Here is a 57671-nt window from a genome sequence, read left to right as displayed (position 1 = left end):
ATTAATATTTTAGATAATTGTTGAATGTTTTTTTCTAAAGGAGTTTTTTCTTTTTTTTGTTCTTTAATTAATTTAGTTATTTTCCCTATTTGAGTTTCCATTCCTGTTTTTATAACAACTCCGTGACCGCGTCCAGATACAATAGTGGTGTCCATAAAAACTAAATTAGGAGAATTAATTAAAAGAAATTTTTTTTGTATAATATTACTCTTTTTTTCCACAGATAATGTTTCACCTGTTAAAATAGCTTCATTAACTTTTAGATTATGAGTTTCAATTAGCCTTAAATCAGCAGGTACAATATCTCCGATTTCTAAAAAAATAATATCTCCTACAACTATTTGTTCTTTTAAAATAAGTTTTAATTCTTTATTCCTTAAAACTTTAGCATAAGGTTTTGTATTTTTTTTTATTAGAAATAAAGAATTTTCTTTATGAATTTCGTAAAAAAAACCTAAACAAGCATTACCTAAAATAATGATTAAAATTAAAATACTTTCTATTAATTCTTCTGTTTTATTTTCAATTAACCCTATTAAAAAAGTAATCAAACAAATGATTAATAATATATAAATAAAGCAATCGTTGAATTGATAAAAAAATTTTTGCCATAAATTTATTTTATTAGGTTCTTTTAATTTATTTAAACCATTTTTTAAGATTTTTTTATCTACTTGTTCTTTTGTTAAACCTTCCTTAAAATTAGTTTGTAATTTTTTTTCTAATAATTCTAAAGATGATTGAGGAAATAGTTTTTCCAATTTTATTTAAACTTTTCTAATTTGAATTTTATTTCAAAAATTTAAAAAAATTTTGTCCAAAAATAAATATTAAATTTTTAATTTAAATAATTATTATATATGAGTAATACGTACCGTATTAATAACTAAGCCATCATATTTTAAACCTTCAAATTGCCAATTATTATATAAAATTTTAATTTTTTCATTTTTATCAGGCATTCTTTTTAATTGTCCTAGAATAAAACCGCTTAAAGTGTCATAATCTTCAACAGGTAAATCAGCTTTTAAATATTCTTCTGTTTCATGTAAATGAGTTGTTCCTTGAATTATGTATTCTTTATCAGAAACTTTAAGAATTTCATTTGTTTGTTTATCATATTCATCTTGTATATCTCCTAAAATTTCTTCAATTACATCTTCAATAGTTACAATTCCGGAAGTACCACCGTATTCATCCACGACAATTGCTATATGATTTTGTTTTATTTGCATTTCTTTAAATAATTCGCTAATATTTTGAAATTCAATAACAAAATAAGGTTTACGCAAAAATTGTTTGATATCAAAAGTTTTATTTATATTGTTAGGATTCGCTCTCTCTTCTGCAATCAAACCTTTAAAAATATCTTTAACATGGATAATACCTATTATTTTGTCGATATTTTCTTCATATACAGGGAATCTAGTATATTTTTTGTTAGAAATGAATTCTATAATTTCATCTTTAGTCATATCAGATTTTATAGCTATAATTTCTGTTCTATGACGCATAATATCAGAAACTATTGTTCCGTCAAAATCAAAAACATTTTGAATCATATTTTTTCTATTATTGTTAATAACACCTGTTTTATAGGAAGAAGTAAGCAATAATCTTAATTCGTCTTCATTGACAATATCTTTTGGAACAGTAGTGTCAATTCTAAAGATAAATAAAATAAAATTACTAATTTGATTAAATATCCAAACAAAAGGTTTTGTGAAAAAACAAATTATATTAAAAACACCAATAAATAAATAAGCTGTTTTCAAAGGAAAAGCCAAAGCAATTCTTTTAGGCACTAATTCACCAAAAATAATAGAAATGAAAATAACCAATATTTCGATAGCATATTTTTGAATATTTGGCATATTATGAATTTGAGAATTTATTAAGAAACCTTGGGAAAAAGTTAAAATATGAATTATTATTTGAATAACCGATAAAAAAAAATTAGGTTTTTCTTTTAATTTTTTTATTCCAACAGCTTTTTGAATATCTTTTTTCACTTCTGAATCAATTTTATTTTGACTTAAAGAAACTAAAGCTATTTCAATAGAGGCAAAAAAAGCATTTGATAAAACTAAGAAAATAATTAAAAAAATTTTTATTATAGTCGGGTCTGTTGTCATAAAATTATAAGTTTAGTGAAACTCCTTTGTTTTTTAGTTTAAAATTTAAATTTCGACATAACTACCTTTATTATATCATATGAATAAAAAAATTATAATTCATTTTTTTATTCATATTAGAAAGGTTTTTTAAATTATTTTTCAACATCTCTTGAAACATAAAGACCTGTTTCGGTATTGATAATAATTTTTTCTCCTTGTTCGATAAAAATAGGTACTTTAACTTCAAAACCAGTTTCTAAAGTAGCTTCTTTATAAGAAGTTGTTTTTCGGGTATTGTTTGATGTTGTGAAAGAATCAGTTTTAATTATTTTAAAAGAAATTTTATCAGGAATAGAAAATCCTAAAATTTCTTGTTTATCATCGAATATAACGTCGACTAACATATATTCTTTTAAATATTTAATGATATGTTTTAATTTATCTTTGGGTATTTCAAATTCTTCATAAGTATCAGTGTCTAAAAAAATATATTTGTTATCTAAAATATAAGAAAATTGTAATTTTTTTTTGTTTATTATTGCTTTTTCAATTTTAATACCCGAATTAAAAATATGTTCGATGACATACCCATCTTTTAAGTTTTTTAATTTACTTCTTACGAATGCCCCACCTTTCCCAGGTTTAACATGTAGAAAATCTATAATTTGATAAACATTGTTATTTAATTTAATAGTTTGGCCTATTTTAAAATCATTTGTATTAATCATTATTTTTTCTTTTTTTCTATTCCTTTTTTAAAAATTTTTTTGTTTTTTGAAATATTTGTTCTTTCCAATTTTCATTTAAAGTATTTATGATTTGTAAAGATGAAATTTGATTTTTGAACCATGTTTTTTGTCTTTTAGCATATTTTAAAGAATTTCGAATAATTAAATTTTTAGCATCTGTTAAACTTATTTTTTTTTCTAAAAAGTCTTTGATTTCGCGATAACCTATAATATTCAAATTCGCTTTAGTATAATTTTGCATAAGATATTTTACTTCTTCAATAAATCCCTTTTTCAACATTTGCTCTAATCTTAATGCGAGCCTATTCTTTAAAATATTTTTAGTAGTATCTAAATAAAAAAATAAAATGTCGAATAAAGGAATATTTTTACCTGTTTTTTGAGATCTTAAATTATTTTGTATAATTTGTTTATAAGCGCTTATAATACGACGATTATTTTTTGTATCTATAATTAAATCAGGATCTTTTTGTTTAATTTTTTGTAACATTTGTTCTATAGATAAATTATTTGTCTGAATTATATGATTTAATGATTTATTTTCAGGCATTAATTCATAATCAAAAAGAGCTGCTTTAATATATAAACCGCTACCACCTACTAAAACAGGAACCTTAATTTGAGGTATTAACGAGCGAACATCTTTTTGAAAATTATAAATATTATAACTATCTTCTGGTTCGATTTTATTTAGCAAATGATGTTTCACTTTTTGGATTTCTTCAACAGTTGCTTTAGCAGAACCTATATCAAATTTTTTATAAATTTGAACTGAATCAGCATTTATAATTTCTCCTTGAAATAAAATAGCTAATTCAATAGATAAATCAGTTTTTCCGGATGCTGTTGGTCCTGATATAACTATTATTTTTTTCATATTTCTCCATTGAAATGAAATTTTAATGAATATTTTTTTATTACATAAAATTATTCATTAAAATTTATTTTTTTAATTTGTTTTTGGTTACCTAAAGTTAATAAAACACCATTTAATTGTCTTTTTCCTTTTGCAATTTGATGTTTTTTTCTATTTTTTTTATGAATAAAATTATTTATAATAATATTTTTATCTTGCCCAATAATTCCTTCATATGGTCCTGTCAGTCCTACATCAGAAATATAAAGTGTTTTTTTTGGTAATATTTTATCATCATTAGTTTGAACATGAGTGTGTGTGCCAACAATAGCATCAATTCTACCATCAAAATAATGAGCTAAAGCTATTTTTTCACTTGTTGCTTGAGCGTGAAAATCTAAAAAAGAATAATCATATTTTTGACGACAAATATTTAAAACGTGATCAATTGTTTTGAAAGGACATTCTAAGTTATCCTTATTTATAAATACTCGGCCTAACACATTCATTATAAGAATTCTTTTATTTTTATGTTTTATTATTTTATAACCATTGCCAATATTTTTTTTATTATCTAGTAGATTTACAGGTCTAATTATATTAGAGGATAAAATAAAATTTTTAATAGATTCATTATGAAAAGTATGATTGCCCATCGTCATTATATCAACTCCGGACAAAATTAAATCTTTATAATTATTATAATCTAGACCTTTGCCATTATAAACATTTTCAGCATTTGCAATAATTATATTTGATTGATATTTTTCTTTTAAGAAGTTCATTTTTTCTATTAAATATTCGACGCCTGTTCTACCATAAATATCGCCGATAAAAAGAATTTTCATAATTATATTTCAAACTCCTTAATTATTATTAACTTCGGCTATATCAATTGCTCTAATCTCTCTAATAACTGTGATTTTAATAGAACCATTGTAATGTACATTTTTTTGAATTTGTTTTTTGATTTTTTTAGCTATTATAAAAGTATTTAAATCATTAACTTCTTTAGATTTGACGATAACTCTTATTTCTCTTCCAGATTTAATTGCATAAGCTTTTTCAACTCCTTGAATACTATTAGCGATATTTTCTAATTGCGTGATTCTTTGTATATAATTATTAATTGAATCTCTTCTGGCTCCCGGTCTGGCAGAGCTAATTGTATCAGCTATTGCAACTAAAACAGCTATTAAAGTAGTAGGTTCTTGATCTTCGTGATGCGAGGCAATAGAGTCAATAACTTCTGGGGGTTCTTTATATTTCAGTGCTAGATCTACACCAATTTTTACGTGACTTCCTTCTATATGATAATCTAGAGATTTTCCAATATCATGTAAAAGCCCTGCTCTTCTAGCAAGTACTTCATTTTCATCTATTTCGGCTGCTAAAATTCCTGCTAAAAAAGATACTTCTAAAGAATGATTTAGAAGGTTTTGACCATAACTTGTTCGAAAATTTAATTTGCCTAACAATTTAATTAATTCTTCATCTATAAATCCTATTTTTGCTTCGTAAATAGCTTCTTCACCTATTTCTTGGATAAATTCATCAATTTCTGAAGATGTTTTTGCAAATATTTTTTCAATACTTGCAGGAGTTATTCTTCCGTCCATAATTAAATTTTCTAAAGTTCTTTTAGCAATTTCTCTTCTGATAGGCTCAAAACAACTTAAAATCACGGTATTAGGATTATCATCTATTATTAAATCTACTCCTGTAATAACTTCAAAAGCTTTTATATTACGGCCTTCTTTACCAATGATTTTACCTTTAAATTCATCTTGTTCTAAAAAAATTGTACTTGTATTATGTGTATCTACAATTTCTTTAGATAATTTTTGCATTGTTAAGACTAATAAATGTTTTGCTTTTGTTTTGATTTTAAATTTATATTCTTTTTCTTGTTCTTTTTCATAATTCATTATTTCTTTATAAGAATTTTCTTTAGCTTGTTGTAAAATGATTTCTTTGGCTTCTTTTTGATTTAAATTTGAAATTTCTTCTAATTTATTTTGTTGTTGTATTAGTGTTGTTTCGATTTGATTTTGCATTTCTTCTAAATATTTTTTACTAACATCTATTTTTTTTTCTTTATTATATAAAGATTCTTCTTTTTCATTTAAATATTTAAATCTTGAAGTTAGTAATTCTTCTTTATGAATAATTTTTTCTTCTAAATTAATAATTATATTTCTTCTTTGATTGAGATCATGTTCTGTTTCTTTTCTTAATAAAGCAATTTTTTTTTCAGCTTCTTCAATAATTTTTGCTGAAATAAATTGAGATTGTAATATTTTTTTTTTAATGTTTTCGTTTGCTTGTTGTATTTGTTTTTTTATTTTTTTTTTGACAAAAAAATAAATAAAATTTCCTATTAAAAAAATGCAAAAAGAAAATAAAAAAATAAAATATAACCAATTTTGTCTTTCTCCGTCCATTTATATTTTAGTTTATTATAAACAATACTTTCCTTTCTAATATATCAGAATATTTATTTTTTGATTTTTTTCAAAAAAAAATTTGAATTAAAAATTTAATTCGAATTTTTTTCATATGAATTAGTTTATATAAAAAAATTTTATTATTTTAGACAATTAATTTTTAAATATATAAAAAAATTATATATAGTATTTATTATATTATAATAATAAATATTATTCAAATAATATTTATTATTAAAAAATAAAAAAACTAAAAATTTATGAAATAATTTTTAGTTTTTTATTTTTTAATTTTAATGATTTATAAAATGATCTTTTTATAGTATTTATATATTTAAAAATGAATTATTTCAAAGTATTTTTTTGAATTTATTTCATAATTAAATTAATTTTTTTTTTTTTGTTTTCTTAAATAAATTTGGAGGATTGACGGATTTTATCGTTTTATCTAGAATTTGTTCGCCTTTTTTGTATAAATTTTGCGAAATTTTTTCGCCAATTTTTGTTTTTGACAATTTTTCGAATAAATTTTCAGAATCTTGCTTTTCTGGTTCAACATTGTTTTCATGCGAATAGAATATATCATATTTTTATATCTTTATTAATTAAGAAATTAATGAAAAAATATTATTTGATATAAACCCTCGCCCAAACCGCACGGGCATATTCCTATGCATACGGCTTTCCGAGTTAACTTATAAAAATTAATATATAATTTTTATTTTATTAGAAAAAAGTATTTTTTCCCTCTGCTTTCCTTCCCCTTGTGAAAGTTATTAACTTCTCCTAGGTAAAACATTACTTTTACGAGTACTATGAAAGCTCTGAAAGCATATAAATTTAAATACATTTTTATAAATTGATTTATTTAAAGATTTAAATTTATTTAGCTTGTCCAAGGTAGCTATTTAATTTGGGTAAGTGTTAAATGTTGCATGGATAATCTCAGTAAAATAATTATTATTAAAAAAATTTTTATTTTTTTATATAAATTAAGTGTTCTTTCGAAGAAAGGATAGTTTAATCATTAGATAAAGATAATAATTAAAGACTTAATTTAATAATTTTTTGCATAAAATAAAATTATTTTTTCAAAATTAAAAAATAATAATTTCAAAAATATTATTTTTAATTATTTTATATCTTCAATTCCCTAGAATTTCATGCTTTTTAACTTCATTTCGCATCATTGATGCTTTTTGGATATGCTATTTTCCCTTATTGAACTTTCATTCTCAGGTTAATCCAATAATGTGATATACTATCCAACAATATCAAAGGAACCCTAAATTTCCTCTAAATTAAACGCCCTTACTTGCGCACTTTATCTTCATTTGTTGATGTTATATCTTCTTGTTGTTCGATATCTGTTATTAAATTTTCTGGATCATTATCCGAAGTATTTGATAATGTTTCATTTTCTTCTTTAGATGAATTAAAAAAAAGAGTTAAAAAAGCAATAAATGATGTTAATAAAAAACAAGTTGAAACAAAAATAATAATATTTTTTTTAGATTCAAATATTTTTTTAATCATGTTATTTTTTTCAATATCTTTCTTTCATTATTTTCTATTTATTGATATTTAATAAATTTTTATTAATTTTAAATTTTTCAAAATTATAAAAAAATAGATTATAAAATTTACTTTATTAAAAGTAAAATATTATATACCTATTCATTATTATTATATAATAATAATGAATAAAATTTTTTTATAAAATGTATTATATATTTTATGTTTTAATAATTTTTAAAATTTTTTATATTTTAAATAAGCAAATTTATTTGTTTTATTATTCGTTTTTGGTTTTCAGTATAAAATATTTTTTAAATTTGGTATAATATATGTACCTCACATTGTATTTTGTATTAACTCATATATGGATAAAAATGTAGTATTACATTTTATTTATAGTTGAAGTTTTTTAAAATTTGAGTTTTTTATCATGTTTAATATATATAATATGTTTTACAAATTTATAAAAAATAATAATTATTTGAAATGATAATTTTTTTATCAAAAATAATAAAAAGTCTTTTTTTATTTTTGATATTTCAAAAGAAAAATTTCATTTATAATATAAGGTTGCAAAAATGAATATAATTTTAATAGGCCCACCGGCCTCAGGCAAAGGCACTCAATCTTTAATTTTAGCTAAACATTTTAATATTCGTCATATTTCTATAGGAGATATTTTCCGCACAAATTTAAAAAATAAGACAGAATTAGGTAAAATAGTCATGTCTTATATTAATAAAGGTTTGTTAGTTCCTAACGAAATAACTAATTCTATGATAAGTAAATATTTTAATCAAGAAGATCTTCAAAAAGGTTTTATTTTAGACGGTTATCCTCGTAATTTACATCAATCATATTTTTTGACCGAAGAATTTCATAAGAGAAATATTTTTTTGACTAAAGTTTTTTATTTTAATGTTTGTGAAAAAATATTAGAAAAAAGAGTGATGGGTAGAATGGTTTGCCCTCAATGTGGAGAAATTTATCATAAAGAAAATAGATCTCCTGAGAGGTATGGTTTTTGTAATAATGACAATACTTATTTAGTTCAAAGAAAAGATGATAATTTGAATACTTTTAAAAAACGTTTATCAGTTTATAAAAAAGAAACTTTACCTTTAATAGATTATTATCAACAAATGAATAAGTTAGTAGAAATTAAAGTAGAAGATAATCAAAAGTCAATCAAAGATATCACTAAAATAATATTAGAACAATTATCTAACATAAAATAAAATTTTTTTTTCTATTTATTTAACGAAATAAATAGAAAAAATTTTTTTATAAAAAATTATTAGTTATTTATATTAAATTAATAATTTAAAATTAAAAATAAATTTTTTTTTGGGCTTTTCGGAGCACAATAATATAAAAACATTTTAATTATCTTTGAAATAAAAAAATTAATAAAATATAAAATGTAAAAAAACAAAAATTATTTTATTATTATTAACTAAAATTGAAATAATCTTATTAGAAAGTTTTGCAATAATGAAAATAAAAGGCAAAATATTTTTAGATATTATCATTATATTGATAATATTCAATTATATTGAGTCGTTAAACGCTATTAGTAATATTAATAATGATAATAACAAACTAAAATATACGGATTACCCTATTATTAATACATTGAAAAGAACATTCCCAAAATTATCGAATGAACAATTATTAGAAAAAGTTTTGATTAAAATATTGGAAGAATTTGATAAACCTTATTATAATCTTCCAAAAAACAACAATTTAGAAGAAAAGTTGAAATTATTAGAAAAATATAATTTAATAAGCGAATTTCAGAATACAATTGCCCAAGCTGTTTTCGATATAAATGAATATGTTTTTGTTTTTGTAGGCAATAAAATAGATTTTGACAATTACAATACATATTTACGATATAAAGAAAATAATTTTCAAGACTCAAGAGGATTTTTTTGGCGAACATGGTCACCTGCTAATATTGAATTTGTATCTAAAAAAACGATCCAATTTTTAGCAGATGTTTTTGAAGAAATTATGATTTTAGAATCCAATAAACAAATTAATTCTCAAACACAAGAAAATATTGATCAAATAAATAATCAAGTTTTAGCTTTACAAAAACAAATAAAAGACTATAATATTTTATTTCAAGCACAAGATCAACAAGTTACGCAACAAGCAAAAGAAATCGCGGATTTAAAAGATATTATTAGTTATAGAGATAATATTATTTTTAATTTGCGATCCGAAATACAAGATAATAATAAAAAAATAAATGAATTGAATTCTAAATTAGAGAATAATTTGTTATCTCCTCAAGAAAGAGCAAAATTTGAAAAAGAAAAAAGAGAATTAAATGAATTAATTACTCGTGCTAAAGATGAATTAGATGTTCAAGATAATATTATTAATTCTCAAAAAGCACAAATTGAAAATTTAATAATTCAATTGGAAGAAAGTAAACAAAATATTAATGAAACAGAAAATTTGAGACAAAAAGACAAAGAAGAATTTCAAAAAGAAATTCAAAGAATCATTGAACAATTAAATAATTTGAATAAACAATTAGATTCGAGTCAAAAAATTATTGATCAATTAAGCGTTACTATTGAAGAACAAATAATATTATTGAAAAAAAAAGATAAAAAAATTGAAGAATTGAATATTCGTATTGAAGATAATATGACTCAAATTAAATCTTTAAATAATGATATTGATCAACTAAATAAACAATTAAGTCAAAAAATAGACGAACTTCAAAATAATAAATCATTAACTTATTCAATGCAACAAAAATTAAATGAAGAAATTCAAGCACTTAAAAAAGAAAAAAAAACTTTAACTAAAAAATTTCGTTCTCAAGAATTGATTTTATTTAGTAATCAAAAACAAATTGAAAAATTAATTAGTGATTTAAAGTTGAAAAATATAGAAATTGATGATATCAAAAATTCTAATATAAAAGAGAAACAAGAATTAAAAGATAAAATTAATGAAACAATAGATAAATTAATTAAAACAGAAAACGACTTAAATATTGCGCAAAATGATATTAAAATATTTAAACAAACTATTCAAGAACAAAAAGATATTATAGAAACACAACAAAGTCAAATTTCAATTTTAAATCAGAATATAAAAATAAAAGAAAATGTTATAAATACTTTAAATGATAAAATTGAAAAAGAAGATAAAGAATTACAAGAAGCAAAACAAGAACTTTTGACAAATAAATTTTTGTCAGAACAAGAAAAACAAGAACTAAAAGATAAGATAGAACAAAAAGAAGAATTAATTAAAGAATTAAAAGCAACATTATATTCAAGAGAACAATCTTTAAGCCAAGCAAAAGAAGAAATTAAAAATTTAACAAATAAATTGGAAAAACAAGAAGAACAAATTATTGTAAATAAAAATTTAAGTGAATTAGAAAAAAATATATTAAAGGACCAAATAAAAAACTTAACAGAATCTCTTTCAAAAATGGGAAAGGATTTAGAAAATCATCAACAAACAATTGACAAATTTAGACAAACCATTAAAGAACAAAATATTATTATTGATAGAAACAAACAAGAAATTATAGATTTGGAAAAAATTATTGATACAAAAAATTCTGATATAGATTTTTTGACGAAAAAGATAGAAAAAAAAGATAAAGAGTTAAATCAAAAAATTGAAGAGTTATTACAAAATAAATTTTTATCTGAACAAGAAAAACAAACTTTAACAGAAGAAATTTCTCAAATAAAATTAGAAATGAAAACTTTGAAAGAACAAATTTTACAAAAAGAAAATTTTATAACTGAAGCAGAGAAAAAAATTTCTGATTTAGAATTAAAATTGTCATATCAAAGAAAACAAATTATAAAAAACCAAATTTTACAAAAAAATGAAAAACAAGAATTAAATAATAGTATTCATAGGCAAACACGTATTTTGGATAGATTAAAATTTAAATTAGAAAGATATAAAGATAGAATAGAACGTGCTTTGCAAAATAGTCATATGTTTAGTGATTTACTTATAACAGCAATGTCTCATATGGGAAATATGAATAAAGAAACTTTAAATTTTTTGCACGAAATCCGAGATGATCAAAAATCTAAAAAAAACGATGAAATGAATAATGTTAAAACTTTTGCAAGACAAATAGATAAATTGCATGGTTTTTCAGATATTATAGGTAATGAAGCATCTAAAGAACAATTAAGAGAAACTGTAGAACAATTAAAAAATTTAAATTTATATAAATCTATGGGAAGTCAAAAGACACCTAAAGGTATTTTATTATATGGACCTCCAGGAACAGGAAAAACTTATTTAGCTGAAGCTTTCGCTAAAGAAGTAGGATTGCCTTTTTTCGCTGTAACATCTTCTGATTTTTCTAAAACATATGTTGGCGAAGGCCCAAGATTGATTAAAAATCTTTTTGATGAAGCTAGAAAAAATTCTCCAAGCGTAATTTTAATAGATGAATGTGAAGTAGCTTTTAAAAAACGTCATAGTGATGGTTTGAGTTCTGATCATGGTAACATCATTACTGCTTTTCTATCACAAATAGAAGGTATTTATTCAGATCCAGAAAAACCAGTTTTTGTCATTGCAACAACCAATTTCAAAGATGATATTGATAATTCTATTTTAAGTCGTTTTAATAAGTTGATTGAAGTTGATTTTTGGGCAGAAAAAGATATAGTTCTTTTTTTAAAAATTATTTCTAAAAATTATAATCTAGATATTAGAGCTTATAAATATTTGGAAAAAATTTCAGAACAAATAATAAATTCTGGCTTAAATGAATTAAGAACTCCTAGAAAATTAATAGACTTATTCGAACAAGCAACTATAACTGCGATTTCAAAACATAAACATTTAAATATTTTACCAATAGATTTACAATTAATAATGGATAGGTTTACAAATAAGAAAAATATTATTAATTGGGATAATCATGAACATATAAAATATGATATAAATGAATTATTAGAAATAAAAGAGTATAAAAATACCCCCATAAAACATCTTTTTGTAGATAGTTTTTTTACTGATGAAGAAAAAAAATATTTTCAATTAATTCAAAATGGTTATTTACAAAATAATAAATTAGTTTATAATAAAGATGCTACAATGCAAACACTAGAAGTAGATATTGATTCAAATCAATTAGAAAAAATAAAAATGTTTTATTCTTCTGAAAATCCTTTGCCTGATAAATTAATGGGTTTTTATTTTATACAAAAACCAGATAGTCCGCAAATAGAAGATATAAAAAATATTTCTACTTTGGAAGAAATTTTAACTCAAGCTATTAAAAATAAAATAAAAAAAATTTATTTTATTTGGGATATAGAAAAAATAAAAAATAATAAAATTAAAATTTATGGATTAATGAATAAATATAAAAATAAGTTTCGTTTTTTAACATTAGATAATGTTTTAATTGAACAATTGTTAGAGATCGGTCAAAATACTGAAAATAATGAGATATTATTTGAACAAAAAATATTACAGTATATAGATAAAATAAAAAATAAGTTAGTTGATGATATTTATAATGTTATTACAATAAATTCAAATTTGAATATTTCAGATTTGAATATTTCAGAAGATTATTTTAACTTAAGAGAACAAATTGAACAAAAGGTTAACGAAACTTTAGAACAAAATGATCACTTTACTTTAGATGAAATAAAAAAAGATATTATTTTTGTTATGAGACATAAATTAAAACAAGAACACAATATGTCTTTAAAAGACAAAATTAGTTATTTAACTAATAAAATCAATTTTAATAAGAAAATATTTGATTTTAATGAAATAGAACAAATGAGAGCACAAATTAATGATATTATTTATAATTATTTTGTTTCAAAATCTAATTATTCTTTAAAAGATATTGAGGATCAAATTAATAAAGTTAAAGATGAATGCACACGAATAATTTTTAATGATAAATGGGCTTTTATATTAACAAAATTAAATATTAATTTTAATTTATATAAAGATAAAATAATAGATATATTGAAGCAAAAAACTCAAAAAGAATTATTTTATCAAGATCTTGAATTAGATGAAATAATTAATATTTTGAATGAAGAAAGTCAAAAACAAATTCAAAATATAGAAAGTAATTTAAATAAAAAGATATTGGACAATATAAATAGATACATCATAGTAGATAAAGAATTTCCAGAGAAAAGTATTTCTAATCAAGAAATAGAGTTAATTCAAAAAGGGGCTATTTTAATTGTTGAAGATGAATTAAAAAAAGAAAATATAAACGAAGAAGAAATATACGAAAAAATAAAGTCTTTTGTCAAAAATTATAAAACAAAACAAATGAATTTTGATGATTCTTTGTCTGATGTATTTTCCTTTATTCAACAAAATTTTTCTTGGTTAAAATTTGTATTAATTATAATTTTTTGTAAATATTTTTTTAGAAAGAAATCTTAATAAAAAAGAAATTTGATAATCAAATTTCTTTTTTTTATGATTAATATATTAATTAAAAAAAATTCAATTTTTGTGAATTATATATGTAAAATACTTTATAATAATTACAAAAAGGTAAGAAGATAAAAATTTAAATTATGTTATAATTTATTATAGAAATTCAAATATTTTAATGTTTATTTTTTTTGAAAAGAATACTGTAAATTTTTTTCATTAATATATGAAAATAATATCATTATAATTTATATTTCAATATCTCTATAATTCAGAATAATTTTATGAACAAAATCATAAAATTTAATAAACGAGGCAATTAATGGTAACTAATTTAGATGACATTTTTAGACAATCAATTTTATATACTAAATTAATAAAAAATAATATAAATAATTTAAAAGAATTAGTTTTAAAAAAACCTAAAACATATGAAAATTTTGTTTTGTCTAAATTAGATCGAATACCTGATAAAACAGAAATTAAATTATATGGCCTGATAATAACAAAACCTGTTATTTCTCGATTTTCCTTTAAAAAAAATACAAAAATTTTTCAGATATTAACTAATGTAAATACTACTTTAAAAGTAATTATTTTTAATAATTTTTTTTTTAAAATTATCCAATTAAATAAAAAAATTTTTATTAAAGGTATATATTATCATAAATATAATACGATTATAGCTTCTTTTTTATCTACGGAATCTAATATAGATAGTAAAATTCAACCTATTTATAAATTAAAAGGTATCCCTGATTATTCATTGCAACAATTAATAAAGAAAGTTTTTCAAAATTCTCAATTGCAAATAAAAGAAACTCTAAACTCAATAATTTTAAAAAAATATAATTTAATAAGTAGACAAGAGGCTTTTAAAAATTTGCATCTTCCTCAAAATAAACAAATGTTAAATAAAGCCATTCAAAGATTTAAATATGAAGAGGCTTTTATTATAATTAAAAGATGGTTTTATAAAATAAAACAATTACCTCTGAAACAACCTTTAAAATATAATATAAGTTATGTTAAAGAGATGATTAATAAAATCCCTTTTCAATTAACTTCGGATCAAAAAAAAATAGTAAATGAAATTTATTCTGATTTTAATAAAAATTATCCTACCCAAAGATTAATCCAAGGAGACGTTGGTTCAGGTAAAACAATTACAGTTTTTATAGCTGCTTTAGGTGTTATTAATTTAAATAAACAAGTTTTAATGATGACTCCTACGGAAATTTTAGCGAAACAACATTATTTGAATTTTAAAAAACTTTTTCCAGAAATTGAATCAATTATTATTACATCTAAAAGTAAACAAAAAAAAGTTTATCAAGAAGAAATTAAACAAAATAAATATAAAATGATTTTCGGAACTCATTTATTATCAAATATAGAATTTTTTCAATTAGGACTTATTATTATTGATGAAACTCATAAATTTGGTACAGATATAAAAAATAAAACTATAAATCAAAGTTTAACATCAGATATTTTATACCTTACAGCAACCCCTATTCCGAAAACTTTAGCCATTATTTATTCTGGTTTATTACAAATTTCTTTATTGACTGAAAAACCTTATTCTCAACAAAATATTATTACTAAACAATGTTCTTTTGATGAGATTGTTCCTTTGTTAAGGCAAAATCAATTACGCAATGAACAAAGTTATGTTATAGTTCCTGCTATAAAAGATAATAAAAAATATTTTAATATTCATAATGTTAATCTTTTTTTAGAAAAACACAATTTAGAACATCTTTATATTTTGCATAGCCAAAAAACAACAGAACTACAAGAAGAAATAATTTTAAATTTTATGCAAAATAAAAAAGGTATTTTATTAGCTACTTCTATTATAGAAGTTGGAATTGATATTTCTAATGTTACAACTATTATTATTTTAGGAGCAGAATATTTTGGTTTAAGTCAATTACATCAATTAAGAGGTAGAGTAGGTAGAAATAATAAACAGAATTATTGTTTTTTAGTTGCCCAAAAAGATAATGAAAGATTAAATATGTTACAAAAAGAAAATAATGTGAGAAAATTAAGTGATTTTGATCTTTATAAAAGAGGTCCAGGAGATTTTTTAGGCAAAAAACAAAGTGGTTTTTTTCAATTTCAATTCTTAGATATAAGAAAAGATTATCCGATAATAAATCAAATTAAAAAAGATTTTGAATATTTAAAAAATAAAAAATAAAAGGTATATTTAATAAAATGATTAAATTAGCTATAGATGCTATGGGAGGCGATTTCGCTCCTGAAATAGTCATCAAAGGCATTGTAAAGGCTTTGATAGAGGAAAAACAATTATATATTAATTTATATGGTGATCAAATTAAAATAAATCATATAATAAAAAATAAAATCGCTTCTTCTTTGTATGATTCAGTTAAAGATAGAATAAATTTTATTCATACTTCTTTTTATCTTTCGATGGATATAAAGAATATAAGAGAAGAATTAAGAGATAATCCAAATAATTCTCTTTTTTTAGCTTTAAAATCGGCTCAAGATAATCAAGTGGATGGAGTAGTTTCCGCAGGGCCAACTCAAGCTTTAGTATTGGCTAGTTTTTTAATAATTAAAACTATGAATTTTATGTCTAGAATAGCTTTAGCACCTATTTTTAATTCTTTAGATAATAAAAAAAGAATGTTAATAGATGCTGGCGCTAATATTGATATTACGCCAGAAAATTTATTAAATTTTGCTATTTATGCTTCTGTAGTAGCAAAAGAATTATTAAATATTGAAAAACCTATAGTTAAATTATTAAATATAGGTATTGAAAAAAATAAAGGCAGACTTTTAGATCAAACAGTTTATAATTTATTAGAACAAGATAATCGTATAATTTTTAAAGGGAACGAAGAGCCTCAAAATATTTTGACTACTGAAGCAGATATTTTAGTTAGTGATGGTTTTACCTCTAATATGATTTTAAAAAGTTATGAAGGATCTTTTCAAAATTCTTTTCAATCTGTTAAAAAAATTTTGACAGGTAATTGGTTTAAAAAAATTATAAGTCGAATTTTATTTGCAAAACAATTTCACAAAATTAAAAAAAAATTAGATGCTAAAGAAACAGGAGGCGCTATGTTATTAGGATTAAAAAAAATTGTAATAAAGGCTCATGGATCTTCTAACGATTATGCTTTTTATAAAGCAATTATGCAAGCTAAAATTTTAATTGAAAAAAATTTTTTAAATAAAATTTATCAAAAATTTAATGTAAAAAAGAGTTAAGAAAAAATATGAATTTAAAAAAATTATTTAAAAGATTAAATATTAAACCTAAAAATATTAATTTATATATTACTGCTTTAACCCATAGTTCTTATGCTAACGAGCAATCATCAAACCATATTAAAATGAATAATAATGAAAGGTTAGAATTTTTAGGCGATTCTGTTATTAATTTTTTAATGGCAAGTTATTTATATAAAAAAAATAAATATAGCGAAGGTACTATGACTAAAAAAAGAGCTCAAGCTGTTTGTATTGACTCTTTATTGATTTACGCTAAAGAAATAAAGTTAAAAAATTATATTTTATTGGGCAAGGGGGAAAAGAAAAGATATGACAATAATTACTCTATTCTATCGGATGCTTTTGAAGCTTTATTTGGAGCTATTTATTTAGATTTAGGATTTAATCAAACTCAAAAGATTTTCCATAATCTTGTTTTACCTTATTTAAAAAAAGTTATTAATATTATAGATTTCAAAACTAAATTACAAGAATTAATTCAAACTAATAGGCAAAATATTCATTATAAAATTGTTTCTGAACAAGGTTTAGCACATGAAAAAGAATTTATAACTGAAGTTTATTTAGAAGAACAATTTTTAGGCCGAGGGATGGGCAAAACCAAAAAAGCTTCTGAGCAAAAAGCAGCACAACAAGCTTTAATTAAAATAGAGAAAGAAAGGAAAATGAAAAATGTTTAAAATTCTTTATGAAGAAGGTGTGTTGAATATTGAAAAAATTTTACTTCGTGAATATCGTAAAATGAATTTAACTTCTCAAGAAGTGATGGTTTTGATTTTTTTATTCGAGCGTTATGAAACTAAAATTTTTTCTTCTTTATTTTTGGCGCAAAAAGCTAATTTATCTAAAAACGAAGTAGAAAATATTTTAGAAGAATTAATTCAAAAAAAATTTTTTGTTTTGTCACAAGATGAAAGAGATAATAAAATTATAGAAGTTTTTGATTTAAATAATACTTTTAAAAAAGTAGAACAAATTTATTTTGAAAAAGCAAAAAATAATAAAATACAAAAACAAAATAAATATATAACCCAAACTATAGAACAAATAGAAAAATTAAAAGGCGAAAATTTAGCATCATATGAATTAGAAATTATAAAAAATTGGTTTTTAGATAAAAATTATTCTTTTGAAGAAATAAATAAATCCATAAATATAGCAGTTTTAAATCAAAAAAAATCAATTTATTATATAGATAGAATTTTAAATCATAAAAATATTTTAAAAATAGAAAATGATGAGAAAGCAGATCAAATTCTTCATAAAATTTTCAATAAAATTAAATAATGTCTTTTTTATAAATATATCAAAATTATGTTATAATGTTAGTATTGAATCTAGAAGTAAAGATTTAATGATTTAAAAAAAATTATTTTTTAGAAATTATTATAAAATTGAAAAGAGAGGATTGAATAATAATGTCAAAAATGAAAGATTTTGTACAATCTAAAAATGGTAAGATAACTATTGGTGTTCTTGTTGCTATTGCAGTATTAACTTCAATCGCTGCAATATTATACTTTTGTGGAGTATTCGGAGGAGGAAAGGCAGTTGACAAAAAACTTATAGAAAAATTTGAAAAAAAAACAGCAATACCTTCTGTAGAATCTGATTATGATAACCAAGACAAAATTAAAAAAGTAGTTAAAGGCTATGAAGACGAATTCACTAAAATTACAGACGCAATCGATGCACATAATAAAAAAGCAAAAGACGCAGACCAAATTCAAGATAAAGTAAAAACATTTGTTAAAAATTTTAAAGACCAAGTTACAAATGAATTTAAAAGTGCTAATGATGTAGCTAAATTTAAAGAAGTTTATAATAGATTAAATTTTCCAAAATTTATAACTGATTTAAAAAAAGAATTAGGCGATATTGTAAAAAAATAATAAATTAAAAAAAGAAATTTTTAAATATAAAAAATAAAAACATTCGAAATATTATTAATTTCGAATGTTTTTTTATTTTATATTTAAAAAATATTGTAAAGATGTGTTTATAAAATTATTAAATAAAGGATGTGGTTTAAAAGGCCTAGATAAAAATTCAGAATGAAATTGAACTCCTATATACCAAATATGATTTTTTAATTCTATAATTTCAGGTAATTGTTCTTCATTATTCATACCTGAAATAATAAAATTATCATCTTGATTAAAAACAGAAATATATTCTGTATTCATTTCATAACGATGTCTATGTCTTTCATAAATTATTTCTTTTTGAAAAATTTCATAGCTTTTAGTATTTTTCTTTAATTGACATGAATATAACCCTAATCTTAAAGTTCCTCCTAAAAGAGAATTTTTTCTTTTTTGACTTATTACAGGGTATAAAGTATCATTATTAATTTCTATAGAGTTAGCATTCTCTAATTTTAAAACATTTCTAGCATATTCAATAACCATCAATTGCATTCCCAAACAAATACCTAAAATAGGAATATTATTAATGCGAGCATAAGTAATAGCTTTTATTTTTCCTTCGATAGCCCTTGATCCGAAACCACCAGGTATTAAAATTCCATGACAATCTTTTAATAATTTAGATATGTTTTCATTATTGATATCCTCTGCATTAATTAATTTAACTTCTATATCAGTATTATGATAATAAGAAGCATGTTTTAAAGCTTCTATAACAGATAAATAAGAATCTTGGACAGAAATATACTTTCCTACTAAACCGATAGTAATTTTATTTTTTAAATTCTGAATTTTATAAATTAATTTTTGCCATTCAGAAATATTAGATTTTTTTAAATTATTTATTTGAAAATGTTCTAAAATAAAATCATCTATTTTTTGTTCATTTAGATTAACGATAATTTTATATAAAATATCAACATCAATATTTTCAAAAATAGCTTTTTCTCTCACATCACATAAAATAGAAATTTTCTTTTTCATTTCGGATGAAATAGCTTTTTCGCTTCTTAAAATTAAAATTTGAGGTTGAATTCCTAAAGATCTTAATTCTTTAACACTATGTTGGGTTGGTTTAGTTTTCGTTTCATTAGAGCTTTTTAGATACGGAATTAAAGTATTATGAATATAAAGAGTATTATGAAATCCTAAATCATAACGTACTTGTCTAATAGATTCTAAAAAAGGTAAAGATTCAATATCTCCGACTGTACCTCCGATTTCTATGATGACAACATCATAATCAATATTAGTATTTTTTATTTCTAAAATTCTTTTTTTTATTTCATTAGTAATATGAGGAATAACTTGAATAGTTTCTCCTAAATATTTTCCTTGTCTTTCTTTATTTATGACATATTGATAAACTTGACCTGTAGTTACATTGGATTCTCTAGATAAATTTTCATCTAAAAATCTTTCGTAATGACCTAAATCTAAATCAGTTTCAGCACCATCGTTAGTAACGAAAACTTCACCATGTTGAGTAGGATTCATAGTGCCCGAATCAACGTTTATATAAGGATCCATTTTTTTCATAAAAACTTTTAATCCACGTGTTTTTAAAATTTGACCTATAGCAGCTCCAATAATACCTTTTCCTAAACCAGAAACTACTCCTCCAGTAATAAAAATAAATTTTTGATTTTTGATATTATTATTATTCATTTTTAGATTTCTTTCTTTCAAAAATTTTAAAATAAAAATATTGACATTAAATGAATATATTAAATATTTATTTTATAACCTAATCGATCCCCGATATTAATTTTGGTTTCTATATTTTTTAGACTATTTTCTATAAAAATTTTTTCAAAAATTACTTTATTTTTTTTAATAAGTAAAATAATAGTCGATCCTCCAAAAGAAAAACAACCTTTTTCTTGACCTTTTTGAAAGCTAGTAATAGGATGATTATTAATTTTACCCACTAATAAAGCTCCAACTTCGATTTGAATTATTGTACTAAAATTTTTTGTTTCTAAAATATTATATTCTCGACTATTTTCATGAAAAACATTAAAATATTTGAAAGCGATTGGGTTGACAGTATGTAATTTACCTTTTATTTTCTTAATATTTTCTTTTTTTTGAATACCATCATCTATAAAAATATAACGATGATAATCAAAAGGTCTTAGTCTTAAAATTACAAAATAACCTTCTAGGAAAGAGGAAGCTAAAGAATTATTTTTTAAAAGATCGCTTAAATGATAATTAACTCCTTTGATAGAATAAATACTATTTTTTGTAATTGGTAAAATGCTTATTTTTCCTTCGCCTGGACTGATAAAAATCGAAGGATCATGACAAAAAGATATTTGTTTGTATTTACGTATAAAAAAATCATTATAAGAAGAAAATTTTTGTTTATTAAATAATTCTAAATTTATATTATTTTTTTTAATTACTTTTTTAAGATGTAATTTAGAAAAAAAAGATTTTAAATACAAACTACATAATAAATTAAAGATTTTTGAAATACAAATTTTTAAAAGTACTCTTTTCCAAAATCTTTTATTTAAATCAGAATATAAAAAATTTTTATTTTTTTCTTTTTTATTAGGCACCGAATTTTTTTCTTTCTTGCATTAATTTATTAATTTATATTTGTTTTTATTAAAGTTAATATTAATAAAAGGAATAATAAAAAAGAAAATATTAAAAAAATAATATTTTTAGGTTTTTTAAATTTAATTTTATTAAAAACAAATAAAAAAGAACATAATATAATAAAAAACAAATATATGAAATAAAAAAATTGTTTAATTTGTTCTTTGAAATAACCATTATCAAAAGATAATATAACATTTTGAGATAAAATTAAAAAAGGAAATATAACAGAAGCTAAAGTAACCGGTAAACCGATAAAAGCTTTTATATTTTCTTTAGGCGTTTTATAATTGATTTTTTGTTCAGCAAGAATATTGAAATAAGCTAATCTAATTAGAACGGCTAAAATATATACAATACTACTTATAAGAAATAAAAAAGAAAATATTTTGTTATGTTTAAAATTGGCGATGTCTTTTAATATTTTAAATTCTATTAAAATTGGCAAAATACCAAAACTAATAATATCCGCTAAAGAATCTATTTGAATGCCGTATTTTTTTTCTTCTATGGAACGTTTCTTTTTTAAATTACTAATAAAACCATCTAACATATCAAAAATGCCAGATAATAATAAACAAATAGATGCATATGTTATAGGATTTAAATTATTACTATCATCCAAAATAATATAAATACCTAAAAAACCTGTTAATGCATTTAAATAAGTTAAATAAACAGTATAATTATAAAATCCTAAAAACATAAATAATATATATCTCCGATTATGAAATGTTTTTTCTAAATTGTAATAATAATATTTTTAGAATAAACAAATTAATAATTTTTTTCTTTATAATATTTTTTATAAAAAAAGAATTATTATAATCACTTATATATATTCTTTTTTTATTTTTTATTATCTTTTGTTAAACTTCGTCAAACACTTCTTCTTCTATTTTATCGTCGTTGTCATCTAAATTATCTTCATTGTCATATAAAAGATCTGAATCTAATTTTTCTTTTTCTTCATTTTCTTCGTTGTCTTCTTGTTCTTCATTTTCTTCGTGTTCTTTATTTTCTTCTTTTTTCAAATCAAAATCTTTAAAATCTAAAATTTCTTTTTCTATATCTTCTGTTTTGATATTTGTTTCTTTTGTCTCTTTATCGTTTGGATCTAAAAAGTACTCTTGATCCCATAAATTTAAATTATTTTTTTTGATATCCCATAAATCATTGCCACAAAAAACAAAAAGTCCGCTTGAAACAATATCTAAATATAATTGTGAAAAAGTATCTATATCTTTTAAATTAATTTTTTTAATTTTGCAAACATTTTTGATTAATTCTTGAATAGACATTGGCGCTTGATTTTTTAATAAAATTTGATAAGAAATATCAATCATAGAATTTGATTGATCGATATTTTTGTTATTTTTGTCCAAAATTTTTCATCTCCTTTGATAAAAAAAATATTTGTTCATTTTTTAAAATTAAAATTCATAATCTTTCGAAACTTTTGTAAGTAAATCTTTAGAAGCTTTTTCAACTTGTTGTAACACATCATTAAAAGATAATAAAATACTTTCTTGCATTAAATCTAAATTTTTACATAAATCTAAATTTTTAATAAAAACATCAATTACTTGTTTTGTTCCTTGCATAACAATAACAATATCTCCGATTTGTGATGTGAATTCTCTAGATTCTAATTTTTTTTGTTCTATATCAATATTTTCTTGAATTTTTTTTAATTTATTTAACATATTCATATTCAAAAAATCCTTTTAATTAATAATTTCTACTTTTTCATAAGTAAATAAATCCCTGGCTAATTTGACAATAGGGGATTGATTTTGTTCTATATTTAAAACTGAATTTTGTTCATAAAAATCAGTTTTAAAATGAGATAAGTCTAAATCTTTTTTATCTTGAGTTTCTAAAAATTTTAAATAAACAGGTTGTATTATGTTTTCCCAATCTTTATTTAAAACTACAAAATATTCATTAATTAATTTTTGTTTTGTATTTAGAATTTGTTTAATTTTAGTTCTAATATCATTTTTTAATAGCTGTTTATATTCTATTTCGTCTCTACATGACAAAAGAATTTCTTTATTAAAATTTATTAATAATACTTTAGAATTATATAATAATTTAGCGATATTAGCTAATTTAGGAATAGGATAATTTTCTAGTTTTTTCCAACCTTTACAAATTATATCTTTGGTTGAATCATCTGGACATTTTAAAATATTAATAATATTATTTAAAATAGCTTGTTTTAAAGTTATTTCTTTTTCATTTATATCTTTTTTAGACAAAATAGGTAAATTATTTTCTATTTTTTTATTTCTTTTTGTTATTTCATTTGAATTTGGGTTTTTAATCAAATATTTGGATTTTTTTAAAAACTCATTCATTTGAATAAAACTAATAATTAATAAATTTTTTTTATTTTTAGATAACATTAAATTATTTTGTAATTCTAATAATTTTTGAAAAAAAAGGTCTCTTTCGTCGATATTTAAATTTGAAAACAAATTTAAATTTTGATTAGTATTTTTTAAATAATTCATTAATGTTTTTTGAACAAAATCAATGAAATCCTTTAAAAAAAGAACATAATTTATATTTGAATTAAAAATTTCTTCTAAAAAAGAAATAAGAACATTTATATTGTCTTCGAATAAAAGTTTAAATAAATTTTGTATATTTGCTTCAGGAACGATCCCTAACATTTCTACAATATCTTTTTCTTCGATAATATTATTTGTATAAGAACTGACTTTATCTAATAAATTAAGAGCATCTCTTAAACTTTCATTAGAATAAAAAGAAATTTTTTCTAAAGCTTTTTCTGAAATAGGTATATTTTCTAAAGAAGCTATTAATTTTAATTTTTTTTGAATATCTTCAGGAGAAATATTATTTAAATAAAAATATTGAGCACGAGATAAAATGTTTTTAGGAATTTTATTAAATTCGCTAGTGATTAAAATAAAGACTATGTTAGTTAATGGATCTTCTAAAATTTTTAATAAAGCATTAAAAGCGTTTGAAGATAAAACGTGAATTTCATCAATAATATAAACTTTATATTTTAATAAATCAGATTTATAACATAATTTATCTTTTAAGTTTCTGATATCATCTATTCCGCTATAAGATGCTCCATCAATTTCAATAAAATCTAAAGTATTTTTTTGATCTATAGCGAAACATGTTTTGCAATAATTTTGATTATCATTATTTTTTGAACAACAATCTTCTGTTTTAAGAAAAAAAGAACAATTAATAGCTTTAGCTAAAGCTTTCGCTAAAGTAGTTTTTCCTACTCCTTTATCACCGCTAAATAAATAACAATGATGAATTTTTTGATGTTTGATAGCATTTTTTAAAGTTTGTATAATTGTTTGTTGTCCGATTATATTTTTAAAGTTTTCAGGTCTATGTTTGCGATATAAAGTTATATAATTCATATTTTTTTATAAGGCATCCTTTTTTTTATTTTGCGCAATATAAATTTATAAAGTTTGAAAAAATAATATTTATAAAAAAATAATTTTTATTTTGTTTAATAAAAAAATTAAAATTTCAAAATTAATTTTCGCCAGCAATAGTTAAATCTCCTACATAAACGCTAGGACTTCCGAAACCTGATGTTCTAAACACTAAATCATTGGCTATATCTTTTAAATTTAATAAAATATCAAAAAAATTACCTGAAATAACAAGCATTTTGACAGGACTAGTAATTTTACCTTGTTCTATTTTGAAACCAGCCGCTTGAAGACTAAAATCACCACTAATATTATCGATACCTGCGTGTAATCCGATCAAAGAATCAATATAAACTCCTTTTTCAATAGGTTTAATCATTTCTTTAAAAGTTTTATCACCTTCTTTTAAGTAAAAATTAGTCATTGAAATAGAATTGTCAAAACTGTTACCACTAGGTTTTGTATTAAAAAGAAGTGAAGATTTTAAATCGTGTATAAATTCTTGAAAGATGCCTTCTTTAATAATGTTTTTGGTATAGCAAGCTACGCCTTCATCATCAAAACCATATTGAAAAAAAGCTTTATCACATAAAGGATCGTCGATTAAAGTAACTTTAGAAGAAGCTATTTTTAGCCCTTTTTTATCTTTTAATTTGCTTAAATTATAATAAGCTCTCATTCCATTAAAGATACTACTAAATTTATTTAAAAATTTAGCAAAAATTTTATTTGAAAAAACAGTAGGATAAGTTTGAGATTCTAAAGATTGAGATGTTAATTTTTTTTCTCCTAAAGATATTATTTTTTCAGCATATTTAGGAACATCAATTTCATTAAAATCTTTAACTGTGAAATTTTCTAAAATTTCTTCTATTTCTTGATTTTTCTGAAAAATACAAGAAGCGGAAATTGTTAAAAAACTAGCTTTTTCTTTTAAATTTACACCTTTAGAATTAACTATTCGTTTTTGAAAATAATTTTCACTATAAGAAATACTATCTATTTTTTTTAAAAAAATACTTCGGGATAATTCTTTTTCTAATTGAAACATTAAATCATATTTTTTTTGAATATTAATTGTGTCAAAATCAAAATTAGAATCTTTAACTTCAGGATAAACAGGTGACCCCTCAAAAACAAGATCTTTTTCTTTTCTATTTAAAACTGATATTTGATTTTTAAGAATTTTTAAAGTTTCGTTCATTTTGTTTTCATCTATTTTTTCTAAATAGATAGAAGATTTTATATTTTTATATAAACCTTTTATAGTTACTGTTTGAAGATCACTTTTAATATGTTCATGAATTTTACCATCCTCTAAAGTAATCATTTTGTCTTTGTTATCATTAGTTAAAATTTCTAATGCTTCAAAACCATTTTCTGTAGCTGTTTGAAACCATTTTTTATAATTTATATTATTATTAATCATTATTTTTTGCTTCCTCCAACAGTTATTTCTGTAATTCTAATAGTTGGTTGTCCTAAATCTACAGGTACATAACCTGAAACAGAACCGCAATATCCTTGTTTTAAAACTAAATCATGAGCAACACGGTCTATTTTTAATAAAATATCTTGTCCTTTTCCGATTATCATCATGCCTTTTACAAATTTGGTCAATTTGCCATTTTCAATTAAATATCCGGATTTAACTTTAAAGTTGAATTCTCCTGTAGTAGGAGTAACTGTTCCACCACCAAAACTTTCAGCATAAAGACCATATTTAGTATCTTTTATAATTTGTTGAGGATCATCTTTGCCGGCCACAATATAAGTAGAATTCATTCTAGAAGTTGGTGAGTATTTATAAGATTGTCTTCTGGAAGAACCAGTAGGTTTCATTTTCATTTTTAAACTATTACGATAATCAATTAAATAATTTTTTAATATTCCTTTTTCAATTAAAAGGTTTTTTTGAGTCGGGTGCCCTTCATCATCAAAATTTACTTTACCCCAAGAATTTTCAATAGTTCCATCATCATAAGCAGTTACAATGTCTGAAGCTATTTTTTGATTTATTTTATTACAAAAGGGCGAAAGCCCTCTAGCGACGGAAGTAGCTTCTAAAGAATGTCCGCAAGCTTCATGAAAAATAACTCCCCCTTCGCCATTACTTACTATTACAGTCATATTTTGAGGTTTAATTTGTTCAGCTGTTAGTAACATAATTGCTTTTTGCGCTACTTGTTTGGCTTTAGCTTCAAAATCAATAATATTAAAAAGTTCTAAACCCATTGAACGTCCTTCGTTGTTATAAAATTCTTCCATATTTTGCCCATCTTTTGCGATAGCAACCATAGAACAATTAATATAAGGACGAAAATCTTTTTGATAAACACCTTTAGAATTAGCAATTAAAATATTTTGTTCTTTTTCTTCTAAATTAATTATACTTTTTATAATTTTTTCGTCATATTCTTTTATAATTTGAGATAATTTCATTATTTTAGTAATTTTTTCAGAAACAGACCAATTATTAAAAGGAATTTTAATGTTATTATCTATTTTTTTGGATTCTCCAAGAGGAATAATTTCTACGATTTTTTTATTTTTGTTTTCATTAGGATATTCTTCTATCAAAGACAAAATATTTTTATGATTTATTTTATTAGTATAAATATAAATTTCATCCGTTTCTTTTAATAAACGAATTCCTACTCCATAAACATTTCCTGTTTCATATTTAATTACTTCTTTATTCATAATTTTTAATGTAGTAGAAACTTTGTCTTCGAAAAATAATTCAACAAAATCAAAACCTTTCTTTAAACCTTTTTGTAAAATATCTTGTATTTCTTTTTTAGATAACATAAAAAAATAAACTCCTTAAATTTGTTTATATATTGTTTTTATTATTTTTTCATTTAAATAATAAAAAATAAAATGAAATAATTTTATTTTTTAATAAGTTTTAATTATTAAAAAAATTATTTATTTTGGATATGCAAAAGTTTATCTTTGTAATAAATATTATTTTGGGATTGAATTTGTTTAGCTAAAAAAGAAGGAATTTCAAAGACAGTTTTGTTATAAAAATGTTTTATATTACCGATATTTTTACTATAAATATTAAATTTTTCTTTTAATAGTTTTAAAAGTAATGATGGATTGATATTGTCGTCTTTTCCTAAGTTAATAATTAATTCTATCATAGGTTTTTTACCGAATTTATTATTACTGTAATTATTATTAGAATTATTACCGTAATTATTATTCATCCTATTAAATCTATTTGAATTATTATTTTTTTTAATGTAAGAACTTTGAGAATTATTATTTTGCCAAATGTTTGGTTCTTCTATATGTTCGTAATTCTTCTTTTTAGGCGCTAAATGTTCTAAAAGAGCTCCAATAATTTCTTTAGGATCTTTTTGTTTTAATAAATCATCAACAAAAGGATTTTCTTTTATTGTTTCTTTTTGTTGTTCTTCCATTAAATGTAAAATTTCGTCTTGAAAAAATTTATTTTGTTTTTCGCGAACTTCTTCTATCGAAGGAATACTTAAATGAGTTATTTTTTCTTTTAAATAATTCATTAATTTTTTAAATTGAAAAATTTTTCTTAAACTTACAAAAGTATATGCTGAACCTGTTTTGCCAGCTCTACCCGTTCTTCCAATTCTGTGTACATAAACTTCTTCTTCGTGAGGCAAATCATAATTGATAATCATTGTAATGTCTGAAATATCTATTCCTCTAGATGCTACATCGGTAGCAACTAAAATTTTAATATTTTTTTGTCTAAAATTATTCATAACATAATGTCTTTGGTTTTGTTTTAAATCTCCGTGAATAGCATCTACTAAAAAATTTCTTTCTTGTAAATAATTTAAAATTAAATCCACATCTTTTTTAGTATTTGCGAAAATAATTACAGAATCTGGGTTCTTTTGATCTAAAAGACGAACTAAAAGTTTATTTTTATCAAATTCTTTTACAATAAAATAAAATTGCTCAATTGATTTAACAACAATTTGATCTTGTTTAGCTTTTAAAATTTTAGGATTTTTTTGATATTTAGTAGCTATTTCTTTAATGAAAGGAGGCATTGTAGCTGAAAATAAAACAGTTTGTCTTTCTTTTGGAATGTTAGATAAGATAGTTTCTAAAGCTTGTTGGAATCCCATTTTTAACATTTCATCTGCTTCATCTAAAGTTAAAATTTTAACTGATGATAATTCAACTTTTTTTCTTTCTAGTAAATCTATCATTCTACCTGGAGTAGCAATAACGATTTGTGGTTTTTTATCTAAAGCTTGGAATTGTTTTATATAAGACTCTCCTCCATAGACAACAACAGTTTTGATTTCAGGATAGAATTTTAATAGTTTTTGAATTTCTAAAAAAACTTGTAATGCTAATTCTCTCGTTGGACATAATATTAAAGATTGAACTTTTTTTATTTTAGGATCGATTTTTTCAATTATAGGAATACCAAAAGAAAAAGTTTTTCCTGTTCCTGTTTGAGATTGAGCTATAATATCATTCCCTTTTATAAATTCAGGAATAACTAAAGCTTGAATTTGTGTAGGATTTGAAAATTTTAATTCTTCTAAAGCATCCTCAGTTTGTTTTAATAAATTTAACTCTTTAAATAAAATACTCATTTCTTTTTTCCTTTATATTATATATTCAAAAATAAAATATTTATTTTTATTAAATAACATTTTTTTATTTAATTTTATTCTTCAATCAGACAATTATTTTAATTTATTTATTATTTTTAATATTTATAGAAAAAAAATAAATAAATTTATTTAAAATTAAATTATATTATTTAAAATTGTATTTTTGAATAAAAATATAATATAAATTTTAGAAAAAAACATTTTATATTTCGTTTAAAAACTCAATTAAATTTATAAAAATAAATTTTTATTATATTATATGTTGTGATCCAAAAATATTAACTTTAATTTTAATAAAAAAATAATAAATTTATATTTATATATGTCTAAGTCAAATAAATACCTTTCTCTAAATTATACATTATTTTATTAATAAAATAATAATTTTAACATTCTATTTAAATTACTTACATTTTTTTATTAAATAAAATTTAATTTAATTTATTATTGAAAAAATATTTGTTTAGTCCTAATATAGAAGTAAAAAAAATTAAATTATAAAAAATTTTAATAATAATTAAAAGTTATTTTTATATATTTTAAATAATTGGAGTAAAAGTTTGAAATGAACTAAAAGCAATAAAAATATTTATTTTCGTTTGACTCATATGAAAATGAATATTTTTAAATTATAATTATTGAAAAAAAGATATAAAAAAAGATGTTAAATGATGAATAAAATTAAATAAATAGATTGTGAAATTGATATTATTTTAAAAAGAAAAAGATCAAAAAGTTACTATTTTTGAATGTAAATGGATTGATAAAAAAATATGTTTTAATATTATTAAACAATCGGAATTCAAAAAAAGAATATTTAAATAAAATGGTTATGTTTCCAAATTAATGATATTAAATTAGGTTTTTTTTCTAAAAATGGTTTTGACGATGAAACGGCAAAATATATAATCGAATATCTTTGTTTTAAACCTGAAGATTTAATAATATTGATTAATTCAAAAAATTTTATTTTTTTATGAAAATATTTTATTATGTAGATTTTTTGGATTCAGTTAAGAAAGATTTTATGATTTGATAAAAGTTTATGTTATTAATATTGAAGTATTTCAAAATATTTATAAATTTTTTGAAATACTTTATTTTTTTTGTATTATATACAAGATCAATTTTTTTAATATTTTTTTAAATATTTAAAATCAAAGCCGAAGAGTTATAAAAAATTTTAAATTCTTTGAATTAATTTTTAATGACTAATATTTTTTGTTTTTATTATAATTAAATAATTAGAAAACTTAAATATTATTTAAAAATTTTTTTTATTTTTAGCTATTTAATTGTTATAAATTTTTCAATTATTTAATTTTAAAATAAAACTTTATGCACCACAAAACACTTTAAAATTTTTTTATTTATATTTTGGAAAAAATAATAGTGGTTTTGTGTTTTTTTGTTATGTTTATTTTTTGAATAAAGTAAATATAATATAAATTTTGAATTTTTTTGATTTTTTTATCTAAAAAACTATGTATCGATTTAAAAAATTTATAATTTTTTAGAGATAAACGTTGTATTTTTTTAATTTTTATTATTAAGCGTTAAAATATAAATTTTGAAATCACTAAGTTATATTAATTAGTAATTCGTTATTAATTGATTAAGAAAGTATTTTGCAAAGAATAATGTCTATTAAAAAACAATCATTACATAATTATTTTTATTGTTTTATATTTGTTATATTTTTAAGTTTTTTTATTTTTTTAAAATTTATGGAACTACTTTAAAGCCTGATAATGACAAAACTATTATTTATAAATATAAAATTATTGTAAAAGGCGAAAAAGGAGACAAAGGGGAGGAACTAGGAATACCAGGAGAACAAGAAAACCAGGCAAAGTAGGAAAACGAGGAAAAAGAGAAAAAGAAGATCTTAAGGAGCATCAGGCGTTAAAGGAGACAAAGGTTATACAAGGACCACCAGGTAATAGAGCAAAGTTATATACCACAAGGGGTTTTAAAAGGAATAGAAGTAGGAGGAGAACACCACTAGGAAATCATAGAATAACCAGGAAAAGCAAAATAACCAGAAGAATAACCAATAATATATTGATAAGTTAAAACAAAAAAAACACAAGGTAGTATAAATTTTTCAATCGAAAACAAAATAAGGTGTTATGAGTCGTTATTCTCACCTTCTTTTAAATGGCTATGCAAATAAGTGATAATAATTATCTGTGTTGTGTTTTACCCAGAAGAATTTTTTATCTATTTTAATAAAAATAATGATGGCTATTATTCATAATAATTTTTGTTTTTAATAATCAATTTTTTTATTTATTATTTATACAATAAATACGTTTTTTTTCAGTTTTTTGTTATAATAAATTTGATAATTTATAATCAAAATATTTAATTTATTTATTGTTCTTAAGATAAGAATCATTGTGAATTATTTTCTTTTAATTTGGATTTCTTAAAGTTATTATTTTTTTTAATTGATTTTTTTCAAAGGAATTTTTATTTTTTTAAAAAATTTATATTATAATTAGTAATTATTTCATCATTTTTGTACAAAATATTTTAATTATTTTATTATGATATTTGTTTTATCTTTTTCGATACATTATAAATTTATTAAGGAATTTTTATGAAAAAAAATATAAATATAATTCAATTAAAAAAATTAAACTTTAGTTCTCTTTTTATTTCCATTTCTTTAGTTTTATTTCAAATAAATTCAATATATTTGAAGAGTCAAGTGAAAATGCCTTTTATTTATTCTAATTATTGGATTTTTTGGCATTTACCTTTATTTTTTATAGGATTGTTTTTTTCCGTGCGCGATACTTTAATTTTTCTTTTTATTTATATGTTTATTGATGTTAGTTTGTATTCATGCCCTAAATATATTATAGAACTTGCAGCATTAAATTATGAGGGCAATATTACTTTAAAATTTTTTAGACTTTTATCCTTAATTATATTAGGATCTTGCATACCTATTTTAACCCATATATTTGTTTCTATTTTTATAAATTGTCGTAAAAATAATTATAAGAAAATATTTTTTTGTTTTTGTTTAATTGTTTTGTTGCAAAGTATTTCTAGGACTTTTAATGGTTATTTTAATTATTTACCATATCTTATAGAAAATTTTAAAGAAAGCGATTTTATTTCAAACTTTATCCAAAATTCTTCTTTTAACATATTCATATGTCTTTGGGGATTGAATTTGATTCCTATTTTTATTTCAAATTTTTTAAATTTTATTGTTTTTTTTATTATAAAACCTAGAATTATAAAAATTTATGAATTATATTTTCAAAATTATTCTTTTAAATGAGGATTAAATTTTTTGTTCTTAATCATATCAATTTCTTTTTTATAAGGGGGTAAATTTTTTATAAAAGGAGTTTCTAAAATTTTAGGTAAGTGTAAAAAATCGGAATAATAAATAATTTTTATTAAAGCATCAAATCCTATTTGACCATAACCTATATTTTCATGTCGATCTTTTTTGCTGCCTAAATCATTTTTAGAATCATTAATATGAAAAAGAGTTAAATATTTTAAGCCGATAACATTATTAAATTCTTCTATAACTTCGGTAAATTTATTTTTAATATCATAACCTGCATCAAAAACATGACAAGTATCAAAACAAACACCGATTCTCTCTTTGTTTTCTATTAAATCAATAATATCTTTTAATTCTTGGAAACAAGAACCTATTTCTGTGCCCTTTCCGGCCATAGTTTCTAAAGTTATTTTATTTTTTAAATGATTTGTATTTTTTAAAATTTTGTTAATTCCTATTGAAATGAATTTAATAGCTTCTTTTTTGGTTTGTTTTAGATAATTGCCAGGATGTAAAACTACTTGAGGAATTTGTAAATGAGCGAATCTTTTTAATTCATCAGTTAAAAAAGAGATAGCAAAATTTCTTTTTTCTAAAGAAGGATTAGCTAAATTAATAATATAGGGGGCATGACCTGATAAGTCATTTAGAGAAATTTTGTTTTTTTTCATTTCTATTAATGTTTCTTGGATGTAAGTTTGATAGATATTTACTCTTTTAGTATTTTGAGGAGGTCCTGAATAAATCATAAAAGTATTAGAACCAAAAGATAATGCTTCCTTAAGAGCATTTAAATAAAATTCAGGGCTTTTAAATGATACGTGACTGCCTATTTTAATCATTTTTTTTTAGATTTTGAAACCTTTCTTTTTATTTTTTGAATAAATTAAATCAGTTTTTTTCTTTTTATTTTGAATAAAATTATTTTTTTTAGCAGAAGAAAATCTTTTTTTAGGTATATTTTTTTTCACTTCTGTTTCGATTTCACGAAAACTATTTTCAGTTAATGTTATTTTTTGAAACAAAATATTATAATTTTTTTGAATTTTTGTTAAAGAAGGTTGATCTTTTTCATCATAAAAAATAATTACTTTGCCTTCTTTTCCCATTCTTCCTGTTCTTCCGCTGCGATGCTGAAAAAATTCTAAATTTTTAGAAGGCAAATCATAATTAATTACCCATTCAATGTCTAAATCTAAACCTCTAGCTATTAAATCACTAGCCAAGATATATTGATATTTATTTTTTTTAATTTCTGTCATTAAATATTTTCTTTGTTTTGATTTTAAATCAGAGGAAAAATTCAAAATATTCATTTGATGCATTTTTAAACAATTATATATTTTATTTTGTTCTTCTTTTTTAGAAATAAAAATTAAAGCAGAATAAGGATTTAAATTTTTCATTAAATGTGTTAAATCATTTAAGCGCTTGTCTAAAGAACTTTTTAGAAGGTAATATTTTAAATTTAATTTTTGTTGAGAAGTTATATCTAAAAATAAAGATTTTCCAAAATATTTTTGAATAAATGGGTTCATATTATTTGTGATGGAAGCTGAAAATAATAAAATTTTCGGTTTCCATTTTGTTAATAATAGATCTAATGAAGATAAAGATTTTTGTTCAAATAAAGTATCTGCTTCATCTAAGACTAAAAAAGAAGATTTATAAATGTTTAATTTTTTGAAAATGATTGTATACTCGATTAATTTATTTAAAGTAGTTATGATTAAAGGAGGTTGTTTTTTTTCTAAACTTTTTAATATTTTTTCTTTATTCATTCCTCCATAAAGAATTTTGACTTGAGAATTTCTTTGTTCGATTTCTTTAAGCATTTGAAAAACTTGGAAAATTAATTCATTAGTCGGAACAATAATAACTGCTTGAATTATATTTTTGTCCCAATTAATTTTGCTTAAAATTGGTAATAAATAAGCATGAGTTTTTCCTGTACCTGTAGGAGCGCTGCCTACCAAATGATAAGGTTTGTTAAAATGCATGAATACTTCTTTTTGAATTGGAGTTATCTGTTGAAAATTTAATTGTTTTAATTTATTTTTAATATAATTTTCCATTTTTTTATCCTTTTTGATGAAAATAAATAATTTTTAGTATTCTTTTCATTTATATAATTTTATATATAATATAAGTATATATAAAAGTTTGAATTTTGATTTTGTTTTATTTAAATAAGTTTAATTGAAAAATTGATATTTGAGAACAAAAATATTCTTTTATTTTAAAAAAGAAATGAGGTTTAAAAATGAAAAAAAAATTTAATCATAAAAATAAGCAAAAATCAATAAAAAAAAGCAATTCTTCTAATTTGCCGAAAAATAAAGTATCTTGGGTCAGTAAATTCTTTTTAATAATTTTAATTTTTATTTTTCTTTTGCCTTTTTTATTTGGTTTATTTAAATTTATAGAATATATTATCAAATTATCGAAATAAAAAAAGATTTCTTCAAGAAATTAAAAAAAACGAGCTTTTTTTAAAGCTCGTTTGTTTTATATTTATTTTTTCGAACATCTTCATAAATTAAATGCAAAATCTTATTATTGAATTTATATTGTTTATCATCGTTTAAAGTGGAATATTCTTTACTAATTTCAATAGCTTCGTTAATAATAATTTTATGAGAATTTTGTTGTTCTAATAATTCCAAAGTAGCTAATCGAATAATTGCTTTATCTACTTTATTTAATCTATTTATTTCATATCCATATAAACTTTTATTAATGATTTTATCAATTAAACAAATATTTTTTATAATGTATTTTAAAATAAAAGGATTTTTAACTTCATTATTTTGATTTAATTTTTCTTGATACAAATCATATTGATCTTGATAAAAATCGTATTGGTATAAACTAATAATAATACCAAATCTTATTTTTTTCATTTTTTTGGGCAACATAAAAATATTTTTTTAATTATAATAACCTATCATTTAAATTTTTGAAGATAAATTATGTGAAAGCGCTTTGTTTAAATATTGTTCTACTTGTGACCAATTAATAACATTGTAAAAAGCTTCTATATAGTCTATACGACGATTTTGATAACTTAGATAATAAGCATGTTCCCATATATCTATACCTAATAGAGGATGACCGACATTTAAAACTGTATTTTGGTTAGGAGTATTAATGATTTTTAAATTATTTTGAAAATCACAAATTAACCATGTCCAACCGCTACCAAAAAGACTTTTTGCTTTTTCTGTGAATTGATTTTTGAAATGTTCTAAATTACCAAAAGTTTTTTTAATTAATTGGTTTATTTGGAAAGAGTCATTTAAAGTTTCATTTAATTTTAAGATAGTCCAAAAAAAAGAATGATTAAAGTGCCCTCCTCCATTATTTAAGACTATTTTTTGAATTTCTTCATTTGGCAAAGAGGATACATTTGTTAATAGATCTTCTAAATCTTTATTAAAAATTTTGTATTTGTTTAAAACGGTATTTAGATTATTAATATAAATCTGATGATGTTTAGTGTGATGAATGTCCATTGTTTTAGCATCTATAAAAGGTTCTAAAGCGTCATATGAATAATTTAATTTTGGTAATTTAAATAAAACTTCGTTTTTCATGAGTTAGATTTATTTCCTTTCTTGAAAATAATACTTCTATAATTATTTATTATAATTTTTTTTATTAAATAATAATGTTAAGATGAAAATTAAATTTCAATTATTATTTAAATTACAACACTCTTATTATATAATAATGTTATAAAAATATAAAGTGTTGTAAAAATCTAAATAAGTTATTTTGAATGATTATTTTTTAATATAAATTATTAATAAAAGAATTTTTTATGATGAAAATGTTTTTAATAAAAAAAGATTGACACGAATTAAGGATCATAATATAAATCTTATGAAAAATAAAAAAAATGCTTTATTTTGGTTATATAATCAAGATAAAAATCAAGACAAAATAGATTCTACTTTTTTTAATTTGTACGAAATAAAAGCTTTACTGAAATTATTAAATAATCCAGAAAAAAAAATAAAAGTTATTCATGTGGCAGGAACCAACGGCAAAGGTTCTACTGTTTATTATTTAAATGGTTTATTACAAACTAAATTTAAAAAAGTAGGTATTTTTGTTTCGCCTCATATTGAAATATTTAATGAAAGAATTCAAATTAATTCTCAATTCATTTCTGATGATGATTTAATCAAAATAATAAATAAAATTAGACCTTTAATAAGTTATTTAAAACAAAATAATCTTGCTGGCGGTAATATAACTTATTTTGAAATTTTAACCGTTATAGCTTTTGAATATTTTTATTATAAAAAAATTGATATTTGTATTATAGAAGTTGGTTTGGGCGGCGAATTAGATAGTACTAATGTAGTAGAACCTATTTTGACAGCTATTACTACAATTGGTAGAGATCACGAAAGATTTTTAGGCCATAATTTAAAAAAAATTGCCTTAAAAAAAGCAGGTATTATTAAATATAAAATTCCGATAGTTACTGGAAATATTTCTAATATACCTTTAAGTGTGATTTGTGAAAAAGCTAAAGAAAAACAAGCTATTCATTATAAATTTAAAAAAGATTTTTCAATATTTTATTATGGTTTATATAAATGGCATGAGTATTTTGATTTCCGAAATAAAAATTTTAAAATAAAAAAATTAAACACTCCTTTAATAGGTTATTATCAACCGGAAAACGCTTCTATGGCTATTCAAATATTTATTTTAGTTTGCGAATTACAAAAAATTAATTTTACCCGATTAAATATTATTCAAGGATTTCAGAATATTCATTTAAGAGCTAGAATGGAAAAATTACGAGATGAGCCTTTAATTTTTTTAGATGGTGCTCATAATGTTCATTCTATTAAAAAATTAGTTCAAACGATGAATAAAAATTTTATTAATTATAAGATTGATGTTTTATTTACTGCTTTAAAAGACAAGAATATCCTGGATATGTTAAAGCGATTAACTTTGTTAGACAAAGCAAATATTTATTTAAGTGAATTTGAACATTTAAAAAGTCTTCGTTTAAACCCAAAATATAACAAAGTAAATATTCATAAAATATTTAATATTTCTTGTTGGCAAAATAAAGTAAAAGAATTTATAATTCAAAATTCACCTAATAAATTACTTTTAATAGTGGGTTCTTTGTATTTTGCTTCACAAGTACGTCATTTTTTAATGAATTTAAATAAAAAAAATAAATAATTATAATAAATGTTTCAACATCAAAGTATTTAATATAGTATTTAATTTAAATTAAAATAATTATAATAAAAAATATATTTTTTGGCAAATATTTTCATTTTTTTTATTATAATTTAATGAATAATTTATTTAACATAAAATTAAATTAAATTTGTAAAATTTAATGATGCAAAAACAATAATATAAAAAATTTTATAAGGAAGTATTAATTTTTTTTACAAAAATATATTTAAAGATGTGTTGGGATAATTATTACTTTAAATATTAAATTTATTAATATATAATATTTGTAGTAATATTTTTATTTTTTTGTAATATTAAAATAAAATATTTCGATATATTATAATGGAAAGGATAAAATAATCCGATGTTCAGAGATAAAATTAAAATAAATTCTGGTTTAGAACAGATTAAAAATGATTTTTTTACTGTTTCTCAATCTAATATTATTTACCAGAATAGAGTAACACGTAAAGGTATCGCTATAAAAACAATTTTATTGTTATTAGTTTCTGCTTTATCTGCAGGGATAGCTTGTTATTCTTTAGGTACTTATAATTTTTTATTCTTATGTTTTTCATTGGTAACTTTTATATCTTATCGATGGGGAATTAGTTCTATATCAAGTTCTAAAATATGTTCCTTTGTTTATTCGATTTTTAATGGTATTTCTATAGGTTTTCTTTTAGATATATTGAGAATACGTTACGGGAATTTTGCTTTTCAATTGGCTGCATTAGCTTTATTTTCTACTTTTTTCATTTTTTTGGTTGTATCTTATTTGTATTATAATGGATCTTTAGTTTTATCAGCTGATGCTCCATTAGTAAAAAATATGTATTTGATTTTTTTGGTATTATTCGGAGTAGAAATATTTTATTTTTTTGTTTTACTAATTGAATTTTTTTTATTTAGCGGATCTCAAAGTACTTGGTTTTCAATTTTTTTTAATACTTTTTTAGTTATCCCTATTAATTTATTTGTTATATGTTTTTCTGTAGTTATTTTGATTTTACATTTTAATTATGTTGAAGATATGGTTATGAATAGCATGCCAAAAAAATATGAATGGCAATTGTCTTTAGTTTTTACTTTTCTTTTCATATCTATTTTTATAAGAATATTAGATATTTTAATTCGTTTAAAAGAATTATTTAGAGAAAAAGATTAGAAAATAAATTAATTTATTGTTAATGAATAATTTGAATTAAAAATAAAAAAGAAATGTCGAAAATTATAAATAAACAAAACAATTTTATGTTTTTTTATTTTTGCATTTTTTTATAGAAAGTGAGTTTTTTAAATGTCAACAAAAATACGTTTACAACGTTTCGGTAATCATAAAAGACCTTTTTATCGTATAGTTAGTACGGCGTCTCATAATAAAAGAGATGGTAAATTTTTAGAAATTTTAGGTACTTATGAACCATTTCGTAATTCAGTTAATATAAATTTGGAAAAAGTTGAAAAATGGTTATCTTTTGGTTCTCAACCTACCAAAACTGTCGAAAGTTTATTAAAAAGAGCTAAACGACAAAATAAATTAATTTCGAATAAATAATGAAATTCGATATTATTACTATTTTCCCAAATTTTTTCGATAGTTTTTTGAATAATTCTATTATAAAAAGAGCTCAAGAAAAAAAACAAGTTCATATTAATATTTATGATTTGAGGGATTATAGCCAAAATAAGCATCGTCAAATTGATGATACTCCATATGGCGGAGACAACGGCATGTTATTGTCTTTTCCTCCTTTTTATGAATGTTTGCAAAAAATAAAGAAAAATGAACAAACAAAAATTATTTTATTATCTCCCCAAGGTCATTTGTTAAATCAACAAAAAGCTATAAAATATTCACAAAATTATTCTCATTTTATAATTTTGTGCGGTAATTATGAAGGGGTAGATGAAAGAGTTTTGAATTATGTTGATGAAGAGATATCAATAGGAGATTATGTTTTAACTGGAGGAGAATTTGGTGCAATTATTTTAATGAATGTTTTGATAAGAATTTTACCCGGAGTTATTAAAAAAGAGTCTTATCTTCAAGATTCCCATCAAAAAGGTTTATTGAAATATCCTCAATACACTAAACCTCGAGAGTATCAAAATCATAAAGTTCCCTGAAATCCTTTTATCTGGCAATCATGCCAAAATTGTTCGATGGCGCAAAAAAGAAAGTTTAAAAAATACTTTTTTTAAGAGACCAGACTTATTTGATAAAATGAATTTAGATATAGAATCTCAAAAATTGTTAATAGAAATTAAAAAAGAAAAAAACATAAAGGAAAGATAAAAAAATGAATCTAAAGGGCCAACAATTGATTGATTCAATTAATATAAAAAATTTAAGAACCGTTCCTGATTTTAGACCAGGAGATACTGTAAAAGTTTTTGATAAAATTGAAGAAGGTAATAAAACAAGAATTCAAATTTTCGAAGGCATAGTTATTAGACGTAAAGGTAGTTCTATTTCTGAAACTTTTACTGTTAGAAAAGTATATTCAGGAGTAGGTGTAGAGCGTATTTTTCCTGTTCATTCTCCTTGTTATGAAAAAATAGAGATTGTACGTCGTGGTATAGCGCGTAGAGCTAAATTATACTATATTAGAAAATTATCAAATAAAGCTATTAAAATTAAAGAAAAAAAATAAAGATTTATTTTGTTTAATTTTAAATTATGTGAAAATAAAAGATATTATAAAATAATAAAAGGAGTTTTTTTGTGTTTTTATTTCAAGAATTGAAATGGCGAAATCTAATTAAAGATTTTAGTGATGAAAAACAAATAGAACAACTTTTAAATCAAGACAAGATTAGATTTTATGTAGGTTTTGATTTAACCGCTAATTCTTTAACTATTGGCCATTTAGTTCAAATTATAACTATTTTATTGTTACAAAAAAAAGGACATACTCCTTTTATTTTAATAGGTAGAGCTACTTCTTTAATAGGAGATCCGAAAGAAACGGAAGAAAGACGCTTATTAAATCATGAAAATATTCAAAAGAGTTTAATTGAAATAAAATCACAATTAACAAAAATATTTTCAAACAATAAAGTAACTTTTGTAGACAATTATGATTGGATATCTAAAATTAATATTATTGATTTTTTAAGAGAATACGGTAAACATTTTAATGTTAATTATATGATTTCTAAAGATAAGATAGCAAAAAGATTAGATAAAGGTATTTCTTATACTGAATTTTCTTATATGATTTTGCAAGCTTTAGATTTTTATTATTTATATAAAAACCATAATATTGTTTTGCAATTAGGTGGTTCTGATCAATGGGGTAATATTACATCTGGGTTAGATTTAATTAGAAAAAAAATTAATAGAAAAACAAATAATAAACATGAACAAAAACCTTTAGGCATGAGTCTGTCGCTTTTATTAGATAGTAAAGGATTTAAAATTGGCAAAAGTGAGAAAAATGCTGTTTGGTTAGACGAAAAACTAACAACACCTTATCAAATTTATCAATTTTTTTTTAATGTTAATGATCGTAATGTTATTAATTATTTAAAAATGTTAACTTTACTAGAGATTGAACAAATTTTAGAGTTAGAAAATCAAGTGAAAATATACCCTCATAAAAGATTAGCTCAACAAGAATTAGCAAAACAAGTTGTTTCTTTTGTCCACGGGCAAGAAAACTTCGAAGAATGTTATAGAGTGAATAATATTTTATTTCGTTCTGAATTAAAAAATATTAAAAAAGAAGATTTTGTTTTATTAAAAAAACATTTAGCGATAATAAATGTTCACAAACAAATTTCTTTAGTTGATGCTTTAGTTCGAAATCAAATAGCTGATTCAAAAAAACAAGCTAAAAGATTAATATTATCTAAGACTATCAAGATTAATAATAAATCTATTCAAGAAATTGATTATATTTTAACCCCTGATAAATGTTTATTTTTTAAATATATTTTATTAACAAAAAAAGATAAATTTCATTCTTTAATTATTTTTTAGTTTAAATAATTAAATTTTTTTGTTTTTTTATATTTTATTATTGTTTTTTTGTAAATATTTGAAAGGTGTATTTTTATAATTTAATTTGATGAATAAATTATATCGAGATTTAATAGTTAAACATTATCGTAATCCTTTGAATAAAGGTTTAGTGAAAGATAGCGAATCAATTCATTATTGCGTTATGCAAAAAAAAAATATGTCTTGTGGCGACGAAATTATTTTACAAGTAAAATTTGAGAATCAAAATATTACTGATATTAAATATGAAGTAAGAGGATGTGCTATTTTAATAGCTTCTGCTTCTTTATTGTCTTCGCATTTAAACAAAAATAATTTAACATTAGCTTTTCATAAAATACAAAATTTTTGTAATATGTTGCAAAATAAAGTTTTTAATCCGAGTCACTTAGATAAAGAATTACAAAGTTTGAAAGTAATTCAAAATTTCCCTGGTAAATTTATATGCGCTTCTATGCCTTGGCAATTATTATTACAAATGATAAAAAATCAGGTAAAAGACAAACAAATTTTGATTTAATTTTGAATATTTTCAATTTATATTGAAATTTGTAAATTTTCAAATTTAAATTATTTTTTTATTTTAGAGAATTTTTTCATTTAAATTTAATAGAAAAGGTATATTGGAATATTTGTCGTGGGTTTATGTTAAAAATAGTTAATCTTTATAAAAGTTTTGCAATAAATAAAAAAACTATTCCTATTTTAACAAAAATTAATTTAGATATCGCAGAAGGTAAAATTTTTGGTTTAGTAGGAGAAACTGGTTCTGGCAAGACTACTTTATTAAAAATAATGAATGGTTTGGAACAACCCGATATAAGAAAAGAGACTAAAATTGTCAAAAAATTTGATTATCAATCTAGCGGTATTATTTGGCAAAATTTTAATATTTTATCTAATTTAAATGTTTTCGATAATATTGCTTTGCCTTTAAAAATTAGGAATTATAATCCTGAAAATATTCAGCATAGAGTTTTAGAAGTTATAAATTTTGTAGGATTATCAGATTTTATTTACTCATATCCTAAACAACTTTCTGGAGGTCAAAAACAAAGAGTAGCTATTGCTAGAACTTTAGTTTATAAACCTAAAATTATTTTTTGTGACGAACCTACTTCATCTTTAGATGAAAAAATAGGCAAAAGTATTCTTCAATTATTTCATCAAATAAATAAAATAACAAAAACAACTATTGTTATTATTTCGCATGATAGTTCGGTTATAAAAACTTTATGCCATTCAGTTGCTATTTTGAATAAGGGTGAAATAGAAGAAATTATTGATTTAACACCTTCTTGTGATTTTAGATCATTATCTTATCAAGAAATTTTTGCAAAATAAATCAAATTATAATTTTTTTGCGAATATTTTTTATTTACAAAAATATAAATAAAACATAAGTTTTATTTTTTAAGCGTAAATTTTAATATTACAAAAAATAATAAAATATTTTTAGACAAGGTACTGGAAAAATTGATGTTTTGGTATAAAATTAAAAGAAAAAAATTATTTATTTCTTTTTTACTTTTATTTTGTTTTACAGTTGTTTATGGTTTGTTTTATTTTAGTGAAAAAAAATCAAATACTTTTAAAATAGCTACCGCTATACCTAGTATGAAAGATTTTTTGAATAGCCCTAATATTAAAGAGGAATTGAGAAAAGAAGGTTATGAAAATGTAGAGATAATTTCTTTATCAGATTTTGATCAACATAATAGATTATTGAAAAATGATGAAGTAATAGCTACATTAGATTCGCATTTACCTTATGTTTATTTTTTAAATCGAAACGATTCACCTTTTCAATTTGTTGTTGCGCAACCTGTTTATTGGGCTTATATAGGTTTATATAATGTTAAACAAGATAGACCAAATGAATATAAAATACATAATTCCCATGAGTTTGATTCAGTTATTAAAAAAATTAAAGAAGGTTCAAACAAAAAACCTATAAAGATTTTAATTTGTAATGAACCTCATCAAATTAATATTAGTTTACGTTTTTTAGAAAAACTCAAAATTATAGAAAGAAAAACTGGTCACGAAGATATAAATGAAAATATGAAAAATAGATGTTTTGATTTGACTGAGGATGATTTCGAAATTAATCCAAATATTATTCAAATATTTAAGTCAAAGGATAAAAGTCCAAAGGCTTTATCTGCGATGGTGCTTGAATTTAAAGATAAAAAAGATAGTAGCGATGATGAATATGATTTATTTATTAATTATCCTTCATTTGCTGGAGTTCAAAAAGAAGAAATAGATGTTATTAAAACATTAAAAAAACCTGAGAATAATGATTATAATATAGCTTATACGATTTCATTAATAACAAAAAAAGAAAATGAAGAAAATGATTTTATAATAAAATTAAAAAAGATTTTACAAAAAGATAAGTCAATTGAAGAATTACAAAGTAAAATAACAGGTTTAGTGATTCCAAAAGATGAAAAAGAAAAAATAGCTAGATTTATTAATACTAAATTTGCTTAATGCTGATAAAGGCGGGTCGGAGGAAATAAATCTCATTATATGAAAAATTTTTTTTCTTATTTTTATCGTATTTGGAATGTTTTAAAATATTCTCCATCTAATGGAAATTATTTATTATTGCAAGGTTTTATCGAAACTGTAAAGTTAACTTTTTTATCTTGTTTTATTTCTAGTGTTTTAGGTTTTTTATTAGCTGTATATTTATATTTATTAAAACTCCAAAAAAAAAATAAAATTTATTTTATTATAAATGTTTTTATTAATATTATTCTGTCTACTCCATATTTGATGTTAATCATTTTAATAATTAATCATTTCTTAGGTCCTAATTTTAGATGTTATTATGGTTTTAAAGCGGCTTTCTTTTGCTTAAGTTTTATTTTAATTTTTGTTTTCGCTCGTAATTGTGAACATATATTTTCGCAAATTAACCCTGAACTTTATCAAACAGCTTATACTTTAGGAGCTAATAAAAAACAATTTATTCAATATTTTTTATTAACGGAAGCTAGAGCTTTTATAGTTGTAAAATTAATTTCTCTTTTTATATCTTCGTTAGCTTATTCCAGTGTTTTACATATTGTAGGTCAAGGCGGTTTAAGTAATATAATTTATATATATGGTTGGAATAATTCTAATATTAATTTTAAACAATCAGGTTTCGAAGAAATAGATTTAATTTTAGTATCTATTATAATCATATTTTTACTGGTTCAGATAGTAAATTTAATTGGTAATTTTATTATCCGTAAATTAGATAAAACGAGATAAAATAATAATATTTTAAAAATATATATTATTTTATCTCGTTTTTTTTTAATTATAAATATTTTGAATTAAAAACTAATTAAATTTTAATTGTTGTTTTAATTTTACATAAAAATATATTTTGATTATATTTCGAAATTATGTGTTGAATAATTTATGGAGTTTTGTAGTTTCCTCCCACTTCAATCAAATAAAATAAAAATAATTTTGTTTTAAATTTCGATCAATCAATAGTTGCTTTGATATTTAAATTTAATATTAAAAAATAAAAAAATTTTATTATACTTCTTTTTATAATAATCACTAATTGTTTTTTTCAATTGTTTTATATGTTCAATATTTAAATTATCTATATTTTCTATTATTTCTTTTATATTAATTTTCATTTGATTATTATATTCGAATACGATTTCATAATTTTTATTTTCTGCGTTTTCTAAAATATTTACGCACATTTGTTCTAATTTATTTTTATGGTAATCTAAATATATTTCTTGTTTTATAGGTTCCCAATGTCTATTGGTTTCTTCTTTATAAAGATCTATTGTATTACAACCACAACAAACAGCCGCAGAAATTTTGAAAAAAAGTAATATAGTTTCGATAAATGAATTCATATTTTAGAATTATCCTTTCATTATTAAAAATAATTATATAACATTATTTATTCCTTATTCGAGGTAATTATGTAGAAGGATTTTAGTTTAAATAAGGAATTTTTTTATATTTTACTTAACGTCTTTACATTTCAAAATAATTTTGTTCTTTTGTATTTTTTTACATTTGTATTTAATAGTTCAAAATTATAAATTAAAAGAATAAAAAAAATAAAAAATAAGTGAATTCTAAAAATAATTTTTAAAAAAATCAAATTCTTTTTAATTGTATTATTTTACTATAAAATAGAAGATTAACAAATTATTTTGATAAGCTAACGTTAAGGAAAATAATATAAATATTTTAAAATAATTTTCAAAAATAAAAATAAATTTTTATAAAAAATTTCAATTATCCATTTTTTATAATTTAATCCTATTATAATAATTTATTTAATTATTTAATAATTAATTTTTATTTTTTTAATTAATTTTTAATTAAAATTAAAAATTATTTTAATTTCAACTTTATATTTTATAAAAAAATTACACATTTTTTTATCAATTTTATATATTTTAATATAATTTATTTATAATTAAAAATGAATTATTTTTTTATTAATTATTTTTTTTAAATTAATTATATTTATTGTTTATATCAAAATTTTTATATATTTTACTAAATATGAAGAAATTATGCTTAAAGGACTGAATTAATATATGTCTTCTTATTTATTTAAAATTATCCCTTCTAATTTTTTTCAATTATTATCTTCTGTTAATAAAGATATTTATATTGACTGTCTTTTGCTTTTAGAAAAATTAGCTGATGAAGATGATGATTTTAATATTAAAAAAAATATAGCTTTGAATAGTTTAGAGAAATATTTTGTAGAAAAAAATCGGATTTTATTTCAAGAAGAAATAAATAAACAAGACTTTGTTACTGATAATCGTCAAAAAGCTTCTCAAGTCCTGGCTTCTTTATATAAACATGGTTGGATAGGCGAAGAAAAAATTAGCTATAATATCACTAATATTCATTTTTTTGATTATAGTTTAGAAATGATTTATTTTTTTAAAAAAAATATTTATCAAGCGAAACCAGAGTCTATCGGAAATATTTATAGTGTTTATTCTCTTTTAAAATCTTTTTTAGTAGAAAAAAATTATACTTCTTTTCAAGAATCTCTTTTAAAAACTAAAAGTCTTTTAGTAAAATTAAAAATTTTAAAAACTATTATTTTTCGTTTTTATAATCAATTAATTAATCTTAATTTTAATTATAATTTACAAAATGTTTTAGAGCAATTGTTGTTTGATTATAAGAAAAATTTTTTTGATTCTTCTTATTTTATTTTAAAAACAACTGATAATTTTTTGAAATATTGTATTCAAATTAATTTGTTTCTTAAAGAAATAGAAACTAATCCTATTTATTTTCAAGAAATGAATAATCAATTAAAAAAAATTAATAAAAATTCTTCACAAATGAATATTAATTTGATTAAGAATCAAATTCAAGAAATTAAAACAAATTTAATATCAACTGATAAATTAATTAATATTATAGATCAAAAAAATGAACAATATTTAGAAACCGCTTGTGCTAAAATTTTATTTTTTGATAATCAAAAAAAAAATACTGAAAATCTTTTGAACTATTTTATTCAATTGATTTTAAATGAAAAAATAGATGCTTCATCTTTTATTAATTTATGGAATATTAAAAATTTAGATGATTTATCTTTTTATAAACCAAGAGTAAAGAAACTAGAAATAATGACTTCTATGTTGGATGTGATTCCTGAAGATATAGAATTAAATCTGAAAGAAAAGAAAAAATCTATTTTAGAACAAAAAGATTTTTTAACTCATAAGAATATTAATTTATTTGTGAAGGAATGTTTAAATCAAAAACAAACTTTGAAAGCATCAGAAATCATTTTAAAAACAAATCATGACATGACTCGGCTTATTTTAATTTATATTTATGCTAGATCAAATACTTATGATAATGTATATCAAATTAAAAAGTTAAATGTAAAAGTGAATTCTTATAATTTTTCTTTTTTGGATTTTTTAATTTTTAAAAAATCAAATTAATTTTAATTTCTAAAATTAATAATTTGAATATATACTTATGATGGTTTTAGAAAGAAAAATAATATTATATTTTAGGTTTTGCATTATAAAAAAATAAAAAAAGATTAGAAAGAAATGTTTGGATGTATTTTCAGATAAAAAAGATTAATAAATATTTTTTAATTTTTTTTATATTTTGTTTTTGTTTTAATCATAGTATTTCTAAAATATATGGCATTGGTTGTTGGCCTAATTGTTTGTCTTTTTGCTTTAAAATAAAAGAGGATTTACCAAATGTTACACAAAAAGAAGAAAATATTTGGAGCGATAAACTTGTGGCTAAATATAACGATAGTCAAAATAATAAAAAAGCAGTTATTTATAATTATGATTCTCATTTGAATCTTATAGAAAAAGAAGATATAGAGCAAAATAAATTTTATAAATATAAATATAATGAAAAAAATCAAATTATGTTGAGATTTATTTCAAATGAAAGAATTATTCTCGATCAATATGATAATTTTGATATATATGAATATAATGATCAAAATCAAATCATTAATATAAGAAATAATGAAGGAAAAATTAAATTTCAATATAAATATAATGATAAAGGTCAAAAGATTCAAAAAATTAAATTTGTATCACATAAATGTGGTCGTTGTATTCAAAGAAAAATTTTTCATTATAAATACAATGATTTAGGACAAAAAATTTATTATTCTGATATTTGTTATAAACAAAATGCATATTTTAAATCGTATAATACGAAAACAAAGAATTTTGTTTTATTCACTTATAAATATAATGATAAAGGTCAAAGAATTCAAAAAACAAATCATCAAAATTATAATATTTATTCATATAAATATTATAATTTTTATTCAAAATGAGTCATTTAGTTATTTATTTGTTTTAATCACTTAAAATGGTATAAATTATAAATTTAAAATTGAATTGTTATAAATTAGCAATTCAATTTTTTTATATATCGGGTTAAATTATTATTTTTATTTATATTTGCCTAAGGGGATATGAATCATGAAAATTTTTATTTTTTTAATATAAAATTGAAATTTATTCAGTTATAATAATTGTTATATGTTATATAATTATTGATATTGAATAAAATTAAATTATTTTGATTATAAATTGTTTCAATAGTAAATAATTTATTAAACTAGGTAAATATGATAATGAATATAAAATCTATTTTTAAAAAAAGTATTACTGATTTAAAATATCGTCCACTTCCCTTATTACCAGAAATTTTTTTGATCGGAAGAAGTAATGTTGGTAAGAGCTCTTTTATTAATTTTTTAGTGAATAAAAAAAAAATAGCTTTAGTTTCGAAAACGCCAGGAAAAACACTTACTTTAAATTATTTTTTATTGAATGATTCTTTTTATTTGGTAGATTCTCCTGGTTATGGTTATATGAAAAAAAGTTTCCAAATTAAAGAAAATGTTATCCAAATGATGAACAAATTTTTACAAAATAATTTAAATATTAAAATAATTTTTCATTTTATAGATTTTAAAGTAGGTCCAACTTCATTGGATTTAGAAATATATCAAATATTAAAACAATATAATTTTAATCCTATTTTAATTTTGAATAAAAAAGATAAAGTTTTAATTAATAAGATAAAATATAGATTAGAACAAATAAAAAAAATTTTTAATAAATTATGTTATAAAGAAATACCAATGTATTTACTTTCTTGTAAGTCCCGAGAAGGATTAGATAATATTATGGATTTAATTTATGCCACGATATAATAAGTATAAATTGTTATTTTTGTATTTATAAATAATTATAATTGATTTTTTTGTATTTTTATTTGGATTTTTTTATATAAAAAGAAATTGTATTATTGTGAATAACACATATTTAGGATGAACAAAATATATTTATGAAATCAAAATATTCTTTTCAATTGGTAGAAAAAAAAAGATATCAAACTTGGTTAGACAAAAATTATTTTCAAACTATAAATGATTTGAATAAAAAAACTTTTACTATTGTGATACCGCCTCCTAATATTACAGGTAAATTGCATTTAGGACATGCATGGAATAATGTTTTACAAGACATTTTGGTTCGACATAAGAAAATGTTAGGTTATGATATTCTTTTTTTACCTGGAATGGATCACGCGGGTATAGCTACTCAAAATAAAATTAAACAAAAGTTAAGAGAAGAAGGCTTTACAGATCAGATATTAAATAAAGAGATTTTTTTGAAATATGCCGCTTTATGGCGAGAAGATTATTCTAAAATGATTCGTGAGCAATGGGCTTCTCTGGGTTTATTTTTAGATTATAAATATGAAAAATTTACTTTAGATCCTTCTTTAACTGAAACAGTAGAAAAAGTTTTTATTAAATTATATGAAGATAACTTAATTTATCGTGATTATAAAATTATTAATTGGGACCCTTTTATTAAAACAACTTTATCTAATATAGAAGTTAATTATAAAGAAGTTAAAGGGAAACTTTTTTATTTAAAATATTTTTTATCTCACGATTCTAATTTATTTTTAGAAGTCGCTACTACAAGGCCTGAGACCATTTTTTCTGATCAAGCTTTAGCTGTTAATCCTAAAGATTCGAGATATCAACATTTGATGGGTAAAAAAGTTTTGGTGCCATTCACTAATTCTTGTATTCCTATTATTAGCGATAATTGTGTTGATATGAAGTTTGGAACTGGAGTAGTAAAAATAACTCCTGCACATAGTGAGATTGATTTTCAAATAGGTAAAAAAAATAATTTAAAATTGATTTTGTGTATCAATGAAAATGGTACCATGAATGAAAAAGCTCAAAAATATCAAAATTTGAGTATTTTAGATTGTCGTCGATTATTAATAGATGATTTAACAAAGTTAAATTTAGTGTCTATGATAAAAGATTATAATCATAGTATAGGTTTTTCAAGTATTTCAGGATATATGATAGAACCGAGATTATCTTTACAATGGTTTATTAAAATGAAAGATTTATCTGCTTTTGCATTAAATAAACATAAAATTAATTTTTTTCCTCAAAGATTTTTGAAAATTTTTAATAATTGGTTAGAAAATGTTGAAGATTGGTGTATTTCTAGACAATTATGGTGGGGTCATTTCATTCCTGTTTGGTATAAAGATGATGAAATCAAAGTTCAAAGAGAGAATCCAGGTAATGGTTTTATTCAAGATCCAGATGTTTTAGATACTTGGTTTTCTTCATCTCTATGGCCTCTTAGTACTTTAGGATGGCCTTGGCAAAAAGATTCTTCGTTAAAAAGTCGTTTTCCTGTGGATGTTTTAGTTACTGGTTATGATATTTTAACTTTTTGGGTAACTAAAATGGTAATACAAAGTTTTTATTTAACGAAACAAAAACCTTTTCAAAATGTTTTATTGCATGGTTTAATTCGAGATTCTCAAGGACAAAAAATGTCTAAATCTAAAGGAAACGGTATAGAACCTCGAGATATTATTCAGAAATACGGTATAGATGCTTTGAGGTGGTTTTTAACTACAAGCGTGGCTAATGGTTCTGATTTATGTTATGATGAAACTAAAATCATGAATAGTTGGAATTTTATTAATAAAATTTGGAATATAAGTCGTTTCGCAAAAATAAATCTTCAAATTTTAGATCAAAATTTTCAAGAAGAATTTTTATTATTACCTGAAAAAGCTTTATTATGTCAATTTTCTCAATTAATTCAAAAAGTTGATTCGTTATATCAACAATATGAATTCCATATAATAGGAGAATTGTTGTATCATTTTATTTGGGAAGATTTTGGTAATTGGTTTTTAGAATTTTTGAAAATTTTCTTAAAAGAACAAAAAGAAAAATATTTAAACACTCAGAAAGTTTTATTTTTTGTCTTGACAAATATTTTAAAATTATTGCATCCTTTCATTCCTTTTGTTACTGATGCTATTTATGAAGAATTAACCTTAGGTAAATCTATTATTCATGATTCGTGGCCTAATATTAATTATTTTAATGAAAAAGCTTTAGAAGACTTTCAAAATTTAAAAAATTTAATTGTGAAATTTCGTAATTGGAAACAATCTTATCAAATTAACAAAAAGAATTTAAAATTATATATTAGTGTTCCTTTTCAGAAAAAAAAAGATTTACAGATTTTTAATTCTATTTTAGTTACTTTTTTTCAAGTAAGTCAAATAGAAGTTAGTGATAATTTGTATTTTAAAGATTATTTTTGTTTATTTTCTGAAAAAGATATATCTATTTTGATAGAACAAAAATTTTGGAATCAAATTAATAATTTAGAAATAAAAAATAATTTGATTAAACAAGAAGAACTTCTTTTAAAAGAAATCCAAAGAAGCGAAAAAATTTTAAGTAATAAATCTTTTATGTCAAAAGCTCATCCTAACAAGATTCAAGAGGAAAAAGAAAAATATCAAAAATATTTAAATAAGTTGAATAAATTAAAACAAAATAATAAAAAATAAAAAAAATTTTAATGAAGAAATATAAGTTATGTTTATAAATAAAAATATTCATTTTACAGTTTGGAAAACTGCGGCAAAACCTAAAGCTAATATCATTTTTACTCATGGATTAGGCGAAAGTAGTCGAGATTATTCTGATTATTTAGGAAGCGTTTTTAATAGTGCTGATTATAATATTTTATTGTATGATGTGAGAGGACATGGAAAAAGTATCGGAAATAAAGGTGATATTTCTAATTTTCATGTTTGGATAGACGATTTAAAAACTATTATTGATTTTGTGAGAAAACAAAATAATTTAAAGATTTTTTTAATAGGTCATAGTATGGGCGGGATTATTACTCAGAATTATGTAGTTAAATATGGAGATGTGGATGGCGTTGTTATCAGTTCAGCTCCAGTTTTTATACCTTCTCATTTAAATAAATATTTAAAGTATCCTTTGTATTTGTTTAATTTTAAAAAAAAGAAACTTAATTTTAATTCTTCTAAAATCGTTAATTCATTTGTTAGATATCCTAACAATCCTTATAGATTAGAATACGTAACTTCGCGTTTGTTACGTAATTTGTTATTTTTAAGTTTACGTTACCTCAAACAAAAATTATATCTTTATAATTTACCTGTTTTATTTTTATATGGTTTAGAAGATCAAATAGTATCTTATCGTAATGGTGTTTTTTTATTTAATAATGTTTTGTCAAAAGATAAAAAAATTAAAATATATAATAAAACTTATCATAATTTATTTCATGATATAGAATCGGAAAAAATTTTGAGTAATATAATTGAATGGTTAGATAAAAGAATTTCATAATTTACTTATTTTTTTCTATATTTTTATTTATGATAATTAAATAAAAATTGATTATAATTAAAATATTTATAAAATAAAATTTTTGAAAGAAAATATTTTTTTATATTTTCGAATTTTATTTTTTTCAAAAAGAGGTAATCAGATAATAATATGAATAATAATAATGTTTTACAAGATATTTTAAAAATAAGTAGTTTGACTTCAGAAGAGGTTTTAAAATATTTTGATACAAGCTCAAAAGGCTTAAATATTGAAGAAGTAAAAAAAAGACATTTGATCCATGGTTTAAATGTTATGAAATCAAATAAAAATTTAAATGTTATTAAGCAATTTATTAAACAATTTACTTCTATGTTTGCTATTTTATTATTAATATCAGGTTTTTTAGCTTTTTCTATTAATGAAACTGCTGTAGGAATTGCTATTTTAACAGTTGTAATTGTTAATGGTTTTTTTTCTTTTTTTCAAGAACGTAAAGCTAGTAAGATTTTATCTTCTTTAGGCGATATGATTTCTAATAAAATTCAAGTTTATCGCGATGGTGAAGCGAAATTTATTGATGTAACGGAATTAACCATTGGTGATGTAATTTTTTTAGATATGGGAACTAATATTCCTGCTGATGCAAGATTAATAGAGACTAATAATTTTTATGTAGATAATTCTATGTTAACTGGCGAAACAATTCATTTAAATAGGACTTGTGGCCCTAATATTGATAATATTGAAGTTATTTCTGAAATACCAAATTTAGTATATGCAGGAACAACAGTAGTCCAAGGCAGTGCTAAAGCTGTTATTTATTCTATAGCTAATAATACTCAAATTGGAGAAGTTTCAAATTTAGTACAAAATATTGATAAAGGTTTAAGCACTCTTGAAAAAGAAATTCATAAAGTTATTATAATAATCAGTATAATCGCTTCGTCTTTAGCTTTATTTGTTTTTTTAATTTGTTTATGGCGTTATGGCACTAGTAGTGATTCTGTGAAATCTAATTTTGAGATTTTCAAAGCATCTATTACTGTTGCTTTGGGAATGTTGGTTGCAAATATTCCAGAAGGTTTATTGCCTACTATTAATTTGAGTTTGGCAATCGGTTCTCAAAGAATGGCGAAACAAAAAGCTTTAATTAAAAAGTTATTTTCTGTTGAAACGTTGAATTCTACTACTGTTATTTGTACAGATAAAACAGGTACTTTGACAGAAAATAAAATAACTTGTAATAAAATATTATTTCCTGGTGGGTTTGTTGATATTACAGGTAATGGCTTGAATAAAGAGGGGGAATTTAAAAATTTTGATAAACAAAAAAATGATAAGATTTTAAGCAAAATATTTATCGCCTCTATACTTTGTTCTGAAGCAAATTTGATTGATGATTCTGTAAATAAAAAAGATTTCCAAATAATAGGTAGTCCTACTGAAGGATCTTTTTTGATTGCTGCTAAAAAATATGGTCTTGATATTCAAACTATTAGAAATAATTTTGTTGTAGAAAAAATGATTCCTTTTTCGTCTGAAATAAAAAAAATGAGTGTTTTAGTCAAAAATTTATCTCAAGAAAATTATGATATTAATGAAAGATATGTATTTATTAAAGGCGCGCCTAGCATTTTATTAAAAGATTGTAAGTTTCAGTATAAAAATAAACAAGTAGTTGAATTTACTCAACAAGAAAAAGAATTTTTTATTAAACGTAATGAAGAATTATCTAGTCAAGGTTATCGTTTATTAGCTATCACTTATAAAAAATTAGAACCTAATCAAGAAATATATGAAGAAAAAGATATTGTTTTTTTAGGTTTTATAGTAAATTATGATCCCCCTAAAGTTGAAGTACGTGATGCAATTGATAAATTATATAAAGCTGGTTTAAAAGTTACTGTTATTACCGGTGATTACGGTCCAACAGCTGTAGCAATTGGCAAACAAGTAGGTATTATTAAAGATGAACAATATTTAAATATAGACGGCTTACAAATGGATAAAATGTCTCAAGAGGAATTGCAAAATATTTTAAAAATTCCTAAGCCTATCTTATTTTCTCGCACAACTCCTAAACATAAATTAAGAATTATACAAGCTTATCGTTCTAATGGAGAAGTGGTAGGTGTTATAGGCGATGGAGTTAATGATATTTTAGCCATGAAAGCCGCTCATATTGGTATTGCTATGGGTAAATCTGGTAAAGATGTTGCTCGTAATACAGCTGATATGATTTTATTAGATGATAATTTTTCTACTATTCCAAAAGCACTTTTAGAAGCTCGTGGTATCTACGATAATATTAAAAAATTTATAACTTACGTTTTTAGCTCTAATATTCCTCAAATTTTTCCTGTTATTTTTATGGCTATGTTTGGAGTGCCGCTTTATTTAACTGTTATGCAAATTTTAGCTATAGATTTAATAACTGATTTAATTCCAGCTATAGCTTTAGGAGCGGAAGAAGCTCAAAGTAGTTTGTTAGACAAAAAACCTATTACTAAACATGATCGTTTATTAGATAAAAAATTATTGAAAAGAGGTTATGGTTTTTTAGGCTTAATTGAAGGCACTTTAGCTTTAATTTTCTTTTTATGTTATTTTCATTATTCAAGTGGTCAAAATATAATTTCTTTTGCACAAAATTGTAAATTTACAAATTTAATAGATTTTGAACATTTTAAATTAGCCTCTACTATGGCTTTTGGAGCCGTTATCTTCACTCAAATAGGTAATGTTTTTGCTTGTAGATCTGATAAATTTTATTTTTGGCAAACCTCTAAAAAAAAGAATATTCTTTTGTATTTTGGTATTTTATGTGAATTAATTTTATTTATTTTTATTTCACAAATTCCAGTCTTGAACAATTTTTTTGGAACAGTCAGAATACCATTTAAAAATTATATCGTGTTGTCTTCATGTATTTTTATAATATTATTTTTTGATTTTATTTATAAATTTATTAATAATAAAAAGAAATTACAAAAAAATTAAACTTAAAAAAAAGTTTAATTTTTTTCTTTTTTAATAAAATATTATTAAGATGATAATATTTTATTAAAAAAAATTATTATAAAGATTTTTAATTATTGAAATAAAGGAAAATGTTGAAAATAATGAAACTTATTGTTGGTTTAGGTAATCCAGGTTTAATTTATGATAATACTCCTCATAATATAGGCTTTATGATGATTGATTATTTTTTAGATTATTTGAAAAAAAATGTAAAAATAAAATTTACAAAAGAATCATCAAGTTTAGTTTATAAATGTCAAATAAATGAAAAAGAAATTATATTATTAAAACCACAAACTTATATGAATTTGTCTGGAGCAGCTATAAAAAATATTATGCAAAAATATAAAATCAATATAGAGGATATTTTGGTTTTATATGATGATATTTATTTAAAAGCTGGTTGTTTTAAACTAAAAAATAAAATTGGTCATGGTGGCCATAATGGTATAAAAAATATTATAGAAGTTTTAAAAACTAATAAATTTAAAAGATTAAAGATAGGTGTAGGTCGTGATTCTTCGAAATCTTTAAATGAATATGTTTTGAGTCCTTTTGAATTAATAATTAAAAAGTCAATTTTGGATAAATTTCCTTTATTTGGAGATATATTAATGTATTTTATTAAAGATTTGGCTATAGATAAAATTTTAAATTTTGTAAAAATAAAATAATAATAATTTTTTTAAAATTATTTTTTATATGTTATAATAATGTGTTGCTAATTTTAAGAATTAATTTTTTTATTTATATCTTATGATTAAACTTATTTCTTTGAAAACTGAAGATGATATTTTAAACGATTAAATAATTTTAATTCAATAAAAATTATTAAATATATTTATATATG

Annotated in this window: 46 protein-coding genes and 1 pseudogene (1 of these 47 running past the window's edge); 26 read left to right on the top strand and 21 right to left on the bottom strand. The window is 21.3% G+C overall.

What is annotated here, in order from left to right:
• From ACTCUI_RS00825 to ACTCUI_RS00795, 7 genes are all read right to left on the bottom strand, one after another.
• Positions 1 to 761: the 5' end (the start) of a cation-translocating P-type ATPase gene (locus ACTCUI_RS00825; protein WP_463430858.1), read on the bottom strand. 1984 nt of this gene lie to the left of the window's left edge; 761 of the gene's 2745 nt are visible here — the first part of the coding sequence; the start codon lies at positions 759 to 761; its stop codon lies off the left edge, out of view.
• Between the two features lie 93 nt (positions 762 to 854).
• A complete protein-coding gene (locus ACTCUI_RS00820) occupies positions 855 to 2135 on the bottom strand; it encodes a hemolysin family protein (RefSeq protein ID WP_463430856.1) in 1281 nt (426 codons plus the stop codon).
• Positions 2136 to 2269: 134 nt separating this feature from the next.
• Positions 2270 to 2845, bottom strand: a complete 576-nt coding sequence (gene efp / locus ACTCUI_RS00815; RefSeq protein ID WP_463430854.1) for an elongation factor P — start codon at positions 2843 to 2845, stop codon at positions 2270 to 2272.
• Positions 2846 to 2861: 16 nt separating this feature from the next.
• Positions 2862 to 3743, bottom strand: a complete 882-nt coding sequence (gene miaA, locus ACTCUI_RS00810) for a tRNA (adenosine(37)-N6)-dimethylallyltransferase MiaA (RefSeq protein ID WP_463430852.1) — start codon at positions 3741 to 3743, stop codon at positions 2862 to 2864.
• 50 nt (positions 3744 to 3793) lie between these two features.
• Positions 3794 to 4570, bottom strand: a complete 777-nt coding sequence (locus tag ACTCUI_RS00805) for a TIGR00282 family metallophosphoesterase (RefSeq protein WP_463430850.1) — start codon at positions 4568 to 4570, stop codon at positions 3794 to 3796.
• A gap of 18 nt (positions 4571 to 4588) precedes the next feature.
• The gene (gene rny, locus ACTCUI_RS00800) at positions 4589 to 6166 is read right to left on the bottom strand and encodes a ribonuclease Y (protein ID WP_463430848.1); all 1578 of its coding nucleotides are present in this window, start codon (positions 6164 to 6166) and stop codon (positions 4589 to 4591) included.
• A 1314-nt stretch (positions 6167 to 7480) separates the two neighbouring features.
• A complete protein-coding gene (locus tag ACTCUI_RS00795; RefSeq protein ID WP_463430846.1) occupies positions 7481 to 7705 on the bottom strand; it encodes a hypothetical protein in 225 nt (74 codons plus the stop codon).
• Positions 7706 to 8265: 560 nt separating this feature from the next.
• On the opposite strand from ACTCUI_RS00795, the gene ACTCUI_RS00790 reads away from it, so the two are divergent.
• From ACTCUI_RS00790 to ACTCUI_RS00760, 7 genes are all read left to right on the top strand, one after another.
• Positions 8266 to 8925 (top strand): adenylate kinase family protein, encoded by a 660-nt coding sequence (locus ACTCUI_RS00790; protein WP_463430844.1) that lies wholly within the window; start codon positions 8266 to 8268, stop codon positions 8923 to 8925.
• A gap of 256 nt (positions 8926 to 9181) precedes the next feature.
• Positions 9182 to 14128, top strand: a complete 4947-nt coding sequence (locus tag ACTCUI_RS00785; RefSeq protein WP_463430842.1) for an AAA family ATPase — start codon at positions 9182 to 9184, stop codon at positions 14126 to 14128.
• A gap of 316 nt (positions 14129 to 14444) precedes the next feature.
• Positions 14445 to 16331, top strand: a complete 1887-nt coding sequence (locus ACTCUI_RS00780) for a DEAD/DEAH box helicase (RefSeq protein WP_463430840.1) — start codon at positions 14445 to 14447, stop codon at positions 16329 to 16331.
• 17 nt (positions 16332 to 16348) lie between these two features.
• Entirely contained in the window at positions 16349 to 17380 is a 1032-nt protein-coding gene (gene plsX / locus ACTCUI_RS00775) for a phosphate acyltransferase PlsX (protein WP_463430838.1), read from the top strand.
• Between the two features lie 8 nt (positions 17381 to 17388).
• The gene (gene rnc, locus ACTCUI_RS00770) at positions 17389 to 18084 is read left to right on the top strand and encodes a ribonuclease III (RefSeq protein WP_463430836.1); all 696 of its coding nucleotides are present in this window, start codon (positions 17389 to 17391) and stop codon (positions 18082 to 18084) included.
• Positions 18077 to 18691, top strand: coding sequence for a DnaD domain protein (locus ACTCUI_RS00765; RefSeq protein WP_463430834.1), 615 nt, complete (start codon positions 18077 to 18079; stop codon positions 18689 to 18691). The genes rnc and ACTCUI_RS00765 overlap by 8 nt, the downstream gene beginning before the upstream one ends.
• 131 nt (positions 18692 to 18822) lie before the next feature.
• The gene (locus ACTCUI_RS00760) at positions 18823 to 19296 is read left to right on the top strand and encodes a hypothetical protein (RefSeq protein WP_463430832.1); all 474 of its coding nucleotides are present in this window, start codon (positions 18823 to 18825) and stop codon (positions 19294 to 19296) included.
• A 72-nt stretch (positions 19297 to 19368) separates the two neighbouring features.
• Here the strand turns inward: ACTCUI_RS00760 and ACTCUI_RS00755 are convergent, their stop codons facing one another.
• The 9 genes from ACTCUI_RS00755 to ACTCUI_RS00715 form a co-directional block, all read right to left on the bottom strand.
• Positions 19369 to 21000 carry a CTP synthase gene (locus tag ACTCUI_RS00755; RefSeq protein ID WP_463430830.1) on the bottom strand — a complete coding sequence of 544 codons (1632 nt, stop codon included), beginning with the start codon at positions 20998 to 21000 and terminating at the stop codon, positions 19369 to 19371.
• 59 nt (positions 21001 to 21059) lie between these two features.
• On the bottom strand, positions 21060 to 21902 hold the full coding sequence (locus ACTCUI_RS00750; protein WP_463430828.1) for a phosphatidylserine decarboxylase: 843 nt from the start codon (positions 21900 to 21902) through the stop codon (positions 21060 to 21062).
• A 29-nt stretch (positions 21903 to 21931) separates the two neighbouring features.
• Positions 21932 to 22651, bottom strand: a complete 720-nt coding sequence (locus ACTCUI_RS00745; RefSeq protein ID WP_463430826.1) for a CDP-alcohol phosphatidyltransferase family protein — start codon at positions 22649 to 22651, stop codon at positions 21932 to 21934.
• Between the two features lie 163 nt (positions 22652 to 22814).
• Positions 22815 to 23330: a DNA-directed RNA polymerase subunit delta gene (gene rpoE / locus ACTCUI_RS00740; protein WP_463430824.1), complete on the bottom strand. Its 516-nt coding sequence runs from the start codon at positions 23328 to 23330 to the stop codon at positions 22815 to 22817.
• Between the two features lie 48 nt (positions 23331 to 23378).
• On the bottom strand, positions 23379 to 23657 hold the full coding sequence (locus tag ACTCUI_RS00735; RefSeq protein WP_463430822.1) for a YbaB/EbfC family nucleoid-associated protein: 279 nt from the start codon (positions 23655 to 23657) through the stop codon (positions 23379 to 23381).
• A gap of 15 nt (positions 23658 to 23672) precedes the next feature.
• Positions 23673 to 25367 carry a DNA polymerase III subunit gamma/tau gene (gene dnaX, locus ACTCUI_RS00730; protein WP_463430820.1) on the bottom strand — a complete coding sequence of 565 codons (1695 nt, stop codon included), beginning with the start codon at positions 25365 to 25367 and terminating at the stop codon, positions 23673 to 23675.
• A gap of 121 nt (positions 25368 to 25488) precedes the next feature.
• Positions 25489 to 26817 (bottom strand): TldD/PmbA family protein, encoded by a 1329-nt coding sequence (locus ACTCUI_RS00725; protein ID WP_463430818.1) that lies wholly within the window; start codon positions 26815 to 26817, stop codon positions 25489 to 25491.
• Positions 26817 to 28199 (bottom strand): TldD/PmbA family protein, encoded by a 1383-nt coding sequence (locus ACTCUI_RS00720; RefSeq protein ID WP_463430816.1) that lies wholly within the window; start codon positions 28197 to 28199, stop codon positions 26817 to 26819. The genes ACTCUI_RS00725 and ACTCUI_RS00720 overlap by 1 nt, the downstream gene beginning before the upstream one ends.
• A 116-nt stretch (positions 28200 to 28315) precedes the next feature.
• Positions 28316 to 29995 (bottom strand): DEAD/DEAH box helicase, encoded by a 1680-nt coding sequence (locus tag ACTCUI_RS00715; RefSeq protein WP_463430814.1) that lies wholly within the window; start codon positions 29993 to 29995, stop codon positions 28316 to 28318.
• 1699 nt (positions 29996 to 31694) lie between these two features.
• On the opposite strand from ACTCUI_RS00715, the gene ACTCUI_RS00710 reads away from it, so the two are divergent.
• Positions 31695 to 31874, top strand: coding sequence for a hypothetical protein (locus ACTCUI_RS00710; protein ID WP_463430812.1), 180 nt, complete (start codon positions 31695 to 31697; stop codon positions 31872 to 31874).
• Between the two features lie 747 nt (positions 31875 to 32621).
• Positions 32622 to 33317 (top strand): hypothetical protein, encoded by a 696-nt coding sequence (locus ACTCUI_RS00705; protein ID WP_463430810.1) that lies wholly within the window; start codon positions 32622 to 32624, stop codon positions 33315 to 33317.
• On the opposite strand, the gene ACTCUI_RS00700 is transcribed toward ACTCUI_RS00705, so the two are convergent.
• The 4 genes from ACTCUI_RS00700 to ACTCUI_RS00685 all read right to left on the bottom strand — a co-directional run bounded on the left by ACTCUI_RS00700 (position 33302) and on the right by ACTCUI_RS00685 (position 36928).
• Positions 33302 to 34174, bottom strand: coding sequence for a deoxyribonuclease IV (locus ACTCUI_RS00700; RefSeq protein ID WP_463430808.1), 873 nt, complete (start codon positions 34172 to 34174; stop codon positions 33302 to 33304). The genes ACTCUI_RS00705 and ACTCUI_RS00700 overlap by 16 nt on opposite strands.
• A gap of 6 nt (positions 34175 to 34180) precedes the next feature.
• A complete protein-coding gene (locus ACTCUI_RS00695) occupies positions 34181 to 35407 on the bottom strand; it encodes a DEAD/DEAH box helicase (RefSeq protein ID WP_463430806.1) in 1227 nt (408 codons plus the stop codon).
• 417 nt (positions 35408 to 35824) lie between these two features.
• Positions 35825 to 36250 (bottom strand): transcription antitermination factor NusB, encoded by a 426-nt coding sequence (locus tag ACTCUI_RS00690; RefSeq protein ID WP_463430804.1) that lies wholly within the window; start codon positions 36248 to 36250, stop codon positions 35825 to 35827.
• Positions 36251 to 36283: 33 nt separating this feature from the next.
• Positions 36284 to 36928 (bottom strand): superoxide dismutase, encoded by a 645-nt coding sequence (locus ACTCUI_RS00685; protein ID WP_463430802.1) that lies wholly within the window; start codon positions 36926 to 36928, stop codon positions 36284 to 36286.
• 289 nt (positions 36929 to 37217) lie between these two features.
• Between ACTCUI_RS00685 and ACTCUI_RS00680 the strand changes: the two genes are divergently transcribed.
• From ACTCUI_RS00680 to ACTCUI_RS00635, 10 genes and pseudogenes are all read left to right on the top strand, one after another.
• Positions 37218 to 38549 carry a bifunctional folylpolyglutamate synthase/dihydrofolate synthase gene (locus ACTCUI_RS00680; RefSeq protein WP_463430800.1) on the top strand — a complete coding sequence of 444 codons (1332 nt, stop codon included), beginning with the start codon at positions 37218 to 37220 and terminating at the stop codon, positions 38547 to 38549.
• Between the two features lie 367 nt (positions 38550 to 38916).
• Positions 38917 to 39720: a Bax inhibitor-1/YccA family membrane protein gene (locus ACTCUI_RS00675; RefSeq protein ID WP_463430798.1), complete on the top strand. Its 804-nt coding sequence runs from the start codon at positions 38917 to 38919 to the stop codon at positions 39718 to 39720.
• Between the two features lie 132 nt (positions 39721 to 39852).
• Entirely contained in the window at positions 39853 to 40110 is a 258-nt protein-coding gene (gene rpsP, locus ACTCUI_RS00670) for a 30S ribosomal protein S16 (protein ID WP_463430796.1), read from the top strand.
• Positions 40110 to 40851, top strand: a pseudogene (gene trmD, locus ACTCUI_RS00665) (tRNA (guanosine(37)-N1)-methyltransferase TrmD). Before rpsP ends, trmD begins: the two are co-directional and overlap by 1 nt.
• Before the next feature lie 4 nt (positions 40852 to 40855).
• Positions 40856 to 41209, top strand: a complete 354-nt coding sequence (gene rplS, locus ACTCUI_RS00660; RefSeq protein ID WP_463430794.1) for a 50S ribosomal protein L19 — start codon at positions 40856 to 40858, stop codon at positions 41207 to 41209.
• A 71-nt stretch (positions 41210 to 41280) separates the two neighbouring features.
• Positions 41281 to 42540 (top strand): tyrosine--tRNA ligase, encoded by a 1260-nt coding sequence (tyrS, locus tag ACTCUI_RS00655; RefSeq protein ID WP_463430792.1) that lies wholly within the window; start codon positions 41281 to 41283, stop codon positions 42538 to 42540.
• Between the two features lie 88 nt (positions 42541 to 42628).
• On the top strand, positions 42629 to 43081 hold the full coding sequence (gene sufU, locus ACTCUI_RS00650) for a Fe-S cluster assembly sulfur transfer protein SufU (RefSeq protein WP_463430790.1): 453 nt from the start codon (positions 42629 to 42631) through the stop codon (positions 43079 to 43081).
• A gap of 125 nt (positions 43082 to 43206) precedes the next feature.
• Complete coding sequence (locus ACTCUI_RS00645) at positions 43207 to 43905, top strand: ATP-binding cassette domain-containing protein (RefSeq protein ID WP_463430788.1); 699 nt, start codon at positions 43207 to 43209, stop codon at positions 43903 to 43905.
• A gap of 135 nt (positions 43906 to 44040) precedes the next feature.
• A complete protein-coding gene (locus ACTCUI_RS00640) occupies positions 44041 to 45060 on the top strand; it encodes a MetQ/NlpA family ABC transporter substrate-binding protein (protein ID WP_463430786.1) in 1020 nt (339 codons plus the stop codon).
• A gap of 39 nt (positions 45061 to 45099) precedes the next feature.
• On the top strand, positions 45100 to 45831 hold the full coding sequence (locus ACTCUI_RS00635) for an ABC transporter permease subunit (RefSeq protein WP_463430784.1): 732 nt from the start codon (positions 45100 to 45102) through the stop codon (positions 45829 to 45831).
• A 224-nt stretch (positions 45832 to 46055) separates the two neighbouring features.
• Here the strand turns inward: ACTCUI_RS00635 and ACTCUI_RS00630 are convergent, their stop codons facing one another.
• Positions 46056 to 46445, bottom strand: a complete 390-nt coding sequence (locus ACTCUI_RS00630) for a hypothetical protein (protein WP_463430783.1) — start codon at positions 46443 to 46445, stop codon at positions 46056 to 46058.
• A gap of 699 nt (positions 46446 to 47144) precedes the next feature.
• Between ACTCUI_RS00630 and ACTCUI_RS00625 the strand changes: the two genes are divergently transcribed.
• The 7 genes from ACTCUI_RS00625 (at position 47145) to pth (ending at position 57495) form a co-directional block, all read left to right on the top strand.
• Entirely contained in the window at positions 47145 to 48530 is a 1386-nt protein-coding gene (locus ACTCUI_RS00625; RefSeq protein WP_463430782.1) for a Wadjet anti-phage system protein JetA family protein, read from the top strand.
• A gap of 122 nt (positions 48531 to 48652) precedes the next feature.
• Positions 48653 to 49405 (top strand): hypothetical protein, encoded by a 753-nt coding sequence (locus tag ACTCUI_RS00620; protein WP_463430781.1) that lies wholly within the window; start codon positions 48653 to 48655, stop codon positions 49403 to 49405.
• Between the two features lie 303 nt (positions 49406 to 49708).
• The gene (gene yihA, locus ACTCUI_RS00615; RefSeq protein ID WP_463430779.1) at positions 49709 to 50293 is read left to right on the top strand and encodes a ribosome biogenesis GTP-binding protein YihA/YsxC; all 585 of its coding nucleotides are present in this window, start codon (positions 49709 to 49711) and stop codon (positions 50291 to 50293) included.
• A gap of 134 nt (positions 50294 to 50427) precedes the next feature.
• Positions 50428 to 53001, top strand: a complete 2574-nt coding sequence (locus ACTCUI_RS00610) for a valine--tRNA ligase (RefSeq protein WP_463430777.1) — start codon at positions 50428 to 50430, stop codon at positions 52999 to 53001.
• Positions 53002 to 53029: 28 nt separating this feature from the next.
• Positions 53030 to 53818, top strand: coding sequence for an alpha/beta fold hydrolase (locus ACTCUI_RS00605; protein WP_463430776.1), 789 nt, complete (start codon positions 53030 to 53032; stop codon positions 53816 to 53818).
• Positions 53819 to 53968: 150 nt separating this feature from the next.
• Positions 53969 to 56800, top strand: coding sequence for a cation-translocating P-type ATPase (locus tag ACTCUI_RS00600; protein ID WP_463430774.1), 2832 nt, complete (start codon positions 53969 to 53971; stop codon positions 56798 to 56800).
• Positions 56801 to 56922: 122 nt separating this feature from the next.
• On the top strand, positions 56923 to 57495 hold the full coding sequence (gene pth, locus ACTCUI_RS00595) for an aminoacyl-tRNA hydrolase (RefSeq protein WP_463430772.1): 573 nt from the start codon (positions 56923 to 56925) through the stop codon (positions 57493 to 57495).
• Positions 57496 to 57671: the final 176 nt, after the last annotated feature.

The sequence above is a fragment of the Brinjal little leaf phytoplasma genome, assembly GCF_978563805.1.
This window is presented reverse-complemented; position numbering and strand designations above follow the sequence as displayed.

Bases quoted from the DNA above. Each gene is read 5' to 3' on its own strand.
- ACTCUI_RS00820 (WP_463430856.1), bottom strand. From the start codon at position 2,135: ATGACAACAGACCCGACTATAATAAAAATTTTTTTAATTATTTTCTTA.
- efp (WP_463430854.1), bottom strand. From the start codon at position 2,845: ATGATTAATACAAATGATTTTAAAATAGGCCAAACTATTAAATTAAAT.
- miaA (WP_463430852.1), bottom strand. From the start codon at position 3,743: ATGAAAAAAATAATAGTTATATCAGGACCAACAGCATCCGGAAAAACT.
- ACTCUI_RS00805 (WP_463430850.1), bottom strand. From the start codon at position 4,570: ATGAAAATTCTTTTTATCGGCGATATTTATGGTAGAACAGGCGTCGAA.
- rny (WP_463430848.1), bottom strand. From the start codon at position 6,166: ATGGACGGAGAAAGACAAAATTGGTTATATTTTATTTTTTTATTTTCT.
- ACTCUI_RS00795 (WP_463430846.1), bottom strand. From the start codon at position 7,705: ATGATTAAAAAAATATTTGAATCTAAAAAAAATATTATTATTTTTGTT.
- ACTCUI_RS00790 (WP_463430844.1), top strand. From the start codon at position 8,266: ATGAATATAATTTTAATAGGCCCACCGGCCTCAGGCAAAGGCACTCAA.
- ACTCUI_RS00785 (WP_463430842.1), top strand. From the start codon at position 9,182: ATGAAAATAAAAGGCAAAATATTTTTAGATATTATCATTATATTGATA.
- ACTCUI_RS00780 (WP_463430840.1), top strand. From the start codon at position 14,445: ATGGTAACTAATTTAGATGACATTTTTAGACAATCAATTTTATATACT.
- plsX (WP_463430838.1), top strand. From the start codon at position 16,349: ATGATTAAATTAGCTATAGATGCTATGGGAGGCGATTTCGCTCCTGAA.
- rnc (WP_463430836.1), top strand. From the start codon at position 17,389: ATGAATTTAAAAAAATTATTTAAAAGATTAAATATTAAACCTAAAAAT.
- ACTCUI_RS00765 (WP_463430834.1), top strand. From the start codon at position 18,077: ATGTTTAAAATTCTTTATGAAGAAGGTGTGTTGAATATTGAAAAAATT.
- ACTCUI_RS00760 (WP_463430832.1), top strand. From the start codon at position 18,823: ATGTCAAAAATGAAAGATTTTGTACAATCTAAAAATGGTAAGATAACT.
- ACTCUI_RS00755 (WP_463430830.1), bottom strand. From the start codon at position 21,000: ATGAATAATAATAATATCAAAAATCAAAAATTTATTTTTATTACTGGA.
- ACTCUI_RS00745 (WP_463430826.1), bottom strand. From the start codon at position 22,651: ATGTTTTTAGGATTTTATAATTATACTGTTTATTTAACTTATTTAAAT.
- ACTCUI_RS00735 (WP_463430822.1), bottom strand. From the start codon at position 23,657: ATGAATATGTTAAATAAATTAAAAAAAATTCAAGAAAATATTGATATA.
- dnaX (WP_463430820.1), bottom strand. From the start codon at position 25,367: ATGAATTATATAACTTTATATCGCAAACATAGACCTGAAAACTTTAAA.
- ACTCUI_RS00725 (WP_463430818.1), bottom strand. From the start codon at position 26,817: ATGATTAATAATAATATAAATTATAAAAAATGGTTTCAAACAGCTACA.
- ACTCUI_RS00720 (WP_463430816.1), bottom strand. From the start codon at position 28,199: ATGTTATCTAAAAAAGAAATACAAGATATTTTACAAAAAGGTTTAAAG.
- ACTCUI_RS00715 (WP_463430814.1), bottom strand. From the start codon at position 29,995: ATGAGTATTTTATTTAAAGAGTTAAATTTATTAAAACAAACTGAGGAT.
- ACTCUI_RS00705 (WP_463430810.1), top strand. From the start codon at position 32,622: ATGAAAAAAAATATAAATATAATTCAATTAAAAAAATTAAACTTTAGT.
- ACTCUI_RS00700 (WP_463430808.1), bottom strand. From the start codon at position 34,174: ATGATTAAAATAGGCAGTCACGTATCATTTAAAAGCCCTGAATTTTAT.
- ACTCUI_RS00695 (WP_463430806.1), bottom strand. From the start codon at position 35,407: ATGGAAAATTATATTAAAAATAAATTAAAACAATTAAATTTTCAACAG.
- ACTCUI_RS00690 (WP_463430804.1), bottom strand. From the start codon at position 36,250: ATGTTGCCCAAAAAAATGAAAAAAATAAGATTTGGTATTATTATTAGT.
- ACTCUI_RS00685 (WP_463430802.1), bottom strand. From the start codon at position 36,928: ATGAAAAACGAAGTTTTATTTAAATTACCAAAATTAAATTATTCATAT.
- ACTCUI_RS00680 (WP_463430800.1), top strand. From the start codon at position 37,218: ATGAAAAATAAAAAAAATGCTTTATTTTGGTTATATAATCAAGATAAA.
- ACTCUI_RS00675 (WP_463430798.1), top strand. From the start codon at position 38,917: ATGTTCAGAGATAAAATTAAAATAAATTCTGGTTTAGAACAGATTAAA.
- rpsP (WP_463430796.1), top strand. From the start codon at position 39,853: ATGTCAACAAAAATACGTTTACAACGTTTCGGTAATCATAAAAGACCT.
- rplS (WP_463430794.1), top strand. From the start codon at position 40,856: ATGAATCTAAAGGGCCAACAATTGATTGATTCAATTAATATAAAAAAT.
- sufU (WP_463430790.1), top strand. From the start codon at position 42,629: ATGAATAAATTATATCGAGATTTAATAGTTAAACATTATCGTAATCCT.
- ACTCUI_RS00645 (WP_463430788.1), top strand. From the start codon at position 43,207: ATGTTAAAAATAGTTAATCTTTATAAAAGTTTTGCAATAAATAAAAAA.
- ACTCUI_RS00640 (WP_463430786.1), top strand. From the start codon at position 44,041: ATGTTTTGGTATAAAATTAAAAGAAAAAAATTATTTATTTCTTTTTTA.
- ACTCUI_RS00635 (WP_463430784.1), top strand. From the start codon at position 45,100: ATGAAAAATTTTTTTTCTTATTTTTATCGTATTTGGAATGTTTTAAAA.
- ACTCUI_RS00630 (WP_463430783.1), bottom strand. From the start codon at position 46,445: ATGAATTCATTTATCGAAACTATATTACTTTTTTTCAAAATTTCTGCG.
- ACTCUI_RS00625 (WP_463430782.1), top strand. From the start codon at position 47,145: ATGTCTTCTTATTTATTTAAAATTATCCCTTCTAATTTTTTTCAATTA.
- ACTCUI_RS00620 (WP_463430781.1), top strand. From the start codon at position 48,653: ATGTATTTTCAGATAAAAAAGATTAATAAATATTTTTTAATTTTTTTT.
- yihA (WP_463430779.1), top strand. From the start codon at position 49,709: ATGAATATAAAATCTATTTTTAAAAAAAGTATTACTGATTTAAAATAT.
- ACTCUI_RS00610 (WP_463430777.1), top strand. From the start codon at position 50,428: ATGAAATCAAAATATTCTTTTCAATTGGTAGAAAAAAAAAGATATCAA.
- ACTCUI_RS00605 (WP_463430776.1), top strand. From the start codon at position 53,030: ATGTTTATAAATAAAAATATTCATTTTACAGTTTGGAAAACTGCGGCA.
- ACTCUI_RS00600 (WP_463430774.1), top strand. From the start codon at position 53,969: ATGAATAATAATAATGTTTTACAAGATATTTTAAAAATAAGTAGTTTG.
- pth (WP_463430772.1), top strand. From the start codon at position 56,923: ATGAAACTTATTGTTGGTTTAGGTAATCCAGGTTTAATTTATGATAAT.